This is a genomic window from Kitasatospora sp. NPDC101155 (assembly GCF_044768305.1).
In the GTDB taxonomy this organism is placed as follows: Bacteria; Actinomycetota; Actinomycetes; order Streptomycetales; family Streptomycetaceae; genus Kitasatospora.
Genome location: NZ_JBIWPN010000007.1, coordinates 271,358 through 326,482 on the forward strand (window position 1 = coordinate 271,358; position 55,125 = coordinate 326,482).

Genomic DNA, 55,125 nt, shown 5'->3' on the forward strand with positions numbered 1-55,125 from the left:
CCGATCCGGAACCGGCCCTCGGGGTCTGCGGGCAGGCCGGTGGCGAGGTCGGCGACGCCGGTGGAGTTGCGCCAGACCAGTCGGCCGTTCTCACGGACGGCGGCGAGGGCGGAGGTGCTGTAGCCGGGGCGGGTGAGGCCGGCCAGGGCGGCGTCGGCGGCGGCCCAGTCGGCCCGGCCGTCGGCGGAGTCCGTCCGGTCGGTGCGGTCGGCGGCGGTGAGGTGGACGGCGCCGTGGCAGCCGGAGGCCAGGGAGCGATCGGCGGGTTGGCCGACGGCGGCCGGGGCGAGGGTGGCGAGCAGGCCCGCGCCCGCGGCGGTCACGACGGCGGCGCGCAGGAACGGCCTGCGGCGCCGGACGGTGCGGTCGGTGGCGGTCATGCCGTCCTCCCGGGGACGGGCCGGACGGTGCGGCAACTCCGACCGTTTCCATGGTTGTCCGACACCATGGCAGTTCGGTGGCGGCGCGTCCTCGGCCTGGCGGAGGGGGGACCCGGACCGCTCCTGGGGCCGTACCCCGAGACGTCTCGGGGTACGGGCACCTTGACACGGGCCGGGCGACCGGGTCGGTACGGGTCAGGCGACCGGCGCCTTGTCGCGCAGGATCTCGATGAAGGCCCGCAGCCAGGCCGGGTGGTCGGGCCAGGCGCGGGCCGAGACGACCACGCCGTCCACCACGGCCTCGCCCTCGACGAACTCGGCGCCCGCCGCCTTGATGTCGGGGGCCAGCGCCGGGTAGGCGGAGGTGCGGCGGCCGTCGAGGACCCCGGCGGCCGCGGTGATCAGCGGGCCGTGGCAGATCTGGGCGACCGGTTTGTCCCCGGCGAAGAAGTGCCGGGCGATCCGCTGCACATCCGGGTCGTTGCGCAGGTACTCGGGGGCGCGGCCGCCGGGGATGACCAGGGCGACGTAGTCGGCCGGGTCGACGTCGGCGAGGGCGATGTCGGCGGGCCAGGTGTAGCCGGGCTTCTCGGTGTAGGTGTCGTAGCCGTCCACGAAGTCGTGCACCACGAACTGCAGGCGCTTCTTGGTCGGGGCCGCGATGTCGACCCGGTAGCCCTCCTCGCGCAACCGCTGGTACGGGTAGAACACCTCCAGCGACTCGGCGGCGTCCCCGGTGACCAGCAGGATCTTCGATGCCATCGCCGACATCCCTCCACGTGATCGATCGTCAGAGCTGGTGCGGGCCCGGCGCGGTGGCCGCCGCACCGGGCCCGGTCCAACCTCCCGCACCGGCCGCACCGTTGGCAACAGGGCGCACCGGGCGCACCGCGGCGCGCGGTTGGTCTCGCGCGCCGGTCGCGAGCCGTGCGCGCCGGGCCCCTGACCGGCAGCAGTGCCCGGCTGCCGCACCGGCCCTGCCGGGTCCTAGACTCCTGCTGCCCGTCACCGATCCGTTCACCTCCTGGGGGAGCCCATGCCCGACCGCGCCACCTACCTCGTCCTCCCCGGCTACCAGAACTCGGGCCCCGAGCACTGGCAGACCCACTGGGAGGCGGCCGAGCCGGCGGCCTTCCGCCGGGTCGAGCAGGCGGACTGGGACCACCCGGAGCAGCGGGACTGGGTGGCCCGGGTGGACGCGGCGGTGGCCGCGGCCGCCGCCGAGGGACCGGTGGTGCTGGTCGCGCACAGCCTGGGCTGCGTCACGGCGGCCCGCTGGGTGGCCGGGGCCTCCGCCGAGCTGACCGCCGCCGTCCGGGGCGCGCTGCTGGTCGCCCCTGCGGACATCGACACCGCCGAGGTCCCGGAGCTGGTCGGCTTCCGCCCGGTGGCGCTGGAGCCGTTCCCGTTCCCGACCGTGGTGGTCTCCTCCACCGACGACCCCTGGGTGAGCCCGGAGCGGGCCCGGGAGTTCGCCGAGGCGTGGCGTGCCCGGTACGTCGAACCGGGCGCGTACGGACACATCAACTCGGCCTCCGGGCTGGGTGACTGGCCGGAGGGCCGAAAGCTGCTCGCGGAGCTGTGAGCACATGACCGGGGGGGACGATGGACAACCGATTGAGCAACCGGACACCGAGGGCCAGGCGCGCCCTGGTCCGCATGCTGGCGGCCTGCGGGGTGGCCGCCGTCCTGCTGTACACGGAGGGCCAGTGGGAGAGCCGCTCGGGCGGGCTGATGCTGGTCGCCGACCGGCTCAACCAGCCGGAGCTGCTGCTCGGCGCGGCGCTGGCCGCGCTGATGGCGGCCGCCTGGCTGGGCGACCGGCGCACGGCCGTCCGGACGGCCACCCGCGCGGTCACGGTGACCGCCGCGGTGGTGTTCGTGCTCGGAGTGGTGGCCGCGCACAAGTCGTCGGCGGCCGAGACCCGCAGCCGGGAGGACGCCCCGGCCGGGGCGGAGCGGGCCCTGGTGGTGGTGCACCGCTCGTACGGCTCCGGGCCGCAGACCGGTGACCACTGGCAGGTGCTGCTGGAGAGCGGCGACGGCTGGTCGGCCCGGCGCTGGCTGCTCGCGGACGTCGGCGGCGGCCCGGACGACGCCCGGCTGGTGGACGCGAGCTGGACCGGGCGGGCGCAGGTGACCGTGGTGACCGACTCCTACCGACGGGTGTTCAACCTCGACCAGGACAGCGGCGAGCCGGTCGAGGCGCGTTGATCGGCGCTACGTCAGCCCGAGGGCGTGGGCGGCGAGGTCCGGAGGACGGCGGGGACGCCGAGGAAACCGTGCGACATGGCGCCATCGTCCGCCGAACGGCCGCGGCCCCGCATGAGTACGGGTACTCGTGCGGGGCCGACGGCTCATCGGTGGCTCACTGGTCCCCGTCGTCCGGCGGGGTGGACGGGGCAGAGCGCCCGGTCGGGTTGCCGCCCGACGGGTTGGTGCCGCGCGGCCGGCCCGTCGCCGTGCCCGTCGAGCCCGGGTTGGGGGCGCCGGTGCAGGTGGCCGAGCCCGGCGTGGCGGTGGCGGTGCCGCAGCCCGGGTCGCGCTTGACCGGGTCCGGGATGTAGACGGTGGTGAACTCCTTGTCCGGCATGTTCCGGACGGCGTCGCTCATCGCCTGCTGCCAGATCGGCCCCGGGCCGGTCGCGCCGAACACCTCCGCCTGGTACTGGCCGCCGATCCGGATGTTGCGCATCGGCACCTTGGTGCCCGGGCTGCCCAGCCAGACCGAGGCGGCCAGGTTGCCGGTGTAGCCGGTGAACCAGGCCGACTTCTTCTCGTCGGTGGTACCGGTCTTGCCCGCGATCTGGCGGTCGTCGTCCAGCCGGAGGTCGCGCGCGGTGCCGCCCTTCTCGGTCACCCCGAGCAGCACGCTGTTGATCACGTCGGCGGTGTCGGTGGACATCACCTGGTCGCAGTGGACCTGGTTCACCGGGACGTCCTTGCCGTCCACCGTGGTGATCCGGTTGATCGCCAGCGGCGCGCAGTAGCTGCCCCGGGCGGCGAAGGTCGCGTAGACGTTCGCCATGGTCAGCGGGCTGACCTCCTGGGTGCCCAGGCCGAGCGCGGGCACCTCCTGCAGCGGATCGCCGCTCGCCTTGGCCGTCACGCCCAGCTTGTTGGCCATCTGCTTGACGGCGCAGAGCCCGATCTCCTGTTCCATCTGCACGAAGTAGGTGTTGACCGAGAGGGCCATCGCCTCCTTGAGCTCGTACGGGCCGACCTCGCGCGTGCTCTCGTTGGGGATGGTGCCTTCCTTCTTGCCCTTGCTCAGGTTCTTCCAGGTGCCGTCGCAGGTCTTCATCGTCGGCCAGTCCATCCGGTTCGGCGAGTCGTACTGCTGGGTGGGCGGCAGTCCGGCCTCCAGAGCGGCGGCGGCCACGATCGGCTTGAAGTTGGAGCCGGGCTGGAAGCCGATGCCGCCGCCCATCGCCGAGTCCACGTTGAGGTTGACGACGGTCTGGTTCTGCTCCTTCGCCAGGCCGTACGGGCGGGTCTGGGCCATCGCCAGGATCTTGCCTGTGCCGGGCTCGACCATGGTCATCGCCGCCGAGACCGGGTCGGTGACGTACACCTTGGTGGAGACGGCGTTCTGCGCGGCGGCCTGCTTGTCCGGGTCCAGCGTGGTGTAGATGTTCAGGCCGCCGGTGTCCCAGAGCTTCTTGCGCTCGGCGGCGCTCTTGCCGTACACCGGGTCCTGCTTGACCACGTGACGCACGTAGTCGCAGAAGAAGCCCATCCCCGCCCGGGCGGTGATGCAACCGTTCTGCGGGTCCTTGTAGTTGAGGCCGAGCGAGGCCGCCTTGGCCTCCTTGGCCTGGTCCGCGGTGATGTGCTTGTTCTCCACCATCTTGTCGATGACGGTGTCCCGGCGCTTCTGGGCGGCCACCGGGTGCAGCTTCGGGTCGTACTGGGAGGGGTTCTGCACCAGCCCGGCGAGCATCGCCGCCTCGGGCAGGGTGAGCTCCTTGGCCGACTTGCTGAAGTAGCGCTGGGAGGCGGCCTCGATGCCGTACGCCTGGTGGCCGTAGAAGGTGATGTTCAGGTAGTTGGTGAGGATCTGCTCCTTGCTCAGGTCCTCCTCCAGCTTGATGGCGTACCGGAGTTCCTGGATCTTGCGGCCGAGCGTCTTGCGCTGCGCCTCGCGGACCGCCACCGGGTCGTCGCCGGCCATCTCGACGTTGACGTTCTTCACGTACTGCTGGGTCAGGGTGGAGGCGCCCTGGACGGCGGCGCCGCTCTCGGCGTTCTTGGTGATCGCTCGCAGGACGCCCTTGAGGTCCACCGCGCCGTGCTCGTAGAAGCGGGCGTCCTCGATGTCCACCTGGGCCTGGCGGACCAGCGGGGACATCTGCTCGGCCGTCAGCACCGTGCGGTCGCGCTCGTAGACCTTGGCGATCAGGCCGCCCTTGGCGTCGAAGATCTGCGTCGCCTGGGTCAACGGCGGGGCCTTGAAGTCGTCGGGGATGCTCTCGAAGCTCTCGGCGCCGCTCTTCGCACCCAGTCCGACCGCGCCGGCCGCCGGGAGGATCAGGCCCGCCAGCAGCACACCGCCGAGCACGCAGGAGCCGAGGTAGGTGGCCGCATGGCGCAGGATTCCGAGCGGGGTCTGACGGCGCCTCGGGCGCGGCACCCAGGTGTCGCCCGGGTCCGGGGAAGGTATGCGGCTCTTCGGTGACATAGTTCGAACATTAAGGCCGTGAAACCCCCTCGTGGGCAGCCTGTTGGCGAACTATTGTCACAAAATCGCGACAGCTTCGACTCACTTTCGGGGGTCGTATGGGGGTTCACGCGCGGGCAAGGGCCGTTCGTTCACGGCCGGTTGCCCCCGCGGACGGTGTCGTCGAACCTCAGCTCGCCGGGCAGAACACGTCGTCGGCCGGACGTCGGCCGGTCACCAGGTAGTCCGTCACCACCGCGTCGCCGCAGGCGTTTCCGTTCGCCAGGTAGACGTCGTGGCCGCCGGAGTCCACGGTGACCATCCGCGCACGGTCACCGAAGGCCTCCCGCAGCTTGAGCGCGCCCCGGTACGGGGTGTTGGGGTCGCGCAGGTTCTGCGCCAGCAGGACGTTCGCCGGGCCGCGGCCGGTCACCCGGACCGGCGGCTCGGCCGGGGCGAACGGCCAGAACGCGCAGGGCATCACGTTCACCGGCATGCCCGCGGTGAGCGGCCGGGCGGCGCGGTCGGCGGCGACGTCCTTGGTGTAGGCGGCCGGGTCGGTGGGCCAGTTGACGTCGTTGCACAGGGTGCCGGCCGAGGCGGCGATGTGGTTCTGCAGCACCTCGTCGGGCGCCGTCACCGGGGCGGGCAGCGAGCGGCGGCCCTGGGCGGCCAGCATCAGCCGGGCCAGGCCGGGGAACCTGGCGTCCGCGGCCAGGCTCTGCAGCATGGCCTCGCGCAGCCCGTTGCCGTCCAGCTCGGCCGGGTTGGCGCCGGGCCAGGGCAGCGGGGTGTGGTCCAGGCGGGCGGCGAGGTCCAGGAACAGCGGGCGGACCTGTTCCGGGGTGTCCGCGACGCGGTCCGGATTGCCGGGCGCCGAGGCCCACTTGGCGAAGTCCGGGAAGCGGTCCTCGGCGCCCTGGCCGTAGGCGGCGAGCCAGCCGCGGCCGACCCGCGACGAGTCCGGGTCGTCGTTGCTGTCGAGCACGATCCGGTCGGTGCGCCCGGCGAACATGGTGGCGTAGACGGCGCCCGCGTAGGTGCCGTACGACGTGCCCCAGGCGGAGAGACGGCGCTCTCCCAGGGCGCGCCGGATGCTGTCGATGTCGCGGGCCTCGTTGGCGGTGGAGATGCTGCGCAGCACCGGGCCGCCGTTGCGGGCGCAGGCCTCGGCCAAGTGGCGGCCGCCGGCGAGGTTGCCGTCGATCGAGCCGTCGGCGGCGGGCCAGGGGCGGAGTTTGACCATCGCCAGGTCGGAGTGGTCCAGGCCGCAGCTGACCGGGGTGGAGCGGCCGACACCGCGCGGGTCGAAACCCACCAGGTCGAAGCGGTCCACCACGGACTGCGGCAGCCGCTGGACCACGCTGCCGGGGCGGTCCAGGCCGTTTTCGCCGGGGCCGCCGGGGATGATCATCAGCACGCCGTGACGCAGGCCGGGTTTGGCGGTGGCGATCCGGGAGACGGCGACCGTGATCTGTCGGCCACCTGGGTCGTTGTAGTCCAGGGGGACGGTGAGGTCGGCGCACTGCTGGCGGGGGTCGCTCTGGCCCCCGCAGGCGGACCAGGCGAGGCGGTCCCGGCCGGTGCGCTCCGGATCGGCGGCGGCGGGCAGGGCGGTGAGCGCGGTGACGGCGATGGCGGCGGCCGCGGTGGCGGCGGCGGTGCGTCGGATGGTGTTCGTCATGGCCAAAAGTCTGCTGGGACAGCGGACTTGGGCCCATGCGGGCAGCTGGCCGGTCGGGGGTGGGGTAATCCCCCGGCGCCGGGGTGGACCCCGCACCCGGTCGCGCCCGCTCGCGGCGTGCCCGTGGCCTGCCGACGGCGCGCCCACGGTTCGCGCCCTGCGGGGCGACGGCGGGCCGGACCCCGATGATTCGGAGGTCGCGGCGGATTCGACGCGGCGGCCGGAGAACTGAGGAGGCGTGAGGTGGCGGCAGGGACACTGGAGGACGAACGCGCGGGCGGCGACGGCGCGTCGGTGGGGCACTCGCACGCCCACGGGCCGGCCGTGCCGGTCTCCGCGCGCCTGCGCAAGGTGATCGCGGCAGTGCTGATCCCGTTCGCGGTGGCCGTGTTGGTCGGACTGGTGGTGCTCTGGCCGGGCGGGGTCCCGGCCCACCCGCACACCGGGGCGGGCCTCGACCAGCACCTGCGCTCCAGCGCGCTGGACGCCGAGCGGCACCTGCCGATGGGCGTGCTGGCCGGGCTGTTCGCGGCGATCGTGGTGCTGGTCGGGCGCTGGCGCGGGGTGGCCGCGCTGGTCGCGCTGGTGATCAGCTTCGCGGTGCTGTCGCTGTTCATCCTGCCCGCCGTCCTGCGCGGCGCGGACCCGCTGCTGGTGGCGATCGTCGGCGCCGGCGCCATCATGCTGATCGCGCTCTACCTGTGCCACGGGCTCTCCGCCCGGACCTCGGTGGCGGTGCTCGGAACCCTGGTGTCACTGGTGCTGATCGGGGTGCTGAGCCTGGTGTTCGCCTCCTGGGCGCACCTGACCGGGAACACCTCGGCGGAGACCGGGCTGGTCCACGAGCTCTACCCCGGGATCGAGATCCGCGGCCTGCTGCTGGCCGGCTTCGTGATCGGCTCTTTGGGCGTGCTGTTCGACGTGACGGTCACCCAGACCTCGGCGGTCTGGGAGCTGCACCAGGCCGACCCGACGATGGGCGCCGGCAAGCTCTACCGGACGGGCATGCGGATCGGCCGCGACCACATCGCCTCGACCGTCAACACCCTGGTGCTCGCCTACGCGGGCGCCGCGCTGCCCTTGCTGCTGCTGTTCTCGATCGCGCACCGGGACGTGGTGTCGGTGGCCACCAGCGAGCTGGTGGCGGAGGAGGTCGCGCGCGCCCTGGTCGGCAGCATCGGGCTGGTCGCCTCGGTGCCGGTCACCACCGGGCTGGCCGCCCTGATCGCCGCCGCCGACCATCCTCGGGCGGCGGCGGGTCTCGCCGGGCGGCACGGGCACGCCCGGTAGGTCCTGACGGGTGGACGGAGGCGGTGCTCAGAGACCGAGCAGGCCCGGGTTCGCGGCCAGGGCGCGCAGCGGCTCGCGCGGGTCCGGGACCAGGCAACGCTCCACCAGGTCGAGGATGCCGCCGACGCCGGTGATCTCGGCGGCGAGCACACCGTCCTCACGGACCAGCCGCTGCACCACGTGGAAGGTCTTGCCGTCCCGCCAGGAGAAGGCGCAGCTGATGTCCACCGAATCGCCGGCGCGCAGCTCCCGCAGGTACTTGATCGTGGTCTCCAGGACGACCGGGCCGACGCCCTTGGCCACCAGATCGGCCTGCCGGATGCCGGCGGCCCGGAGGTACTCCCAGCGGGCGTGCTCGGCGTACTGGAGGTACACGGACTGGTTCAAGTGGCCCTGGGTGTCGGTCTCATAGCCGCGGACGGTGACCCGCGTGGCGAAGTCCTGGTCTGTCATGCCCCGCACAGTACTCCGGGCGGTCGGGCGGCACCGCGTGTCGTCCGTCACCTGCCGGTTTCACGGGAGGGTGAGGATGCGTGGTCCGTCCTCGGTGACGGCGACGGTGTGCTCGATGTGGGCGGCCCGGCTGCCGTCGTTCGTGCGCAGGGTCCAGCCGTCCGGGTCGGTGGCGTAGCCGTCCCGGCCACCCGCGGTGAGCATCGGCTCGATGGCCAGCACCAGGCCCGGGCGCAGCGGGTAACCCCGGCCCGGACGGCCCTCGTTGGGCACGTGCGGGTCCTCGTGCATCCGGCGGCCGATGCCGTGCCCGCCATAGCCGTCGGGCATCCCGTAGCGCCCGGCGCGGGCCACCTTGCCGACGGCGTGCGCGATGTCGCCGATCCGGTTGCCGACCACGGCGGCGGCGATCCCGGCCTCCAGGGCGCGCCGGGTGGCCGCGATCAGCTCGGTGTCCTCGGGACGGGCGGCACCGACGGTGAAGCTGATGGCGGAGTCGCCGCACCAGCCGTCCAGCACGGCGCCGCAGTCGATGCTCACCAGGTCACCGTCGCGCAGCCGGTAGCCGTCGGGGATGCCGTGCACGACGGCGTCGTTGACGGAGGCGCAGATGACGGCGGGGAACGGGACGGGCGCGAAGGACGGCCGGTAGCCGAGGAACGGCGAGGTCGCCCCGGCGGCACCCAGCACACCCCGCGCCACCTCGTCCAGTTCCAGCAGGCTGACGCCGACCGCCGCATCGTTGCGCACGGCCGCCAGCGCGTTGGCGACGACCCGCCCGGCCTCGCGCATCGCGGCGAGGGCGGCGTCCGACTTGAGTTCGACCATGGTCAACCACTCTCCTGGATCCAATTCTTATACCGGTATTTGTATCACGGTCGAGAGCGGTGAACGCCATCCCGCAGTCCGGCCGCAGGGGCGGACGGCGCGGGACCGGGGCGACCCGACGCGGCCAGGGGGAAATTGCCACGCCAGCCCGGTACAAGATCCGCTACTGTTCGGCGCCGCAATCCGATGAACCGATCACAAGGACCTGACGTGACGTCCCCGCTGCTCCGCGCCGCCAACCCAGACCCGACGGCCTCCGGGCCGACCTCCCCCTCGCGGCTGCGCCGTTTCGGCAAGGCCGTGCGGGCACCGCTCATCCTGGTCTCCCTCGCCACCGCCGGCCTCCTGGTCTCCGGCCAGCTGAGCAAGTCCGAGGCGCAGGCGGCCAAGGCCGGCGACTGCACGCACACTCTCGACACCGGGTCCAAAGCGAGCATGGAGATCGTGAGCTGCACCAAGCCCGAGGCGCAGTACAAGGTCGTCAAGGCCATCCGGGACGAGGGCCAGTACCGCCCGTGCGAGGCGGAGGGGCCCGAGGTCTTCGGCTCCTACACCGAGAAGCGGACGTCCACCGTCGTCATCCTCTGCCTCGCCCTCAACACCGAGCGACCAGGAGGCCCGGTCCCGCTCCCCAACTGGCCCCAGGGGTAGCAGGAGCGGCGACACACTAGACTCGGCGCCATGGTGAGGACTCCGCTGACCCCGTGGGAGCGCGAGCGTGGGGAGCGCTTCGGGGCGCTGCTGCGTGAGGCGCGTGGTGAGCGCAGCATGGTCGAGGTGGCGGCGGTGGCCGGCGTCTCGGCGGAGACGCTGCGGAAGATCGAGACGGGTCGGGCGCCGACGCCGTCCTTCTTCACCATCGCGGCGCTGGCCTACGCGCTGGACCTCTCGCTGGACGAGCTGGCGGCCGCCTGCGCGCCGCCCGAGGGCGGCGAGGCGCTCTCCGCTTGACTTCCGCTCCCCCGGCTAAGGCCGGAGGATTCCTACCACGGTCGTCTGACCGTCTCGGTGGGTTCCTGCTTCTTCGCGCTGCGCCGGGACAGGTCCCGGTCTTACCCGCGCTCGACAGGCTGTCACCGCCAGTCCGGCGGCCTTGGCTACGTTGACGGCGGCGTTGATGTCCCGGTCCAACCACACCCGGCATGCCTGGCACTGCCAGACGCGGACATGTAGGGGCTTGGGGCCGTCCTTGACGCCGCAGTTCGAGCAGACCTGCGATGTCGGTTCGAACCGGCCGATGCGGGTGAAGATGCGCCCGTACCGGGCGGCCTTGTATTCCAGCATCGTGAGGAATGCCGACCATCCGGCGTCGTGCACGGACTTGGCCATCCTCGTCCGGGTGAGTCCCTTGACCGCCAGGTCCTCAACGGCAACCGCTTGGTTCTCGCGGATGATCTTCGTTGAGAGCTGGTGGTGGAACTCGCGCCGGGCGTCGGCCACCCGCGCGTGAGCACGGGCGACCTTGACGCGGGCCTTGTCCCTGTTCTTCGATCCCTTCTCCTTGCGAGAGAGGGACCGCTGCGCCTTCTTGAGGCGCTTCTCGGCCCGGCGCAGGAAACGCGGGCTGTCGATCTTCCGGCCGTCCGACAGGACGGCGAAGTGGGTCAGACCGAGGTCGATCCCGATCCGACCGTCCGTCTCGGGCATGCGCCCGAGGTCGGCGTTCGGATCGGTCTCGATGACGAACGATGCGAAGTACCGGCCCGCGCTGTCCTTGACCACGGTCACCGTGGACGGAGTGGACGGCAGCGTGCGGGACCACTTCACCCGCACATCGCCGATCTTCGGCAACGACAGGTCCCCGCCCGGCGTGATCTTCCACCGGGCGTTCGCGGTGAACCGCACCGACTGTCTGGCGTCCCGCTTGGACTTGAAGCGGGGCGCACCGGCCTTCGGGCCCTTGCGGGCGCCCTTGAGGCCGGCGAAGAAGTTGGAGTACGCGCTCTCCAGGTCCCGGAGGGACTGTTGCAGGACGACCGCCGACACCTCCCCGAGCCATGCGCGCTCGGGGGTCTTCTTCGCCTCGGTGATCAGCAGCTTCGACAGGTCGCCGATCCTCGGGAACGGCAACCCGTCCGCACGGGCGCTCTCACGAGCCCGAAGGGCGTCGTTGAAGACCACCCGCGCACACCCGAACGCCCGTGCCAGCGCAGCACACTGAGGCCCATCCGGGTACAGGCGGAAGCTGTACCGAAGCTGCACGGCAATCACTGTACTAACTGAAGTTCGTTTATGGCCGAGTATCAGAACATCCGCACACGCAGGCAGGCATTGTGCTTTCGTCATGCACGCTCATTTGGTTTTTTGTGACGGATTATCGGCACCGCGTGTTCACCGACGCCCAGCTGAAACGCATGGAAGAGATCATGCGGGCAATCTGCGCGGACTTCGAGACCGAGCTGGTGGAGTTCAACGGCGAGGCCAACCACGTCCACCTGTTGGTGAACTTCCCGCCGAAAGTGGCGACCTCCAAGCTGGTCAACAGCCTCAGGGGCGTCAGCTCCCGACGCCTGCGTCTGGGGGTGCCCCCTCCGGGGGAGAGTTCCCCGACCTGGTCCGGCGCTACTGGCGAGCACAGCGGCTCTGGCCCGGGTCGTACTTCGCCGGATCGGTCGGCGGCGCACCCCTGAGCATCCTCCGGCAGTACATCGAGCAGCAGAACCGGCCCGTCCGAGCCGAAGTCCACAGTGCGGGAGGGTGCGCCGGACCCAGCCCAGAGCAGCGTCCGGAATCACTTCACCACCGGGCTGAAGCCCGGCGCACTGCGATTCCGGTAGCGACGACGGCAGCGGCGGCCCGCCGGGCGGGCCGCCGCCGAGAGGCCGGACCGGTCAGCCGACCGAGCTGTTGTAGCTCTCGATCGCGGGCTGGAGCTCCTTGGCCGCGTCCGCGAGCGCCTGCTGGGCGGTCTTGCCGCCGGCGATGGTCTGCTCGATGGCGGTCTCCACGCCCCTGCGGGCCTGCGGCATCACGCCGAGCAGGCAGCCGGCCGTGGCCGGGGTGGGCTTGGTGGTCTTCAGCTGGTCGACGGCGGTCTGGAACTGCGGGTACTTGGCCACCCACTCCTTGTCCTTGGGGTCGTCCAGGGACTTCGTGTTGACCGGGAAGTAGCCGGTGCCGGTGTGCCAGGCGGCCTGCTGCTCGGGGGCGGTCAGGAACTTCTCGAACTCCCAGGCGGCGCGCTTCTCGGCGTCCGAGTGGCCGGGCCCGCTGATCCACAGCGAGGCGCCGCCGATCACCGGGCCGCCCTGGTCGGCGGCGGTGACCTTGGGGAAGGCCGCGGTGCCGACGCCGAACTTGGCGGCCTCGGTGTAGCCCCGCAGCACGCCGGTGGACTCCAGGTGCATCGCGACCGTACCGGCCTTGAAGGCGGCCTGGGCGTCGTCGGTGACCCGGCCGGTGTTGGCCGCGTAGCCGCCCTTGACCAGGTCGGCCCACCACTGGACGATCTGCGCGCCCTGAGCGGAGTCGAACACGACCTTGCCCGCCTTGTCGCTGCGGCCGTTGTCGTGATCGCAGTACATCGTGCCGGACTCGGCGAGCAGCTCCTCGACGAACCAGCCGTAGATCGCGGCACCGAAGCCGTAGCGGACGGTCTTTCCGTCGGCGTCCTTCTTGGTCAGCTTCTTGGCCATGTCGGCCAGCTCGCCCAGGTCCTTGGGCGGCTGCGCCGGGTCGAGGCCGGCCTCCTTGAAGGCGTCGGTGTTCAGGTAGAGCAGCGGCATCGAGGAGTTGAACGGCATCGAGACCAGCTTGCCGCCGGCCGAGTAGTAGTTGCGGATGTTGGGATCGAGGTCGGCCAGCGAGTAGCCGTCCTTGTCCACGAAGGCCTGGGCGGGGACGGTCTGCTTGGAGTCGATCATGAAGCGGGTGCCGATGTCGTAGACCTGCACGAGGGCGGGGGTGCCCTTCTGCTGCACCGAGGCCTTGTACTTGGCGACCAGCTCGTCGTACTTGCCCTGGAACTCGGCCTTGACCTCGATCTTGCCCTGGTGGGCCGCGTTGAACTGGCTGACCAGCCCGTTCAGCACGTCGGCGTTCTTGCCGGTCATGGAGTGCCAGAACTCGACGGTGGTGACGCCCGAGGCCTGGTCGAGCGTCTGGGCGCCGGGGGCGGCGGCGTCGGAGGAGCCGCCCGATCCGGAGCCGGAGCCGGAGGAGCTGCAGGCGGTCAGGGACAAGCCGGCCACCAGCAGGGCCGCGAGCGCGCGCGCACTCTTCTTCACGGGGGTTCTCTTTCTTTCCGGAAGCGGGACAAACGATCCAGCGGGAGGCGGGTCAGCGGACGGCGCCCGCGGTGAGGCCGCGGACGATGAAGCGCTGGCCGAAGACCACCAGGGCGAGGGTGGGCAGCAGGGAGAGCACGACGCCGGCCAGGATCAGGCCCGGGTCGGCCATCTCGGAGTCGCGCAGCGAGGTGAGGCCGATCTGCAGGGTCTGCATGTTCGCCGTGCGGGTGATGATGAGCGGCCAGAAGTACTGGTTCCAGGCGGACAGGAAGACGTAGATCGACAGCGCCGCCAGGGCCGGCTTGTTGAGCGGGACGACGATCCGCCACAGGAAGCGCCAGTGCCCGGCACCGTCGATCCGGGCGGCGTCGCGCAGTTCGCCGGGCAGTTGCCGGAAGGCCTGGCGCAGCATGAAGGTGCCGAAGCCGGAGGCGAGGAAGGGCAGCACCAGGCCGAAGTAGGTGTTGCCGAGGCCCCAGTCCGACAGCGTCAGGTAGTTGGGGATGATGATGGCCTCCCACGGGACCATCAGCGTGGCCAGGAACACCCCGAACACCGCGGCCCGTGCCTTGAGCGGCAGGAAGACGAAGGCGTACGCGGCCAGGATCGAGGTGAACAGCTGGGCGAGGGTGATGGCGGTGGCGACGATCGCCGAGTTGGCGTACTGGCGGGCCAGCGGGATCGTGTCCACGGCGCCGGAGAAGTTCCGCCCGGTGATCGAGTGCGGCACCAGCGCCGGCGGGTAGGAGGAGAGTTCGGACGGGTCCATGAAGGCGCCGACGATCGCGTAGTACACCGGGAAGGCCACGGTGACCACGGCGACGGCGAGCAGCAGGTAGACGGCGGCCCGGCCGAGCAGGTCGCGCGGGGAGCGCCCGGCGAGCACCCGGGTGCGCGGGCGGGGCGCTTCGGTCTCACTGACGATGGTGGTCATGCGTAGTGCACCTTCCGCTCCAGGACGCCGAACTGGACGGCCGTGCAGGCGAGGACGACCACGAGCAGCACCACGGCCTGGGCGCTGGCCGTGCCGAAGTCGCTGGAGTTGTAGGCGAAGGCCTTCTCGTAGACGGAGTAGACGAGGGTCCGGGTCGCGCCGTCCGGCCCGCCCTTGGTGAGGATGTGGATCTGGCCGAAACTCTGCAGTGCGTGGACGGTGGAGACCACGGTCAGGAAGAACAGGTTCGGGCCGAGCATCGGGACGGTGATCGAGCGGGCCAGCCGCAGGCCGGTGGCGCCGTCGATGCGGGCCGCCTCGACGACCTCCCCGGGGATCGAGCCGATGCCGGCGGACAGCACCAGCACGTTGTAGCCGAGGTTCATCCAGATCGTGGTGACGGCCACCGAGACCAGCGCGTACCGGGAGTCGGTGAGCCAGCCGACCGGGCCGAGGCCGACGTGCGAGAGCAGGCCGTTGAGCACCCCGCTGGCGGGGTTGAAGAACACCGCGAAGACCACCGAGGCGCTGGCCACCGAGAAGGCGAAGGGCAGCGCGAAGGCGGAGCGGAGCAGCCGTACACCGCGGATCCGGTTCTCCAGCAGCAGCACCAGCACCAGCGCGCCGAGCACGCCGGGCACCACGGTGAGCAGGGTGAACAGCGCCGTGGTGACCAGCGTCCGGCCGAAGTCGGCCGAGCCGAGCAGGTCGGTGTAGTGCTTCGTCCCGACGTAGCGGGAGGGCGCGCCGAAGAGGTCGTTGGCGTGCCCGCTCAGGTAGACGGTCCGGCCCAGCGGGTAGCCGATGAAGAGGATGAACACCACCAGGGAGGGCAGCAGGAAGGCCCAGGCGAGCCCGTGTTCGCCCCAGTGCCCTCCTCGATGTGGTCGTGAGCGGCGTCCCGGCAGGGGCGCGGTGTGCGGTGCGGTCGGCATCGGTTGCGCGTCCGCCTTTCGTGTGTCGGTTCCGGCCGAAACCGTGTCTTGCCCGAACGACGGCGCGGAAACCCCGTGGTGATCAGCAGGTGTCCCCGGACTTACGCGTTCGCGTCAAATTCGGCCAGTGGTGCGCTGACGAGGGTTCGGCCCCGGGGCGCTGTCAGCGGGATGTCGTACCGTGCGCGGGTGAACGACACGGATTTCGACATGCGGGCCGCGATGGCCGAAACCCTGCGCGGCCGCGAGGGCGCCTGGGCACTCGTCAGGGGCTTCGCCGCGCACTGGGGCGAGCCGCTGGCGGCGGCCGACGGTTACACCGACGCCGAGCTCGACGCGGCCGAGCGGCGGCTCGGGGTGCGGCTGCCGGCCGCGCTGCGCGAGGCGTACCGGTTGTTCGGCCGCCGGGCCGATCTCACCAGCAGCCAGGACGTGCTGCTGACGCCGGACGAGCTGTACGTGCTGGACGGCGCGCTGGTGTACCGGGCGGAGAACCAGGGCTGCGCGCACTGGGGCGTGCTGCTGGGCGACCTGGAGCGGGAGGACCCGCCGACGGTGGTCCGGCCGGACCTGGCGGACAAGTCGCAGGAGAGGTGGGAGCCCTGGGAGGAGCGCTTCTCGACGGCGGCGGCGGTGATGGCGATGACGGAGAAGCTGCTGGAGGACCACGAGCTGACCGACTTCGTCGAGTCCGACATTGAACTTCCCGACGATTTCCGGGAGTTGCCCGCACTCGGCCGGGGCTGCCGCTGGCACGAGGGGCCGAACGTGCTGATCGGGGTGGTCGAGGAGGCCTGGATGATGGCCCGGGCACGGACCCCGGAGGCGCTGGAAGCGCTCTACGAGGCCGTGCCCGGGGACTGGCTGAGCAGCTGAGCCCGGCCGATCAGGCGCTGATTCCCCCGTCCAGCACGAGGTCGGCGCCGACGGTGTAGCCGGCCTCCGGCGAGGCGAGGTACAGCACCGCGGCGGCGATCTCCGCCACCGAGCCGGAGCGGCCGACCGGCACCTCGGCCTTCATCCGCTCGGTCTTGTCCTCGGCGCTCTCGCCGGGCCGGCTGGACATCGGGGTGTCCACCGGGCCGGGGCTGACGGTGTTGATCCGCACGCCCTCGCCGATGTGGTCGCGGGCGGCGGCCCGGGTGAGCGCGGTGACGGCGGCCTTGCTGGCCGCGTAGGCCCCGACGCCCTCGATCCGCTTGTGGGCGCCCAGGTTGGAGGAGACGTTGACGATCGCGCCGCCGCCGTGGGCCCGCATGTGGCCGATCTGGTGCTTCATCGCGAGCAGGGTGCCGGTCACGTTGATCTCGAACACCCGCCGGAAGTCGGCCTCGTCGATCTCGGCGACCGGGCCGGGCGCGCCGAACACCCCGGCGTTGTTGACGGCGACGTCCAGCCCGCCGAACCGCTCGACGGTCTCCCGGACCAGCCGGGCGGCGTCCTGAGCATCCGTCACGTCGCCGGTCAGCGCGACGGCCTTGCCGCCGGCCCGCTCGATCAGCTCGACGGTCTCGGCCAGCGGCCCGGCGCTGCGCCCGGCGACGGCGACCCGGGCGCCTTCCTGGGCGAAGGCGAGCGCGATGCCCCGCCCGATACCGCTGCCGCCGCCGGTGATCAGGACGGACTTGTCGGCGAAACGCGTGGTCATGGTGTGAACTCCTTGATCCGAGTGGTGCGTTCTGATGCGGTGATGGTGGTTCGGGGCAGGCCGGCGACCGCCAGGGCGGTGAGTGCCAGCCCGGCGGCAGCGGCCGCGAAGGCCGCGGCGTAGCCGCCGACGACGCTCGGGCGGGTGGCGGCGAGGGCCATCAGGACGGCCAGGCCTGCGGTGGGGCCGAGTTCCATGGCGGTGTTGAAGACGCCCGCGGCCAGGCCGGTCCGTTCGGGGGCCACCCCGCCGGTGGCCAGGACGGCCGCTCCGGCGAAGGAGGCGGCGGCTCCGGCGGGCAGCAGGAGCAGTCCGGGCAACAGGGCGGTGGCGTAGTGGCTGCCGGGGGCCAGCCCGGCCAGCAGGCCGAGTCCGCCGGCCGCGGCGGCGAGGCCGCCGGCGGTCACCGGAACCGGCCCGTACCGCAGGACCAGCGGCCCGGCCAGGCGGCCGGCCAGCAGCAGGGCGGCCGCGTACGGCAGGAAGGCCGCGGAGGTGCCGGCGGCGCTCCAGCCGCGCAGTTGCTGGAGGTAGAGGGAGAGTAGGACGAAGGTCAGCGCGGTGCCGGCGGCGGTCGCCATGACGGCTGCCAGCGCGGCGGCGCGGCGCCGGTCGGCCAGGAAGCCGGGCGGCAGCAGCGGGTCGGCGGTGCGGCGTTCGGCTCCGGCGAAGGCGAGCAGCAGGGCGAGTGCGGCGGCCAGCGGCGCGAGCACCTCGGGGGCCCGCCAGCCGTGCTCGGCGGACGCCACCAGGGCGTAACTGCCCGTGCAGACACCGGCGGTGGCGAGGACCGCGCCGCGCAGGTCCAGGGCCGGTCGGCGTCCGAGGGGTGCGGCGGCGGGCAGTGCGGCGGAGCGCGCGAGGCCGAGGAGGACGGCCAGGACGGGGACCGTGAACAGCCACCGCCAGGAGACCGCGGCGGCGACCGCCCCCGACACCACACTGCCGACCGTCGCGCCGAGCACCGAGAGACCGCCCCAGGTGGCCATCGCCCGTCGGTAGGCGGCGGGTTCGGGGTGGAGCACCCGGACCAGCGCGACCGCAGCCGGGGCGGTGAGGGCGGCGCCGGCGCCCTGGACGAAGCGGCTCGCCAGCAGGACGGGGTAGTCGGGTGCGAGGGCGCAGGCGATCGAGGCGCCGCCGAGCAGCAGCAGGCCGGAGCGGAGTATCCGGCGGCCGCCGTGCCGGTCGGTCAGCCGTCCACCGAGCAGCAGCAGGGAGCTGAAGGAGAGTCCGTAGGCGGCGCTCAGCAGCAGCACGCCGGACGGGCCGAGCCCGAACTCCCGGGCCACCAGTGGCAGCGGCACGGTGAGGATCATGATCGTGAAGATCAGGACCGCCTGGACGACGCCGAGCAGTGCGAAGCCGGACCGGCCGGCCTTGGCGACACTCATGAAACCCCCCGACAAATCTATAGAGACCGTTCGGTCCAGAATAAAGACAGCAGAAGACACCAAAACAGCGGAAGCCACCGAGGCCCGAAGGGCCTGGCGTCAGTCCAGCAGCGCCAGCGCCTGCTCGGCGGCGTCCCGCGCGCGGGTCCCGCCGTCGGCGGCCTTGCCGACGACGCGGATCCCCTGCATGAGCACCACCAGCATCCGGGCCAGCGCCCGCGGCTCCCGGCCGGCGGGCAGTTCGCCCTGCGCCCGGGCCCGCAGCAGGGCCGAGGTCAGCGCGGTCTCCAGGTGGTCGAGGCTGGCCTCGACCCTACGGGCGGCCGCCGGGTCGTGCGGGGCGAGTTCGACCGCGGTGTTGGTGACGAAGCAGCCGCGCTTGCGGTCCTCCTCCCCCGCCTCCGCGTACCGGCGCACCAGGGCGCGGACGGCCGGCAGCACCGGACCGGGCCGGGACAGGTCGTTCAGCCGGTCCGGGTCCTGCTGCTCGCTGTAGCGCTCCAGCGCGCGCAGGTACAGCTCGCGCTTGCTGCCGAAGGTGGCGTAGATGCTGGCCCGGGCGATGCCGAGCCCCTCGACCAGGTCGGCCATCGAGGTGGCCTCGTAGCCGCGTCGCCAGAACAGCTCCAGGGCCGCCTGCAGCGCCGCGTCCGGGTCGAATTCCTTCGTTCGCGCCATGGGAGGACGCTAAACCTTTCTGGACCGAGTGGTCAAGAAAGGCCACTGGCCGCTTCCTGCCAGGTACAGCCGGGGCCCGGACGGCCGAACCTGCCGCCCGGTCGACCTCGACGTTCCGACGATCAGCCCTCGGCGAGATGCCGCTCGACCGAGGCGACCTTGGCGGTGAGGCCGTCGGTGACCCCGGCCCGGTCGTCGATCTTGATCACCGTGCTGACCCTGCTGCTGTAGGCCTTCACCGCCTCGATCGCCTCCCGGATCACCGGCATCACCTCGTCCCACTCCCCCTCGACGCTGGTGAACATCGCGTCCGTGCGGTTCGGCAGCCCGCTCGCCCGGACCACCCGGACGGCGGCGGCCACCGCCTCCCCCACGTCCTCGCCCATCCCCAGCGGGGTCACCGAAAAGGCTGCGATCACGGCTCTGCGCTCCTTTGAACACCCGGCTTGACGCCTTTGCACACCCGGCTTGACGCCCGACGGCACTGGTCGCGGCCCGAACCGGATCCGGGCCGCGACCAGGCTATCCACAACGATGATCAGGCGACCGTCGGCAGCGGCGGCTCGACGGCCAGCGGCTCGCTGGAGCGGGCGCGGTGCTGGGCCGCCCAGGAGGCGAGGGCCAGCGTGCAGGCGTGGTCCAGATGGCGCAGCCCGGACCAGTCCAGCTCCACCGGCCGGTCGTCCGGCAGCCGTTCCAGCGTGTCCAGCAGCCGGGGCAGCCGCAGGAAGGTGGCGTTGCCGCTGAGCCGCACCCGGTGCAGCGGCCGGCCGGACGGCAGCACCAGTTCGTCCACGGCGATCTGCAGGTGCGAGGTCTGCCAGGCGGACTTGGCCACCGCCAGCCCGATGCCGATCAGCACCCCCTCGAACAGGTCGGTGGCGATGATCGCCGCCGCCGTCACCCCGAGCACCAGCGCCTCGCCCCAATGCTCGCGGCACAGCCCGGCGATCCGGCGCAGCGGCACCAGCTTGGCGCCCGCGTGGACCAGGACGGCGGCCAGCGCGGCGAGCGGGACCAGCCCGAGCACGCCGGGCAGCAGCGCGGTGAACAGCAGCAGCCAGAGCCCGTGCAGGAAGCGCGAGGCCTTGGTGCGGGCGCCCGCCTGGACGTTGGCCGCGCTGCGCACGATCACCGCGGTCATCGGCAGCGCGCCGAGCAGCCCGCAGACGGTGTTGCCGAGGCCCTGGGCGGTGAGCTCGCGGTCGTAGTCGGTACGCGGGCCGTGGTGCATCCGGTCGACGGCTGCGGCGCTGAACAACGTCTCCGCGGAGGCGATCAGCGTGAAGGCGACGACGGTGCCGAGCCCGGCAGTGCCGGCCAGCGCGCCCAGCGAGTCGCGTTCGGGCAGGTGGACGACGTCGAGCAGGCCGGCGACCCGGACCCGGGCCACCGGCAGGTCGGCCGCGGCGGTGACGGCGGCGGCCAGGCCGACCGCGGCCAGCGGCGCGGGGACGGTACGGGCCGGCCGCCCGGGCAGGTGCTTCCAGGCGACGAGCACCAGCAGGGTGCCCAGGCCCAGGGCGACGGCGCTCGGATTGGCCGCGGCGGTGGCCGCGTCCGTCAGCAGGGCGGGCACCCCGGCGATCTTCTCCGGGCCGGTGGCGGGGGCACGGCGGTCGGCGAGCGCGTAGAGCTGGCCGAACAGCAGGGTCAGCCCGATGCCGGCCAGCATGCCGTGCACCACGGAGGCGGACATCGCCCGGAACCAGCGGCCGAGTCGCAGGGCACCCATGGCCAGCTGGAGCAGGCCGGTGCCGAGCACCAGCAGGCCGAGCACCCCGGCACCGAAGCGCTGGACGGCGTCGGCGACCAGCACGGTCAGCCCGGCGGCGGGCCCACTGACCTGGAGGCTGCTGCCGGGCAGCGCGCCGACGACCAGGCCGCCGACGATGCCGGTGACCAGGCCCAGTTCGGCCGGGACCCCGGAGGCAACGGCCACCCCGACGCAGAGCGGGAGGGCGACCAGGAACACCACCAGCGAGGCGGGCAGGTCCTGCCGCCAGGGGACGGCGCGCAGCGCGGCGAGCGGGGGCCGGCGGCGGCCCGGCGGGGCGTTCTTCCGGGGGCGGCCCGGCGGGCTCTTGCGCCGGCGCGGCGGTCGGTTCACCCGGCCACCGCCGGGGGTCGGGCAGGGGTGCAGCGCATGGGGACGTTCCTTCCGCGCGCCCGCCGCTGCGGGCACGCCGTGACAGGGCCGGTAGTGGCAAGGGCCGGAAGTGACAGGGCCGGGAACGACAGGGCCGGGAGCAGCAGGGCAGGGAGCGGCACGGCCGGAACCGGCGAGGAGTGGCAAGGAGGAGGCGGGGCGAAGAGACGGTGAGGACCGCACGGTGGGGGGCGACAGCGGTACGGCCGCGCGTCCGGGCGGGCCGGAGGGCGGCGGCGGGTGTCGGGTCGGTGCGGCCAGGGGGTGCGGTGCGTCCTCCGCTCGGGTGCGGCGGACCGGGCGCGCTGGTCCAGGAGGGGACCGCCGGCGGGTTCCCCTGCTCCCCGGCGCTCCCAAACCCCCCTGCCGCGGCCTCAGTTGGACGTCACGGGCCCGGCGTGCCACCGACGGTACCCAGGTCGGCGGGGCGGGCCGACCTCGGGCACCGTCCCTTCACCCGCCTTGCACATCGGGTGCGCTTTCCGGGCCGGAACGTCCGCTTCCCCGGGTACACCAGCGCGAACACAGCTCAGACGTGCGAACCCTCGCCGCTCGGCCACCCCCGCCCGGCACCCCACCCCACCACGCCCGACTTCCACATTCTGTTGAAATCCCCCTTGACGCTCCGACGACCCGACCCTACCTTGTTTCCACATACAGAAACCGTTCTTCCGTATGGTGGAATTCAGGAGATGAGCCCTCCGAGCCACTGCGGGCCGACGCAGGAGAAACCCGATGCCTCGTATGACAGCCGCCCGCGCGGCCGTGGAGATCCTCAAGCTCGAAGGCGTTGAGGTCGCCTTCGGCGTGCCGGGCGCCGCCATCAACCCCTTCTACGCCGCCCTCAAGGCCTCGGGCGGGGTCAAGCACACCCTGGCCCGGCACGTCGAGGGCGCCACCCACATGGCCGAGGGCTACACCCGCGCCAAGGCCGGCAACATCGGCGTGTGCATCGGCACCTCGGGCCCGGCCGGCACCGACATGATCACCGGCCTGTACTCGGCGATCGCCGACTCCATCCCGATCCTGTGCATCACCGGCCAGGCGCCCGTCGCCCGGCTGCACAAGGAGGACTTCCAGGCCGTCGACATCGCCTCGATCGCCAAGCCCGTCACCAAGGCCGCGACCACCGTCCTGGAAGCCGCCCAGGTCCCCGGCGTGTTCCAGCAGGCCTTCCACCTGATGCGCTCCGGCCGTCCGGGCCCGGTCCTGATCGACCTGCCGATCGACGTCCAGCTGACCGAGATCGACTTCGACCCGGAGGCCTACCAGCCGCTGCCGGTCTACAAGCCGACCGCCAACCGGATCCAGATCGAGAAGGCCATCGCGCTGCTCCAGGAGTCCGAGCGCCCGCTGATCGTGGCCGGCGGCGGCGTCATCAACGCCGACGCCTCCGAGCTGCTGCTGGAGTTCGCCGAGCTGACCGGCGTCCCGGTCGTCCCGACCCTGATGGGCTGGGGCATCGTCCCGGACGACCACGAGCTGAACGCCGGCATGGTCGGCCTGCAGACCTCGCACCGCTACGGCAACGAGAACTTCCTCGCCTCCGACTTCGTCCTCGGCATCGGCAACCGCTGGGCCAACCGCCACACCGGCGGCCTGGACGTCTACACCGCGGGCCGCAAGTTCGTCCACGTGGACGTCGAGCCGACCCAGATCGGCAAGATCTTCGCCCCCGAGCTCGGCATCGCCTCCGACGCCAAGGCCGCCCTGGAGCTGTTCGTCCAGGTCACCGAGGAGCTCAAGGCCGCCGGCCGGCTCAAGGACCGCAGCGAGTGGGCCGCCTCCACCCAGGAGCGCAAGGCCAAGCTGCAGCGCCGCACCCACTTCGACAACGTGCCGCTCAAGCCGCAGCGCGTGTACGAGGAGATGAACAAGGCCTTCGGCCCGGAGACGCGCTACGTCACCACCATCGGCCTGTCGCAGATCGCCGGCGCCCAGATGCTGCACGTCTACAAGCCGCGCCACTGGATCAACTGCGGCCAGGCCGGCCCGCTCGGCTGGACCATCCCGGCCGCGCTCGGCGTCGCCACCGCCGACCCCGAGGGCCAGATCGTCGCGCTCTCCGGCGACTACGACTTCCAGTTCATGATCGAGGAGCTGGCGGTCGGCGCCCAGCACCGGATCCCGTACGTCCACGTCCTGGTGAACAACTCCTACCTGGGCCTGATCCGTCAGGCGCAGCGCAGCTTCGACATCGACTTCCAGGTCAAGCTGGAGTTCGAGAACATCAACGCCCCCGAGCTGGGCGTGTACGGCGTGGACCACGTCAAGGTCGCCGAGGGCCTGGGCTGCAAGGCGATCCGGGTCACCGAGCCGGAGGGTCTGCTGCCCGCGTTCGAGGAGGCCAAGAAGCTGGCCGCCGAGTTCCGCGTCCCGGTCGTGGTCGAGGCCATCCTGGAGCGGGTCACCAACATCTCGATGGCCGCCGCCGACATCGACAAGGTCAACGAGTTCGAGGAGCTCGCCACCCTCCCCGAGCACGCGCCGACCGCGATCAAGACGCTGGCCCTCTGACCGGTCGCCACTCCGACCCCGCCTGGATGCGGGGGCGTACGAGCCGCTCCGTACGCCCCCGCGCAGGCGGAACACCGGCGGGGCCGCAACGGTTGACAACCGGGGCCGCTACCGTGTGCCCGGGCGACACCCCCTGCCAACCTGCCGAAAGGACCACCACCGTGAGCCTGTACGACATCCCGCTGCGCACCCTGGCCGGCGAGGCCACCTCCCTGGCCGACTACAAGGGCAAGGCGCTGCTGATCGTCAACGTCGCCTCCAAGTGCGGCCTGACCCCGCAGTACACCGGCCTGGAGAACCTCCAGAAGCGCTACGCCGGGCGCGGGTTCACCGTGCTGGGCTTCCCGTGCAACCAGTTCGCCGGGCAGGAGCCGGGCAGCGCCGAGGAGATCCAGAGCTTCTGCTCCACCACCTACGGCGTGACCTTCCCGCTGTTCGAGAAGATCGACGTCAACGGCGCCGACCGGCACCCGCTGTACCAGCGGCTGACCGAGGTGGCCGACGCCGACGGCCAGTCCGGGGACGTCGGCTGGAACTTCGAGAAGTTCCTGATCTCGCCGGACGGCACCGTCGTCGCGCGTCTGCGTCCGCGCGTCGAGCCGGAGTCGGACGAGCTGATCGCCGCGATCGAGGCCGTGCTGCCGGCCTGAGCACACGCGCGACGAAGGCCCGGGGCTCGCGGCTCCGGGCCTTCGCGCTCGCGCACGCTCGGAAACGCAGCCCCGGGATCTCCTCGGGGTGGGGCTCCGCACCTAACCGAGTGCCGGAGGGTGCTCGGCCGGACGGCGTCCCCAGGCCGAGATCAGCGGCGCGAGTGTCAGGTCGAGTTCGCCCGCGTGGATGGCGGCCAGGTGCGCGTCGATCTCGGCGTCGTCGGCCAGGCCGGCCGCGAGCAGCTCGCCGCGCACGTGCCGGATGGTCGCCGCCTCCAGCCGGTCGCAGGCCGGCCCGCCGACCGGAAAAGAACCCGCCGCGGCGACGTCCACCAAGCCGGCCTCACGCAGTGCCCGCGGCAGTGTCCGGCCGTAGCTCAGGTCCGCGCCGCGGCTCCTCAGCAGCTCCCGGACCGCGTCGCGCAGCCGGTTGGCCCGCCGCTGCGCGGGGCCGCTGTCGTCCAGGCACGCCAGTGGCTGCAGAGCGGTGTCGGCGTCCTCGACCAGCAGCCAGCCGCCGGGCCGCAGCGCTGCCGCCATCGTGGCCAACGCGCGAGCCCGGTCGGGCACATGGACCAGCACGAGCCGGGCGTGCACCAGATCGAACGTCCCCGGCTCCGGGGGCGGATCAGCGGCGACGTCGTGCCGGCGAACCTCGTAGCCGTCGCCCGCCTTCAGCCACGACGGGTCGATGTCCGTGGCGAGCACGTACCCGGTCGGACCGACGGCCGCCGCGAGCGCCTCCGGGATACCGGGGCCACCGGCCCCCACTTCCCAGCAGCGCGAGCCGGCCCCGACCCCCAGTCGATCGACGTGCCCGCGCGTCACACCGTCGAACAGCTCGGCCAGCCAAACGAATCGCTCGCCCGCCTCGGCGCGCGCGTTGTCCAGCAGGTACCCGCGGGCGGGAGCGGGCTCTCCACCGAGCGCGGTGGTCCCGTCTGTCGGATCCGGTAGACCACCGACGTGCGGCGGGCGGGGCGAGGAAGTCATGACCACATGGTCAACCTTCCCGGGCCACCAGCGCCACGACGACGGGAGAGGGATGTCTCACACAGCCGGCGAACCCCGCACGTCCTACAGGCTTGCCACCCGACAGACCGTCATGAACGCGACACCATCCGACTACGCCGAAGCTCTGGAAGGCCCGCACCCCGGGCCCTCGTCGTCTCCTGGCCGCAGTTTTCGCCGTCAGCTGGACTGGCTCCACGTCGCCATCTGCTCCCGGAAGGTCGTGCAGCTGACGATGTCCGTCTGGCTGCACTGGAGGGCATGGGTCAGGAGCTGGTGGGCGTGGTCGAGGTCGACCATGCGCTGCTCGATCTCGGCGACCTTGGCGCGGATCATCGCCTGCCTCCGCGGCTGGTCCCGCTGGAACTCCCTGACCTCGGCCAGACTCAGCCCGGCTTGCTGGAACTTGCGTAGCAGCACGATCCGCTCTGCGGCCTGCGGCGGATAGCGTCGCTGCCCACTCTGACGTTCGGGCACAGGCAACAAACCGTGGCGTTCCCAGAACCGGATGGCCGACGCGGGAACGTTGGTGATCTCGGAAAGCCGGCCGATCGTCATGCGCATGCTCCACCAATCCTCTTTCTCTCGTCGTCTCGTCGCGCCAGCCTGACGCTTGACTTGAACCTTAGTTCAAGTCGCAGAGTGGCTGGCACGTGCAGCGGCGGCGAACCGGCCACCGCTGACAGGGAATTGGGAGATGAAGAGATGACAGACGTACCAGAAGCGAAGAACCGGGCCCACCAGCTCGTCGAGGCGGCCCGGCAGCTCTTCGCAGCGGGGGTGATGTCGCACTCCGGGCACGCCAACCTGAGCGTCCGGCTCGACGCCGGCCGCTTCCTGTTGACCCCGGGGTTCGTCCGCGACCTGGAGCCCCACCACCTGGCGACCGTCGGTCTCGACGGGCAGGTCCTGGAAGGAGAACTGCGCTCCGTCAGCTCCGAGATCATCACCATGCACAGCGTCGTCTACCGCGCCCGTCCGCACGTGGGCGCGATCATCCACACCCACTCACCCTCCGCGACGGCCTTCGCGGTGGCCCACCGGCCGCTGCCGTGCCGCACCGAACCGATGCTCCGCTTCGGACAGCCCGAGGACGTACCGGTGGTGCCCTGGGGCCCGCGTGGGTCGGACGTGTCGGTCCGGGGCGTCGCCGACGTCCTGGAACGACGCCCGACGACGTCCGCGGTCCTCCTGGCCAACCACGGGTTGCTGGTGTTCGGCCCGGACGCGGCGGCCGCCGCCCACCTCGTCGTGGCGATCGAGGAAAGCGCCGAGGCCGAGATCGCCGCTGCGGCGCTCGGCGGGGCCGTGGACTTCCCCGAGGGCGCCCTGGAGGCTGTCCGGGCCTCGATCGCACGGGTCTCGTCATGACCGACCACACCTTCGCCGAGCGTTCCGAAGTCCTCCGGGCTCGCTACCGCACGACGCTCGGAGCCGTCCCGGGCGCGGTGGAGGACCGTCTGCGGGTGGCCCAGGCCTTCGGCCGGCTCCCCACGGAGGAGGCGTTCACGGCCCTGCGCCACATAGTTCTGGCCGACAGCCCACTCGGCGGCCGAGTGCAACAGCTCGTCCACTTCGGGCAGTTGCTGGCTCTCGGCCGGGCAGAACCGGCCCGGATCCACGCCCGGGGAGCACTCCACGCGGGCGCCGGCATCGCCGACCTCATCGGAGTCGCCGAGACCGCGCTCATCACCTCGGGCACGCCGGCCTACGCGCTCGGCATCGAGATCATCGTCGAACTCCTGCAGGACGACGACGGCAAGGCCGGTTGACCACCGAACACGGGTACCGCAGAACACGCGAAGTCGCTGTCCTCTGCCCGGGTCTGGTCAAATGACCGGCCCCCACGACTCCACGACTCCACAACGTCACGGGCATTCGATCCGGCCATCCGAGCGGCATGGGGGCACCTCCCGACCGAAGGCGGGGGCGGATGGCGCAGCTCGCCCGGAGTCTGCCGATGAACCTGGGAGAGCCCGGCCTGGCTCTGGTCCCAGTTCTGGTCTCATTCACCCCGTCCGACTGGGTTCGACCCCTGCCCAACGGTTCTCTTCCCCGCAGGTCAGAACGAGTACGGACGCCGGCGGACAGGATTTGAGCGAATCGGAAAGCATGTTGGGGGCAACCCCTCACGAGTTCGAGTCTCGTATCCTCCGCCTCTGCCCACCTGGGCAGACGCAAGGCCCCGACCGGGTTCCGGTCGGGGCCTTCGTCGTTCGTAGTCTCAACGGGCCTTCAGTCGGCCATCGGGCCGTCCTCCTCGACGCTCCTGGCCACCTGCCAGATGAGACCACCCACCCGCCCGGCGACGTCCGTAGGCCCGTCCGCCTCAGTTGCCGCCGCTCAACCGCCGGGCCAACACCCGGCCGCGCTCGGCCTGCACTGCTCCGGCCTTCCCAGCCGCGTAGTGGAGCAGGCCGAACGGCGCGTGCAGCCGCAGTCTGTCGACCACCAGGGAGCCGCCGTCGCCTCGGGCGGTGACGGTGAAGCGGTAGTCCATCCGCACACCGCCCGGACTGACCACCTCGCCACTGACCGTCGCCTCATCCGGCAGCCGGGCGTCCTCGGAGCGCAGGCTGACCCGGATGACGTTGTCGTGCCGGACCAGTCCGAGGAACCGGAAGCGCTCGACGGCCACGTAGTACGTGACCCCGCCCTCGCACCGCACGTCCCGCACGTCCACGAGCAGCGGGGAGAGACCGATGTAGTTCTCGGGGCGCGTCAGATGGGCAAGCACAGCGGCGGGCGTCGCCGCGATGTCGTAGCTGCGGCTCAGTTCGGTGCTGGGCACGTCCAACTCCCCTGGCCGGTCCGGGTCCGGCCGCCGTCGTGGACCGGAGCGATCAGTGGATGATCGCACCATCCTGCCGGCTCCGCCAGGCTATCGGGGGAAGCTCCTCGGCATGGCGCGGATCAGGGGACTCGACGGAACGTCGGTGGCAGGTTCCGGCGAAGCGCGGCACGCCTGGGACTCCCGGACTTCCAGGATCTTGTGACGGAAGGGTCGGACCTCCTGGCCAGCTCAGCGTACGCGGCGCCGGAGCGCGCGTTCAGGGTGCGGGCGTCAGAAGCTGGCGCAGTCTCGTCGGGGTGTGGCCCAGGTACTGGCGCATGGTCCGGGTCAGATGGGCCTGGTCGGCGTAACCGAGGTCGGCGGCAAGGGTGCTGAGGCTGTTCTCGCCTGCCTCCAGGCGGTCGAGCGCTCGGCCGATGCGGACGCGGTGGCGGTAGCGGGTCACCGACACGCCGAGCTCGCGCGGGAACGCCCGGCTCAGGCGGTAGGGCGAGACGCCCAGCAGCTCGGCCAGCGAGAACAGCGTGTCAGTGGCGGGGTGTCCGTCGGCAATCGCCTCGCGGGCAGCCGCTACCAGGCTCCGATCGCGTTCGGCCGATGTGCTGCCGAGCGGGGTCGGTCCGGCCACGGTGCGGCCGATGGCCGTCGCGAGCAGGGCCAGCAGGTCCTCGGTGAGTGCGTAGTCGACGTCGCCCGAGCGAGCGGTGGTGATGAGGCGCCGGTGGGCCAGCTCGAGCCGCGGGTCGACGTAGAGCGTCTGCGCGGCCCGTTCGGAACCGTCGCCGGCCAGGGAGCGCCACAGCTGCGGCGTCACACCGATCGCGGTGCAGTGGTCGCCGCCGGCGGGGTGGGCGAAGCTCTCCTCCTCGCCCGGTGCGCCCACGTAGGCCACGGTCGCGTCGAGGTCGACGGGGACGCCGGCGGCCCTCCTGCGGAACCGGCCGCGGCGCACGAGAACCACGCGGTAGTCGCTGCGGACCTCCGGCGCCGACCACCGGGTGTGGTCCGCGTGGCAGGCCACCGCGCTGATGCCGAAGTCGGGACGGGTGGCGACAGGGATAGCCGTGAGCACCTTGCGAACGCTACGCGGCGGGTCTGACAACCACGCAAGGATGTTCAAGACCGGGACCTGACGTCACGAGCATGCTGACGGGGCGTGAGGGGCCAAGTCCCCGCCCGCCTCGTTCAGTTCGGATACCCAGGAGTCATCGGCATGCCCGTTCTCAAGCAGCTCAGCACCGTGGTCGTCGACTGCGCCGATCCGACCGCGCTCGCCGCGTTCTACCAGAAGGCCACCGGTTGGGAGATCACCCACAGCGACCAGGACTTCGTGTCGCTGGGCAACGGCACCCCGGTCCAACTCGCCTTCGCCCGCGTCGAGGGCTACCGGTCGCCGGGCTGGCCCGACGGCGCCAAGCACGTGCACCTCGACTTCACCGTCACCGACGTGGACGCCGCCGCCGAGGAACTGCTCGGCATCGGAGCGTCCCGGCCCGAGTTCCAGCCGGGCGACGGCCAGTGGATCGTCCTCACCGACCCCGAGGGCCACCCGTTCTGCCTCATCTCCGCAACCACCGGCGAGTGAGCACCCACAGAGAGGAGATCAACCCATGGCATCCATCCACCGCGAAGTCCTGATCGACAATGCCCCCGAGAACGTCTGGGCAGCCTTGCGCGACTTCGGCGAGGTCCACAAGCGCCTCGCACCGGGATTCGTCACCGACACCCGCGTCGAGGACGACATCAGGATCGTGACCTTCGCGAACGGCGCCGTGGTGCGCGAGCTCATCGTCGACATCGACGACGAGGCCCGGCGCATCGCCTACACGGTGGTCGGCGGCTCGCTGGAGCCCACACACCACCATGCGTCCATGCAGGTCTTCGGTGACGCCGAGAACCGCAGCCGCTTCGTCTGGATCACCGACGTGACGCCGGACAGCCTCGGGGAACCCATCGCCGAGATGGTCGACCAGGGAATCCGTGTCATCAAGCGCACCCTCGACCGCGAAGCCACGCCTCCCTGCTGACCAGCGGCAACCGACGCTCGGCGTGGCTGCCGTTCTGGTTGCATCCACCCTCGTCCACCGTCGTTCGGACGTCAGCCGACGGGCCGCTCCGCCCCAGGTCAGGACGTCTGCGGCCCTCCTCGGGCGGCCGGACGTCGGGGGCACCCCCTCACGAGTTCGCATCTCGTATCCTCCGCAGGCAGACCCGCACCGGGAGACCGGTGCGGGCCTTCTGCGTTCGTAGCCTCATCCGTGGTCTCAACGGGGCCGCTTCGATCGCAGAGCGGGGGGCTTCGCGCTTCGCGGGAAGCTCAGCCCCTGGATGCCGCGCGCCGGGCCGCCGTCGTGCCCCGCCACCGGGCGCGGTACGCGGTGGGGGTGAGCCGGACCCGGCGCAGCAGGTGCTGGCGCAGCGAGTCCGGGCTGCCCAGGCCGCTGCGTTCGGCGACCTGGTCGACGGGAAGAGTCGTGGTTTCCAGAAGCTCGCAGGCCCGGTCGACGCGCTGCTGCAACAGCCACTGCAGCGCGGTGAGGCCGGTTTCGGCCTGGAACCGGCGAGTCAGGGTCCGCACGCTGGTGTGGGCGTGTTCGGCCAGCTCGGCAAGCGTGAGGGGCTCGTCGAGGCGGTCCATCGCCCAGGCCCTCGTCTCGGCCAAGGAGAACGTGCGGGTCGAGGGAACCGGCGAGGTCACCGTCTGGGTCTGGTCTCCGGTGCGGGTCGGGGCCAGCAGCGTCAGCCGGGCTACGGCGTTGGCCACTGCCGCGCCGTAGTCCGAGCGGATCAGATGCAGGCAGAGGTCCATGCCCGCAGCCAGGCCTGCAGCGGTGAACACGTGCCCGTCCTCGACGAAGAGGACGTCGCCGACAACGTCCACCTCGGGAAAGCGGGCGGCGAGTTCCCCGGAGAAGGGCCAGTAGGTCGTGGCTCGGCGACCGTCCAGCAGGCCGGCCTGCGCCAGCACGAAGGCGCCGGTGCAGATCGACGCGATCCGGCTGCCGGTCTCCGCTGCGCGGCGCACGGCGTCGAGCACGCGCGGATCGGCGTCGCTGCGCGCCCCGGTGCCGGTGACGATCACCGTGTCGGCCGTGTCCACGATGTCCAGCCCGTGGGGGATCGAGACCTGGAGGCTGCCCAGGGTTTCCACCAGGCCGGGCTCTGGCGTGCCGACACGTACCTCGTAGCCCGGTGCATCGTCCACCTGCACCGCCCCGAAGACCAGTTCCGGGATGGACAGGTCGAAGGCCGTGGCCGGGGGGACGACCAGGACGGCGACTCGGTGCATGGTGGCCAGAACCTCCGGTTCGTTGTCCTCTTCCCTGGTGGCCGCGCCGCCACCGATGGCGGAGGCTGGACGGGCACGGCCGCTTGAGCTGCAACTCCTCACTGCGGCCTGGGCATTCCCTTGTCACTCACCAAGCCTTCCGGGGGTTTTCATGTCCCGTTATGTCGTCATGGGAGCCGGCGCCACCGGCCGCGCCGTCGCCGCGCTGCTCGTGGAGCGCGGTGTGCCGGTGCGGCAGATCACGCGTCGCGGCACCGGCTTGGAACACCCGCTGGTCGAACGGGTCGCCGCCGACGCCCGTGATGTCGACCGCCTGGTCGGGCTCGTCGCGGGGGCCGAGGTGTTGATCAACTGCGCGATGCCTCCGTACGACCGTTGGATCACCGATGCGCCGCCTCTCGCGGCCGCACTGCTGACCGCTGCAGAGCGTACGGGCGCACGCTACGTGATGCTCGGGAATCTCTACGGGTACGGGCATGTGGACGGGCCCATCACCGAGGACCTGCCGATGGCGCCCGTCTCGGCCAAGGGCCGGGTTCGCGCCCGGATGTGGCTGGACGCTCTGGCCGCCTACGAGGCGGGGCGCGTGGAGGTCACCGAGGTGCGCGCGGCAGCGTTCCTGGGCGAGGGGGTGCTGAGTACCTTCACGCTGTCGATCGCCCCACAGGTTCTGGCGGGCGAGGTGGCGTCCTATCCCGGACGTCTCGATGTACCGCAGTCCTGGTCGCACGCCGGGGACGTGGCCTCGACACTGGTGGCCGCCGCCCAGGACACCCGCTCCTGGGGACGGGCTTGGCACGTGCCGGCGACGAACATCCTCGTGCGTGAACTGACGGAACGCTTCGCGAAGCTGACAGCCTCCCCCGATCCGCGCCTGGAGCGTCTCGACCGCGATGCGCTCCTCACCCTCGCGGAGCGGAACCCCCTCTTCGGCGAACTCATCGAGATGCTGTACGCCACCGAGAACCCGCACGTCCTCGACTCGACCGACACGGAGCGCGCGCTCGGCGTCGCCCCGACCGACCTGGACGAGGTGTTGCTTGCCACAGCGCGAGGTCTGGCGAGGTAGGGAAACGAAACGGCCTGGCCGAACCCACGCCCCCTCCCGCGCCCCGCGCAGGCTCGGGAGGGGGATCACGGCAGCAGCAGCCGTGTGCCCGGCGGGAGTTCGCCGCTGCGGGCGGCGTCGTGCAGGTGGGCCAGCAGGGTGGTGTGCAGCGCCTCGGCGGCGCGGGTGAGCGGCACCTCGTGGCCGTGCGCGACCGCGATGGTGCGGCCCAGGCCCGGCCCGGCGAACGGGGTGACGGTCAGGCCCGAGCGAGCCGCCACCATGCCGGGCACCACGGCCGGTCCGAGCCCGGCCCGGACGAAGCCCAGCACCGCGTCCATCTCGCCGCCCTCCACCGCGAACTCCGGCTCGAACCCGGCCGCCCGGCAGGCCGCCAGGGTCGCCTCGCGCAGGTCGTAGCCCTCCCGGAACATCACCAGCGGCCGTCCCTTGAGCTCGGCCACCCGCACGGCGCGCCGGGCGCGCCCCGTGGCGGAGACCAACACCAGTTCCTCGTGCAGCAGTTCGGTGACCGCGAGGGCGGGGACCGCCTCCCCGCTCGGCGGGGTGATGATCAGCGCGAGGTCCAGCTCCCCCGCCGCCAGCCAGCGCACCAGGTCGCGCGATCCGCCCTCGCGCACCCCCAGCGCCACGCCCGGGTAGCGGTCCCGGAACACGCGCAGCACGTCCGGCACCAGGCTGGTGCACAGGCTCGGGGGCGCCCCCAGCCGGACCCGGCCGCGGCGCAGCTGCACCGTCTCCTGGACGGCGAGGCGGGCGCTCTCGGCGTCCGCGACGATGCGCCGGGCCAGCGGCAGCAGGGCGTCGCCCGCGTCGGTGAGGGCAATGTTGCCCCGGGTGCGGTGGAACAGCTCGGCACCCAACTCCCGTTCCAGTGCCCGGATCTGCTGCGAAAGGGATGGCTGGGCCACGCGCACGGCCTCGGCCGCCCGGGTGAAATGGCAGGTATCTGCCACGGCCAGGAAGTAACGGAGCTGCTGGAGCTGCATCCACCCAGCGTACGGCGTCTCGATAGACACTGCCTATCGTCGCGAGCCACATCATGTCTTGGACACACCGTCCCACCGCTCCCTACGGTGGCCGACATGACAACCGCGACTCGGACGGCCAGGCATCCGTCCACCCTGCTGACCCTGTGGCGGTCGACCGTCGGCAAGAAGGCGGTCATGGCCGTCAGCGGACTGGTCATGCTGCTGTACCTGGTCGCGCACATGCTGGGGAACCTCAAGGTGTTCTTCGGCCCGGACGAGATCAACGGCTACGCGCACTGGCTCCGCACGCTCGGCGAGCCCTTCCTGCGCTACGAGTGGTTCCTGTGGATCGCCCGGGCCGGCCTGCTGGCCGCCGTCGCGCTGCACGGCGTGTCCGCGTACCAGCTCAGCCGCCGCGACCTGGCCGCCCGCCCGAACAAGTACGTGCACCAGCGCCGGCGCGCCAGCTACGCGACCCGGACCATGCGCTGGGGCGGGGTGATCCTGGGGCTGTTCATCGTCTGGCACATCCTCGACCTCACCACGCTCACGGTGAACCCGGTCGCCGAGCACGGGCACGTGTACCAGAACGTGGTGGGCACCTTCGGCCGCTGGTACAGCGACGTGATCTACATCGTCGCGATGCTGGCCCTGGGCTTCCACATCCGGCACGGGTTCTGGAGCGCCGCGCAGACCCTCGGCGCCAACAACGCCCGCCGGGACCGGGTTCTGAAGCTGACGGCCAACACCTTGGCGTTGGTGTTGACCGCCGGCTTCCTGTCCGTCCCCGTGGCCGTAATGTTCGGAGTGGTGAAATGAGCTACCTGGAGTACACCCTCGGCGAGCCGGTCGCCGACACCAAGGCCCCCGCCGGGCCGATCGAACAGCGCTGGGACCAGCGGCGGTTCGACGCCAAGCTGGTCAACCCGGCCAACCGGCGCAAGCACACCGTGATCGTGGTCGGCACCGGCCTGGCCGGCGGCGCGGCCGGCGCCACCCTCGCCGAACAGGGCTACCACGTCGTCCAGTTCTGCTTCCAGGACTCCCCGCGGCGCGCCCACTCGATCGCCGCCCAGGGCGGCATCAACGCGGCCAAGAACTACCGCAACGACGGCGACTCGATCCGCCGGCTGTTCTACGACACCGTCAAGGGCGGCGACTTCCGCGCCCGCGAGTCCAACGTGCACCGGCTCGCCCAGGTGTCGGTGGAGATCATCGACCAGTGCGTGGCCCAGGGCGTGCCCTTCGCCCGCGAGTACGGCGGCCTGCTGGACACCCGCTCCTTCGGCGGCGTGCAGGTCTCCCGGACCTTCTACGCCCGTGGCCAGACGGGTCAGCAGCTGATGCTCGGCGCCTACCAGGCGCTGTCCCGGCAGATCGCCGCCGGGAACGTGGAGCTCCACCCGCGCACCGAGATGCTCGACCTGCTGGTGGTCGACGGCCGGGCCCGCGGCATCGTCGCCCGCGACCTCGTCACCGGCGAGATCCGCAGCTACACCGCGGACGCCGTGGTGCTCGCCACCGGCGGCTACGGCAACGTCTTCTACCTCTCCACCAACGCCAAGAACTCCAACACCACCGCGATCTGGCGCGCCCACCGGCGCGGCGCCTACTTCGCCAACCCGTGCTTCACCCAGATCCACCCGACCTGCATCCCGCGCTCCGGCGACCACCAGTCCAAGCTCACCCTGATGAGCGAGTCGCTGCGCAACGACGGCCGGATCTGGGTGCCCAAGGCCAAGGGCGACAACCGCCCGCCCGGGCAGATCCCGGAGGAGGAGCGGGACTACTACCTGGAGCGGATCTACCCCGCCTTCGGCAACCTGGTGCCGCGCGACATCGCCTCCCGGGCCGCCAAGAACGTCTGCGACGAAGGCCGCGGCGTCGGCCCCGGCGGGCAGGGCGTGTACCTGGACTTCGCGGACGCCATCCGCCGGATGGGCCGGGACGCGGTGGAGGCCAAGTACGGCAACCTCTTCGAGATGTACGAGCGGATCACTGCCGAGGACCCGTACCGGGTGCCGATGCGGATCTACCCGGCGATCCACTACACGATGGGCGGGCTCTGGGTCGACTACGACCTGCAGACCAGCATCCCGGGCCTGTTCGCGGTCGGCGAGGCCAACTTCTCCGACCACGGCGCCAACCGGCTCGGCGCCAGTGCGCTGATGCAGGGCCTCGCCGACGGCTACTTCGTGCTGCCGCCCACCCTCAACGACTACCTGGCCCGAAACCCGCTCGCCGCCGTGCCCGCCGACCACCCGGTGCTCACCGAGGTCGAGGCGGAGGTCGAGGACCGGCTCAACCTGATCCTCTCCGTCAACGGCGACCGCACCCCGGACTCCTTCCACCGCGAACTCGGCGAACTGCTCTGGAACGAGTGCGGGATGGCCCGCGACGAGGCCGGGCTGAAGCGGGCGCTGGAGCGGATCCCGCAGCTGCGGGAGGAGTTCTGGCGCCGGATCAAGGTGCCCGGCACCGGGCAGGAGCTCAACCAGTCGCTGGAGAAGGCCAACCGGCTGGTCGACTACTTCGAGCTGGCCGAGCTGATGTGCCTGGACGCGCTGCACCGGGCCGAGTCCTGCGGCGGCCACTTCCGCACCGAGAGCCAGACCCCCGAGGGCGAGGCCGCCCGGCGCGACGAGGAGTTCACCTACGCCGCCGCCTGGGAGTTCACCGGCACCGGCGAGGCACCCGTCCTCCACCGCGAGGCCCTCGACTTCGAGCACGTCCACCCCACCCAGCGGAGCTACGCATGAACCTCACCCTGCGCATCTGGCGCCAGGCGGGCCCGGACGCACCCGGGTCGATGACCACCTACCAGGTCAGCGGGATCAGCCCGGACATGTCCTTCCTGGAGATGCTCGACACCCTCAACGAGGAGCTGATCACCCGCGGCGACCTGCCGGTCGCCTTCGACCACGACTGCCGCGAGGGCATCTGCGGCGCCTGCGGCATGGTCATCAACGGCCAGGCGCACGGCCCCGAACGGACCACCACCTGCCAGCTGCACATGCGGCACTTCAAGGACGGCGACACCATCGACGTCGAGCCCTGGCGGGCGGCGGCCTTCCCGGTGGTCAAGGACCTGGTGGTGGACCGCTCGGCCTTCGACCGGATCATCGGCTCCGGCGGCTACGTCACCGCGCCCACCGGCAGCGCCCCCGAGGCGCACGCCACGCCCGTCCCCAAGGAGGCCGCCGACACCGCCTTCGAGCACGCCGAGTGCATCGGCTGCGGCGCCTGCGTGGCTGCCTGCCCGAACGGCTCGGCGATGCTGTTCACCTCCGCCAAGGTGGTGCACCTCAACGTGCTGCCGCAGGGCGCGCCCGAACGCGCCACCCGGGTACGGAACATGGTCTCGGCGATGGACGCCGAGGGCTTCGGCGGCTGCACCAACACCGGCGAGTGCGCCACCGCCTGCCCCAAGGGCATCCCGCTGCCCAGCATCGCCGCGATGAACCGGGAGTTCCTGCGGGCCGCCCGTAGTTGACACCTCCCCATGATCGGTCGGCCCCTCGCACAGGTGCTCGTGCGGGGGGCCGACATCGTCTACCGCGGCGCGTACGGGGGCAGTTCACGCTCCCCGTACGGGTGGTGGATCGCCGACAGCGGTGCTGCGACACGGGAAATCGCGCTACGGTGGACCTCCGCCACGGAAGGACGGCATATGCCCCAGGTTCAGTCCTGCTCCGGCTGCGGCGGGTCCGGGGGGACCCAGAAGACCGAGGCAACGGTCGAACTGGACGAGGAAGGAAGCATGGTGCCCAGGATCCACACCTTCTGGTCGCCCTGCGGTCGGTGCCACGGATCCGGGACGGTGATCGTCGGATGAGGTTGGTCTTCGAATGCGTCGAGTGCGGTGGGCACTACCTGCCGCCGGAGGGCATGGTCTATCCGGACGGGCCGGCGTCGCCGCTCTGGTGCTCCTCCTGCCAGACCGTCAGGCGCACGGCTGGCGAGTCGGAGGATCCGCTGCTCGCCCGGATCGCGCTGGCCGCCGCCCGGGCCGCGCTCGCCCGGCGGGCCGCCGAGGGGGTCGAGCCGGCCGCCGGGCGCGGCGACGTCCGCCCGTCCCGGCCGCCGCTGTCGCGCCGGGCCCGCTCGGGGCCGGGCGGCGTGCGCAGCAAGCTGGGCTGAACCGGGGGGTGGCCCGGCCCGACGGCCGAACGAGGCATCGCCCGATCTTCTGACGAACCGTCAAAGTTCGGTGCAACGGCGCCAAACTTGTGCATGTCTCAAACATGCTGGTTTATTGTCGTACCTCGTTTGCGAGCCTTGGGGGCGCCATGCAGCCGACCGAACCGGCTGGCTCCATCTGGGCCGGACACACCGGCCCCACTCCGTTCATCCCACCGCCACCGCCGCCGCCTCCACCAGCGGCCGCACCGATGCCGCCACCGATGTTCTCACCCACCCGGCGCACCATCCGGGTGGCCGTGACCAAGCGCATCCTCTGGGTCGGGGAAGCGGCGTACCCGCTGGCGACCGTCGCCCGGGCGAGCATCACGATCATCGTGCCGGACAAGTTCGGCGCGATCGGACGTCTCTTCAAGTTCGCGGGGACGGTCCTCACGGCCGCGTTCCTGCTCAATGCTGCCAACAGCGCCGCCGCCGGCGCACTGGGCGGCGGCCAGCCGGGCTCCGACCCGGGGTGGCCCGTGGTGCTGGCGCTGGTCGCCGTGGTGCTCTACTTCGTGTTCGTCACCCTTCCGGTCCTGCGCCAGAACCGCCTGTACGCGCTGACCGTCGACACGGCGGGACCGCCGACCGCGCTGCTGGCCTGGGAATCGCCGGGGCCCGCGTACGAACTGCAGGCCGCCGTCGCGCGGGCGATCGAGAACCCGCAGATCGAGTTCCAGCAGTTCGTCAGCAGCATCATCGTCGACCTGCGGCACTACCAGTTCGGCGACAGCGTCAACATCTACGGCGGCAACGGCAACACGGGAGTCAGCAAATGAGCGGCAGCAGCCCGCAGTTCCACATAGGTGACAGCGTCACCATCCACGGCGGCCACCACAACGTCGGCGTCCAGCACAACAACGGCCAGGCCAGCGAGGCCCTGCCGCCCGAGATCGCCGCGGTGTTCGCCCAGCTCGCCGCCGTGGTGGCCGAGTTGGCGCGCGACTCACGGGTGCACGAGGAGGACCGTCAGAGCCTGACCGAGGCCCTCCCCGTGCTGCGCGACCCTGCCTCCGAGGAGCGGCGCGGCTGGCGCAACACCCTCCTCCTGCTGGCCGGCGTGACGCAGAGCATCGGCGAGGCGGCCGCGCCCGCGCTGGGCCTGGCGAACCAGCTCCTGGCCCTGATCAGCGGCTGACCGACCGGCGCCCGACCGGCCTGACCGGGCCGGTCGGGCGGTGTCCGCGAGGAGGCAGGTCACCAGGTCCTACTCAGAACAACGCTTCCTGGGTGTCCGGCTCCGGCGGACGGACCCGCTCCTCCAGGCCCAGACCCTCGGAGCCGCGGCCGGTGACGGGCGCGAGCGTCCAGCCGGTGAGTCGCCGGGTGTCCAGCAGCAGCGGGCCGGAGCCGTCCGGCTGGTCGAGGAACAGGTGCCGCCCGACCGGCGGGCGCAGCGTGCCCGCGACCACCGCCCCGGCGGCCAGCCCGGTGATCTCGCGGTAGGCCTCCGGGGCGCCCGCGCCCAGGCCGTAGCGCTCGACGTGGTCCACCACCGGGCGGTCGGCGAACAGCTCCAGGGCGTGGCCGTCCAGCAGTCGGTGCGCCCGGGCACGGGCCTCGGTGAGCACGGTACGGCGGTACGGGGCGTCGCCGTGCGCCCACCAGTGGTCGGTCTTCAGCCGGGACTTGAAGCGCTCGCGGGCCATCCCCGAGGCGGCGACGGTGAGTTCGGCGCGGCGGATCGCGGGCAGGCTGCCGCGCGCGGTGAACGCGTAGGCCAGCGCGCCCTGTTCGAGCAGTCGGCTGTCGCCGCGCTGCTCGGCGGTCAGGCCGACCTTCAGCAGGCCCTCCCCGAACCAGGCGAGGTAGAGCAGGTAGGTGCGGCCGTCGTCCAGGATCTGGTCCCGGGCCAGGGCCAGGCCGCGGTCCACGCTCTGGCAGGCCGGGCACTGCGTCGCGCTGCCGCCGGGGTCGATCGCCGCGTGGTGCGGGCAGGGCGTGCGCTCCGTCGCGCCGGCCAGCCAGGCCCCGACGCAGCGGCGCGGGCCGCCGAGCAGCCAGCCGACCTCGGCACCCGGTGCGACGGCGCGCTCGTGCACCCGGGCGCCGCGCACGGCGCCGAGCAGGGCCCGGCCGTCGTGCCAGCTCAGGCCGGTGGAGACCCAGCCGGCGGGCCGGTCCGGGTGCTGCGGTGCGGGGACCGTCACGGGCATCCCTCCCTGGAGGTCTTCGATCCGGTGAGGCTACCCGGCGCCACTGACAGCGGTGACTTCACCCCGGAAATGCTCACCCCCGCCACCGGCTACTGGGCCACCAACGCCATCGGCACCTCGATCCGGTACTACGCCAATGCCAACCGCCACCCGTGGACGCCCTCGCACGACCACCGCCCGGGCCGAAGCCCCGCAGGTCGTAGGCGCTTGGCCGGGTGAGCTGTCCACGTTCTATTGTGGCGGGCGCGGTCGGCGGTGTTGCCGGGAGGTGGCGTGGGCGGCCGGGTCGGTGCGGAGCGCGAAGGGGTGGATGGTGGCGGGGCGGCGGAACAGCGGGGTGCTGGCGGTCTGGGCGGAGGAGCAGCGGCAGCAGCAACGTCGGGAGGAGGCCCGTTGGCGCGCCGAGGCGGCGGAGTTGCGGCGGCACGAGCGTGCGCAGCGCGAGGCGCAGCGGGCGGCCGCCCGTGACGAGCGGGAGGCGCAGCGCGCCTACCAGCAGTCGCGGGAGGCGGAGGCGGCCCGGCAGACGGCCGAACTGGACGCCCGGGTCGAGGAGTTGCGCGGGCTACTGGCGGCCGGGCTGGCCGCGCCGGGGTTCGGGCCGCAGGCGTTGCTGGCGCCGCGTCCGGTGCCGCCGTTCGATCCGGGCCCGCTGGGTGAGCCGGTGCCGATGCCCGACCAGACCTCCGCCGCGTACCACGTGCCGCCGCCGGACGCGGCGCAGGCCCGCAATGCCGGGGTGCGCCGGCAGTACGAGCAGTACGTCGCCCAGGCCCGGGCCCGGTTCGAGCAGGACTGGTACGCCGCGCAGGCGCGGGAGGCGGACCGGCAGCGCCGGCTGGCCGCGTACCACCAGGAGTACCTGGCCTGGGCGGAGCGCTTCCGCCGCGAGGAGGAGGCGCGCGGGGCCGGGACCGAGGAGTTGCTGCGGCGGCTGCGGGCGGGTGAGCCGGAGGCGGTGCAGGAGTACTTCACGGCCGGCCTGTACGCCTCGGCGGCCTGGCCGGAGGGCTTCCCGCACCGGCTGGTGGCGGCCTGGGAGGCGACGAGCCGTCAGCTGGTGGTGAACTGGGAGCTGCCCGGTCCGGACGTGGTGCCGGCCGCCTCCCGGGTGCGCTACGTGAAGGCGGACGACCGCGAGGCCGAGGTGGCCCGCCCGGCGACCGAGCGCAAGGCGCTGTACCGGGAGGTGCTGGCGCAGTCGGCGCTGCGGGTGGCGGTGGAGCTGTTCCGGGCGGACCGGGACGGGATGCTGGACTCGGTGGTGCTGAACGGTTTCGTCCTCGGCATCGACCCGGCGACCGGCCGGGAGGCGGAGCGCTTCCTGTCCACGCTGACCGCGACCCGGGCCGAGTTCGCCGGGCTGACGTTGGACCGGGTGGCGCCGGTGGAGTGCTTCCAGGGCCTGGGCGGCAAGCTGTCCGCCCGCCCGGAGCGGCTGGACGAGGTGAAGCCGGACCGCCTGCCGGAGACGGTCGGCGGCAGTCTGGCCGGGCACGGCGGCGAGGACGAGCCGGACCTGTTCGAGATGGACCCGATCGAGTTCGAGGAGCTGATCGCCGAGCTGTTCCGGCTGCGCGGTTTCCGGGTGATGACCACGGCCCGCAGCGGCGACGTCGGGGTGGACGTGATCGCCGAGGACCTGGACCCGGTGACCGGTGGCAAGATCGTGATCCAGGCCAAGCGCTACAAGAAGACCGTCCCGCCGACGGCCGTGCGCGACCTGGAGTCCACCGTCCGCCACCACGGCGCGATCAAGGGCATCCTGGTCACCACCGCGGGCTTCGGCCGCGGCTCGTACAGCTACATCGAAGGCAAGCCGCTGACCCTGCTGAGCGGCCCGGAGCTGGTCGAGCTGCTGGCCGAGCAGGGGCTGCGCGGCCGCCTCGGCGGCGGGAGCGCCCCGGCCCCGGAGAAGCCCCGGGAGGAGCGGACCGGCGAGGAGCAGGCCGCCGCCGGGAGTACCCTCACGGTCAGCTGGCAGAGCCGCACCGCCGGCGGGGAGGCGGTGGAGCTGGACGTGACCGCCTTCCTCTGCGCCAAGGGCCGGGTGCTGAGCGACGAGCACTTCGTGTTCTTCAACAACCCGCAGGACCCGGACGGCGCCGTCCGGCTGCACCCGACCCGCTCGGTGCCGGGCGAGCCGACCCGGGCGGCCCGGCTGAGCGTGGACCTGCACCGGCTGCCGGCGGCTGTCGACGAGGTGGTGGTCGCCGTCTCGACTGAGGAGGAGGAGCCCCCGGCCCTGCCGCTCGGCTACGTGTACGGGCTCGCCGTCGTCGCCTCGTACGGGCCGGGTGCGGCCGGGCCGGCCAAGTGGCCGGGCGCCAACGGCGGCATCCCGGACTCGGCGATGCTCCTGGGCGCGTTCCGACGGGCCGACGGCGGATGGCAGTTCGCGCCCTCGGGCCGCGCGGTGACGAACGGTCTGGCCGGGCTGGCCACCGCCTTCGGCGTCGCGGTGGAGTAGCCCACCGGGGACTTGGTCCTCAGGGAGAGGCGTCATACCTGAGGAGGAGACGGCCCCCGTCGCACCGCCGGGTCGGCGGGGGTCGGTCGCCTCCTCGGCATACACGTCACATTCGAACGGCTTGGGAGGATGGAACGGTAGGAAGATCCGATTCATCCCCAGGAGTCCACGTGACGTTCCCCGCAACCGCAGTCCTCACCGGCCGGGCGGCCGCCCGCGCCACCGGCCTGAACAAGGTCTACGGGGAGGGGGAGACCCGCGTCGTCGCCCTCGACAACGTCAGCGTCGTGTTCCCCCAGGGCGAGTTCACCGCCATCATGGGCCCCTCCGGCTCCGGCAAGTCCACCCTGATGCACTGCATGGCCGGCCTCGACACCGTCTCCTCCGGCTCCACCACCATCGGCGACACCGAACTCGTCGGCCTCAAGGACAAGCAGCTCACCCAGCTGCGCCGCGACCACATCGGCTTCATCTTCCAGGCCTTCAACCTCCTCCCCACCCTGACCGCCCTGGAGAACATCACCCTCCCGATGGACATCGCCGGCCGCAAGGTCGACAAGCCCTGGCTCGACCGCGTCGTCGACACCGTCGGCCTGTCCGGCCGCCTCAGCCACCGTCCCTCCCAGCTCTCCGGCGGCCAGCAGCAGCGCGTCGCCTGCGCCCGCGCCCTCGCCGGGAAGCCCGACATCATCTTCGCCGACGAACCCACCGGCAACCTCGACTCCCGCTCCGGCGCCGAGATCCTCTCCTTCCTGCGCAACTCCGTACGCGAACTCGGCCAGACCGTCGTCATGGTCACCCACGACCCCGTCGCCGCCTCCTACGCCGACCGCGTCGTCTTCCTCGCCGACGGCCGGATCGTCGACGAACTGCACACCCCCACCGCCGACACCGTCCTGGACCGCATGCGCCGCTTCGACGCCAAGGGCCGCACCAGCTGACACGGCGGCAGCCCAGCAGCCCCGGAACCCCGAAGCCACCCGTCCCACGAGCAACCCCAGGACTGACACCTCCTCATGTTCCGCACCGCACTACGCAACGTGCTGGCCCACAAGGGCCGACTGTTGATGACGACGCTCGCCGTCATGCTCGGCACCGCCTTCGTGGCAGGCACGCTCGTCTTCACCGACACGCTCGGCAGCGCGCTCAGGTCCCAGAACTCCAAGAGCTACACCGACATCGCCGTCACGGTCAGCGACCGGGAGGCTGTCCTCCGCGGCTACGACCACGGCAGCAAGGCCCACACCGGCCCGACCCTCACCGAGGACACCCGCAAGGCCGTCGCGGCGCTGCCCGGCGTGGCCGACGTGCGCGGGGTGGTCAGCGGCTTCGCCGGCATCGCCGACAAGAAGGGCGCGCTGATCGGCAACGGCTTCTCCACCACCGGCACCAACTACGTGCCGGGCGCCGACGGCACCGACCCGCGCTACCCGCTGGTCGAGGGGCGCGGCCCGAAGAACGCCGGCGAGATCGCACTGGACGCCAGGACCGCCGAGAAGGGCGGCTACAAGGTCGGCGACACCGTCCGGGTGGCCGTCAACGGCCCGGTGATGGAGCTCAAGCTCACCGGCACCCTGCGCACCAACGACCCGCGTGTGGTGGCCGGCGGCTCGCTGGCCGCGTTCGACAGCGCCACCGCCCAGCAGCTCTACCTGAGCCAGGGCCGCTTCGGCGAGCTGGATGTCAAGGCCAAGCCGGGCACCGACGACTCCGCGCTGCTCGCCGCCGTCAAGCAGACCGTCCCGCACGGCAACAACCTCGACACCAGGACCGGCCGCGAACTGGCCGACGAGCAGGACCGGATGATCCAGCAGGGCACCAAGGGCATGAGCACCGCCCTGCTGGTCTTCGCGGGCATCGCGCTCTTCGTCGGCATCTTCATCATCGCCAACACCTTCACCATGCTGGTCGCCCAGCGCACCAAGGAACTGGCCCTGCTGCGCGCCATCGGCGCCAGCCGCAAGCAGATCACCCGCTCCGTCAAGATCGAGGCGGCGCTGGTCGGCCTGACCGCGTCGGTGGCCGGTCTGGTGGCCGGCATCGGCATCGCCGCCGGGCTCCAGGCACTGCTGAACGGCCCGCTGGAGGCCAACCTGCCGGACGGCCCGCTGGTGATCGCCCCGAGCACCGTCATCGCCGCGCTCGCGGTCGGCGTGCTGGTGACCCTGGTCGCCGCCTGGCTCCCGGCCCGCCGCGCCTCCCGGGTCGCCCCGGTGGCGGCGATGAGCTCGGCCGAGCAGCCCGCCACCCAGAAGAGCCTGGTGGTCCGCAACACCATCGGCCTGGTGTTCGCCCTGGCCGGCGCGGCCGGGCTGGCCGCGGGTGCTTCGAGCAAGGAGGTCAAGCTGGTCGGGGCCGGCGCGGGCGCGCTGCTGATCGGCGTGTTCGTGCTGACCCCGCTGCTGTCGCGGCCGCTGATCGCACTGTTCGCCCCGCTGCTGCGCGGGCTGTACGGCACCCCGGGCCGGCTGGCCAAGGAGAACGCGATCCGCAACCCGCGCCGCACCGCCGCCACCGCCTCGGCGCTGACCATCGGCGTCACCCTGATCACCGCGCTGACCGTGGTCGGCGCCTCGGTGAACAAGGCCGTGGACAAGGCGACCGCGAGCGACCTCAAGGCCGACTTCACGGTCACCATGCAGAACTACTCGATGCTCTCCCCCGAGGTCGCCGCCCAGATCGCCAAGGCGCCCGGCGTCAGCGCGATGAGCGTGGAGCGCACCGTCCCGGTGACGACCGGCGGGAACAGCGCGAACGGTTCGCACGGCGCGGACGGCTCGGACGGCTCGGACGGCCCGGATGGCTCGGACACCGAGTGGCTGACGGCGGTGGACGCCGCGACCATCGACCAGCTGGCCACCGTCAAGGTCAAGGAGGGCGCCGCGGACGCCCTCAAGCAGGGCAAGCTGCTGGTCAGTTCCGGCTCCTCCGGGCGCTCCCGCTACAAGGTCGGCGACACGCTCGCCGTCACCTACCCGGACGGCACCAAGGGCTCGCTGACCGTCGGCGGCGTGCTGGAGTCCAGCACCTCGCTCGCCGGGATCGTCGCCCCCGACGCCGTGGTCGGCCCGCACGCGGTACCCGGCACCGGTCCGAACCGGGTCCTGGTGAAGGGCACCGACGGCCCGACCGAGAAGCTGAAGCAGGCGCTGCGCGACGCGACCGGCGGCAACCCGCTGATCGCCGTCAAGGGCGAGAAGGACATCAAGGCGGAGAACCGCCAGATCGTCACCAGCATCCTGAACATGATGTACGGGCTGCTCGGGATGTCCGTGGTGATCGCGGTGCTCGGCGTCGTCAACACCATGGCGATGTCGGTCTTCGAGCGCCGCCGGGAGATCGGCATGCTGCGGGCGATCGGCCTGGACCGGCTCGGTATCCGCCGGATGGTCCGACTGGAGTCGCTGCTGATCGCGCTGTTCGGCGGGCTGGTCGGCGTCGTCCTCGGCATCGTGGTCGCCTGGGCGGGCCTGCGCACCCTGGCGGACACCTTCAAGGGCATCACCACCGAGGTACCGCCGCTGCAGGTCCTCGGCTTCCTGCTGGCGGCCGCCGTGGTCGGCCTGCTGGCCGCTCTCTGGCCGGCCCACCGGGCGGCGAAGCTGGACATCCTGGGCGCGATCAAGAGCGAGTAGCCTCCCAGGTCATGAAGAGGAGCCCTCGGACGAGCCGTCCGAGGGCTCCTTTCGCGTCACGGGCCGGTGAACACCACGCTGCCCGTGTGGTTCCATCCGGTCCCGGCATACTCGGGGCGCGGGCCGGGCACACCGAGCACGCCGCGAAGGGGGCGGGTCATGGACGTACGTCGGATATCGGGCGTGGACGCGAAAGGTCGTCAGCACGTCGTGCGGATCGCCCAGGGCCGTGACGAGGTCCAGCGGGTGGAGTGCGACAGCTGCGGCCACCGCGAGCGGGCCGAGTTGTTCGCTCGCCAGAAGGCCCAGGAGCACCTGTGGGGCACGCACCACGTGCAGAACTCCGACGCGCAGGGCTCCGGCCCGCGTGGCTCCCGCTCGCGTGGCTTCGACGAGGAGTACGGGCCCCTCGGCATTGCCCGCTGGGTCGTCGCGGGGACGCTCGGGCTCGTCCTGTTGATCGTCCTGCTCTCCCGCTGCGGCCGTTGACGGGCGGTGCCCGGGCCGCGCACACGACACCGCCCCGCCACGGCAGGACGGCCGTGGCGGGGCGGTGCGTTGTGGTGCGTGGTGGTGAACTGCCGGATCAGGCGGCCGGCTTGGCCGTGACGGGCTGGGCGGGCTTGGTCTTGCTGCCCCCGCCGAGGATGTTGAAGAAGACGGCCAGGGTGGGGACCAGGTAGAGCAGCCAGACCACCAGCTGCAGCACGGTCGGGTCCGGCTGGAAGTTGAACACGCCCTTCAGCAGGGTGCCGTACCAGCTGTCCTTGGGGATGGTGCTGGAGATGTCGAAGGCCAGGCTGTGCAGGCCGGGCAGCCAGCCGGCCTCCTGCAGGTCGTGCACGCCGTAGGCGAGCACGCCGGCCGCGACCACGACCAGCATCGCACCGGTCCAGGTGAAGAACTTCGCCAGGTTGATCTTCAGCGCGCCGCGGTAGAACAGCCAGCCGAGCATCACCGAGGTGAGCAGGCCGAGCGCGGCGCCGGCCAGCGGGTTCCAGCCGTCGTCGGTGGCCTGCACCGCCGACCAGATGAACAGCGCGGTCTCCAGGCCCTCGCGGCCGACCGCCAGGAAGGAGGTGACCACCAGGGCCGTCGTGCCCATCGCGATCGCCGCGTCCAGCTTGCCGTGCAGCTCGGTCTTCAGGTGCCGGGCGGTGCGCCGCATCCAGAACACCATCCAGGTCACCAGCCCGACCGAGATGATCGACAGCGAACCGCCGAGCGCCTCCTGGGCCTCGAAGGTCAGCTGCGAGGAGCCGAACTGCAGCACCGCGCCGAAGACCATCGAGAGCACCACGGCCGAGCCGACGCCGAGCCACACCGGCGGCAGCTTGTCCCGGCGGTCGGTCTTGACCAGGTAGGCGATCAGGATGCAGACGACCAGGCTGGCTTCGAGGCCTTCGCGCAGGCCGATCAGGTAGTTGCCGAACACGGCTGACTCCTCAGGGTGGTAGGGGCGGGTGACATCAGCCGAACAGGGCCTGGCCCCACCACTCCCCCGGCTTGCGCACGCCCGCCGGGCAGGCGAAGTGGGCGGAGCCGACGTGCTGGATGTACTCGTTGAGCTTGTCCGAGCCCGCGAGCCGCTGCTGCAGCGGCACGAAGGCCTTGCGGGTGTCCCGCTGGTAGGCGAGGAAGAACAGCCCGGCGTCCAGACGGCCGAGGCCGTCGGTGCCGTCGGTGAAGGAGAAGCCGCGGCGCAGGATCATCAGGCCGTTGTTGGCGTCCGGGTGGGCCAGGGCGACGTGCGAGGTCGCGGGCATCGCCTTGAGGTCGGGGGCGTCGTGCTCCTTGGCCCTGCCGTAGGGGGCGCCCTCGCCCTTGGTGCGGCCGAAGGTGTCCTCCTGCTCCTTGAGCGAGGTGCGGTCCCAGGTCTCGATGTGCATCCGGATCCGCCTGGCGACCAGGTAGGAGCCGCCGGTCATCCACTCCGGGCCGTCGCCGGGGGCGGCCCAGACGTGCTCGGAGAGCTTCGCGGTTTCGGTGCCCGCGATGTTGTGGGTGCCGTCCTTGAACCCCATCAGGTTGCGCGGGGTCTGCGCGTCCGGGGTGGTGGAGGAGGTCTTGCCGAAGCCCAGCTGGGACCAGCGGATGCTGACGGTGCCCATACCGATCCGGGCGAGGTTGCGGATCGCGTGCACGGCGACCTGCGGGTCGTCGGCGCAGGCCTGGACGCAGATGTCGCCGCCGCTGCGCAGCGGGTCGAGCTTGTCGCCCTTGAAGTTCGGCAGGTCGATCAGGGCCTCGGGACGCTGGGCCTTGAGGCCGAAGCGGTCGGTGCCGTCCTTCTCGAACAGGCTGGGCCCGAAGCCGACGGTGAGGGTGAGCCGGGAGGCGGGCAGGCCCATGGCCTCGCCGGTGTCGTCCGGCGGCGCCTCGGGCAGGCCGCTCGCCGCGCCGGTCCCGACCTCGCGGCCGCCGGTCATCGCGGCGGCCGCCTTGGTCCACTCCTTGAGCAGCTTGACCAGGGATTCCCGGGTGGCCGTCGCGGAGACGTCGAAGGCCGCGAAGTGCAGCCGGTCCTGGACCGGGGTGGCGATGCCCGACTGGTGGTCGCCGTAGAACGGCACCTCGGCGCCGGTGGCCCCGCCCGGCGCGGGGGCCGGGTCGTCGTCCTGGCGGCCGGCGGCGGCGACCGAGCCTACGGCGGCGGCGCCGAGCGCGACGCCCGCGCCGGCCCAGCCGATGACGGCGCGTCGGCTGACCGCGCCCCGGTTGTCGGTGGTGGCAGCGGCCGGCGTGCCGTACTGCTTCTCGTTCTCGGCGTCCATCGGCGGGCTGGCCCTTCTCACTCTTGCTGAACTGCGTTGTCGCTGGATCACCGGGGCCACGGCCCCGGCGCGGGGGAACTGCTACCGCTGACCGGTCACTTGACGACCACGGCGGCGGCCAGCTTCGACAGCGGCTCGCCCAGCGAGTTGACCGCGTCGGAGAAGGTCTTGCGCTCGGCGTCGGTGACCTTGTCGTAGGGGGTGAAGGTGCCGTCGGCCTGCTTGTACTTGGCGAGCAGGGCGTTGATGGCGGCGAACTCGGAGTCGAGGGTCTTGGCCAGCTCCGGGTCCTTCTCGGCGGCGACCGGCTTCAGCAGCTCGTAGGCCTTCTGGGCGCCCTCGACGTTGGCGTGGAAGTCGGCCAGGTCGGTGTGGCTGTAGCGGTCCTCCTCGCCGGTGATCTTGTTGGTGGCGACCTCGTCCAGCAGCTCCTTGGCGCCGTTGGCCATGCTGGTCGCGGTGATCTCGGCGGAGGGGATCTTCTTCTGCCAGTCCTTGAGGTCGTCGACCAGCTGGTCGGCGAGCTTCTTCTCGTCGTCGCCGATCCTGGCGTCGGCCCACAGGGCCTTCTCCAGCCGGTGCCAGCCGGTCCACTGCTGGCCCTGCTCCAGCTTGTCCTCGCGGGTGTCGGTCTTGGGGTCGACGTCCCCGAAGCTCTCGGCGACCGGCTCGGTGCGCTCCCAGCCGGTGCGCGAGGGCGCGTACAGCGACTTGACCTTCTCCAGGTCGCCGGCCTTGATCGCGTCGGCGAAGGCCTGGACGGCCGGGACGGTGGCGTCGGCCTGCTCCTGGGCGTACGTGTGGTAGGCGTCGACGGCGGCGGCCAGGCGCGGGTCCGCCGGGGCGGAGCTGCCGCCCTCGCCGGTCACGGTGATCTTCTGCCGGATGCCGTCGCCGACCATGCCGGGCTTGCAGGCGACCTCGTAGGAGCCGGCCTTGATCTCGGCGTTGATGGTGGCCTTGGTGCCGGGGCCGATGTTCTCGCGCTCGGTGACGATCTTGTCGCCGGCGGCGTAGACGTAGACCTCGGTGGTCTTGGAGCCCTTGTTGCTGATGTCCAGGACCACGTGGCCGGCCGGGAAGCTGGTCCTGGAGACCTCGCAGGCGGTGTCGGTGGCGTTCACCTTGACCGCGTCCGCACCGCCCGCCTTGTCGTCCTTCTTCGACGCGCAGCCGGCCAGGGCGGCGGTCGCCACGGCGAGGGTGAGCAGCGCGGCTGCGGTGGAACGGCGGCGGGCGGGCATGGGGGCTCCAACGGAAAAGGGCATGGGGGTGCCAAGGCCGGGTAAAGCGCCGACCAGGCCGGCGCCTCCTTTTTAGCTAAGGCATACCTTACGTAAGAAGTCTTTACCGTTGATACCCGCCCCCTCGAACCCCGCTCGAAGCGTTACCTCCCCGGGGTGCGGCGGGCGGCGGCGCGGGCCGTCCAGCGGCCCTCGTGACGGGAGATCCGGATCGGGTGGGCCGTCGAAGGACGCGCTCATGTTCCAGATCTCCGATCGAGGTGCCGGGCAGGTACGGGCGGGGGCGCCGCACCGGACGGGCCGGCGCCGACCGTCCGTGTGCACCGTACCGCCGTCGGCCGGACCGGACCCCGGCCGTCCGAGCCGTGGACGCGCCAGAACCCCCTTGCGCGAGGGGAGTTGGGAGGAGGATTGTGCTTTTCCTTGGGGGAGGAAGGAAAGACTCGATGACCACGGACGACTCGATGACCACGGACACCGACCGGGCGGCCACCACGCTGCACGGGCTGTTCGAGCACCAGGCGCGCCGGGCGCCGGAGGCGGTGGCGGTGCGCTGCGGCGACGCCGAGCTGACGTACGGGGAGCTGGACGCGCGGGCCGGGCGGCTGGCCGCCCACCTGGCACGGAGCGGGCTGGCCCCGGGCGGCCGGGCGGCGGTCGCGCTGGGCCGGGGCACCGAGGTGTACGTCGCGATGCTGGCGGTGCTGAAGGCGGGCGCCGCGTTCGTTCCGCTGGAGCCGACCGCGCCCGACGCGCTGCTGCGGCACGTGCTGGCCGACGCCGCGCCCGAGTTGGTGCTGACCGAGGAGCGGCACCGGGTCCGGCTGGCGGACGCGGGCGGGGCGCAGCCGGTCTGCGTCGACACCCTCGCGTTACCGGACGGGGAGTTCCAGTGTCCCGAGGTCGCCCCTGGCGACCTCGCCTGCGTCTTCTACACCTCCGGCTCCACCGGCCTGCCCACCGGCGCGTTGGTCGAGCACCGCAACCTGCTGGCCGCGTACGCGGGTTGGCGCGAGGTGTACGGGCTCACGCCCGAGGACCGGATCCTGCAGACGGCGAGCCTGGAGTTCGACGTCTTCACCGCCGACTGGGTCCGCGCACTGGGCACCGGCGCGACCCTGGTGGTCGCCCCGTTCAACCTGACCCTCGACCGCACCGCCGACCTCGCCGCCCTGCCCGCCCTGGTGACGGAGGAGCGGATCACCGCCATGGAGCTGAACGTCCGCACCGCCCGCCGCCTCACCGCCCTGCTGAGCGCGACCGGCGGCTCGCTGCCCGGGGTGCGGCTGCTCACCGTGGGCGCCGAGAAGTGGTACCTGGACGAGCAGTTGGGCCTGCAGCGGCTGCTCGGCGACGGCACCCGGGTGCTGAACGTCTACGGCCTGGCCGAGGCCACCGTGGACAGCACCTACTTCGACGTCCGGGGCGCGGCCGCCGCCGAGGGCGCCGAGCGGGTCTCACTGGTCGGCCGCCCCTTCCCCGGCACCCGGATATACGTGCTGGGGCCGCACGCCACCCCGGTGGCGCCCGGCCGGGTCGGCGAGATCGCGATCGCGGGCTCCGGTCTGGGCCGCGGCTACCTCAACCGGCCGGCGGACACCGCCCGCCGCTTCGTCCGGGCGGACTACGACCCGGACGGGCGGGTGCTGCTGACCGGGGACCTCGGGCTGCTCCGGGCGGACGGCGTGCTGGAGTTCGTCGGCCGGGCGTCGACCGTGGTCGGGCGGCTCGGCGCGGAGCGGGCGACCTCGGTGGCCACCCGGGTCAAGGCGGCCGCCCGCGCGGAGGGCGCGCTGCGGGCGCACCCGGCGGTGCAGGAGGCGGCCGTCGTCGAGGTGGAGCCGTCGCCCGGGCAGCGGCTGATGGTCGGCTACGCGGTGCCCGTGCAGGGGCCGCCGGACGCGGTGGACGGTTGGTCACTCACCCAGTACCTGCTGACGGAGCTCAGGGGCTACTCGACACCCGCCGCCGTGATAACCGTCCCTGAGCTGCCGCGCACCCGGGCCGGGAAGCTGGACCGCACCAAGCTGCCGCTGCCGGCCCCACCGAAGCACACCGCGCCACGGTCGGCCAAGGCGGGCGGTAGCAGGAAGGGCGGCGGCAAGGCCGGGGGCGGGGCGAACAACACGACCGAGGTGACGGGCTGCCTGGCGCTCTTCATCACGGTGGTCACCACCATCCTCACCCGGGCCCTCACCGACAACTTCTTCCCCGGTTCGACGGACCTCTCGGCGGTGCCCCCCGAGTACCACTTCTGGTTCGGACTGCTCTACTTCTGCGAATGCGCCGCCTTCGGCACCGGGTTGGCGTTCCTCTTCCTCGGCCTGCCCGCGGTGCTGCGGCAGGGCCGCTCGCTCCGGCTGTCGCTGCTCACCCACTTCTCGGTGTTCTGGCTGCTCGCCTCCTGGTGGCCGCAGGACAACCTCTACCGGCTGGCCAAGCCCACGGACTGGCCGCGCCAGACCGCACTGGTCTACGTCTTCAACATCCCGCTGATGCTGGCCGCGGTCGTGGTCGTGATCTTCCTGCTGCAGAAGCCGAAGACCACCAAGAAGTAGCCAGGCTTCAGCGCAGCGCTTCGAACATCCCGGTCAGCGCGTGGTTGGCGGCCGTGAGCAGCGCCTGCGCGGCGTCCATCGCCTCGGCGTCCGGCCCGGCCAGGGCGAGGCCGACGGCGGGCTCCGGGTCGTGGCCCGCCGTCGGGATCAGCGGCAGCAGGGTGACGCCGAGCCGGGCGCAGCGCGGGCGCAGCCGGTCGAGGTGGTCGTACAGCGCCTCGGGGGCGAGCCGGGCGCCGAGCGGCATGGCGTCCAGGGTGCGGACCAGGTGGCCGGGGCCGCGCACCCGGTCGAGGCGTTCGCGCAGCATGAAGGCGATGGCGGGGCCGGTGAGCCGCAGGTTGATCTCGGTGGGGGCGAGCCGGCGCTGCCGGTCGGTGACGAAGTCGACGTCGTACCAGCCTCGGTAGCCGTCGGCGGCCAGCCGCTCCCCCACCGCGAGGGCGAAGCCGCGGGCCGTCTCGGCGGCGGCCCGCGGCACCGCGCCGGGGCCGACGGTGGCGCCCTGGTAGCGGGTGCCGGCCACCTCCATGGCGCCCGCGCCGACCGGGTGGACGGTGCCGTCCGGGCCGATCACGGCGTCGTAGGTGAGGTCGCGCAGCCGGGCGGCCGGGCCCGCGTCGACGTACTCCTCCAACAGCAACTCACCGTGGGGCGGCAGGATTTCGGAGCGGACCAGGCGGCGCAGCAGGGCGCCTCCGCCGCCGGCGGCGAAGAGCTCGGCGGGTTCGACCACGATCGTGCCGTAGCCGCCGACGCCGTGCGGGCTCTTCAGCACGGTGGTCAGGCCCCGCGCTGCGCGGACGGTCAGCCGACGGGCGGCCCGGCGGCGGCCGCCCGGGCGTTCCTGCGCCGGGACGGTGATCCCGGGGTGCCCGGGCGCGAGGGCGGCGAACAGCTCGTGGGCGGCGGCCTTGGACTCGTACCGGCGGACGGCGGCCAGCTCGGACCCCTCGCCCTGCGCGACCGTCCGGCCCCAACTGACCACCGGGTGACCGGAGTCGGCGATCCGCGCGACCAGGGCGGGCCGGTCGCCGAGCGCCTCGGCCACCGTCCGGCCGACCGCCACCCCGCTGTGCAGTTCGACCGGACCCCAGGCCAACTCCCGGGCCAGCCAGTCGATCCACTCCCGGTCCACCTCGGCGGGCAGCACCAGCAGCGCCGGCTCCGGGCTGTAGCAGGCGGCCAGGCAGGCGTAGTGGTGCGCCTGCCGCAGCCGCCGGGCGCGCTGGGCCGCGTCCATGCCGGGCGCGAAGAACTGCGCGTTGAAGTCCGCGACGTTGCCGATGTGGACCGCCGCCCGCGCGCCGGTCCAGGCCCCCACCCATCCGTCCATGGGGTGAGAGCTTAGGGCCTCAGAGTGCCAACAGCCCCGCGTCGGTGGGCCGCAGACCGCACCCGTCGAGGCAGAAGGCACGCAGGTGCGGCTCGAAGTCGACGTGCAGCCAGGCGCAGCCCGCCGCGCGGGCGCCGTCGGCGGCCTCGGCCACCAGGCGGGTGGCGACGCCCTGCCGCTGGGCCTGCGGTGCGACGACGGTGTCCAGCAGGAAGGCGTGGTCGCTGCCGTCCCAGGCGAGGTTGACGAAACCGACCAGGGCCGCGTCGGCGGCCCGGCGGGCGGTGACCCAGCCGAGGCTGTGCCGCTCCAACCGGGCCAGCCAGCCGCCGGGTTGGACGGGGTGGCCGAAGCCCTCGGCGTGCAGGGTGTCGAGTTCGAGGTCGGTGAGGGCGCCGCGCCACTGGTAGTCGGTCGCCGGGTGGTCGATCGTCACGACGGCAGCGTAGACCGCTTGTTAACTTTCGATCATTTTTGATTTGGCCAGGACACAACTTGGCAAAGTTATGACCTTTCCTCTAGCTCAACCTGACTGATCGTCGTCAATCTCTGTCGCAGCTCTTTTCCCTGCAGCTACCCCCACTGGAGTCAGAGTGAGCCCCACCTCCTCCTCCGGCCGTGCCCGCACGGCCGGAGCCGCCTCGCTCAACGCCGCCCGCGACCTGTACGGCGCCGGCAGCGCCGAGTACGGCGCGGTCGCCGCGGCCTGGAGCGCGGTCAACGTCAACTGAGGCCCCGCACTCAGCTGTCGAACCCCACGTGGACGTGGTCGTGGTGGGTGTCGTCGGTGAAGAACTGGTTGCCGACCCCCTCGATCGCCACCGGCCCGCCCACGTTGTACGAACCGGCGGCGGCCGCGTCCCGCATGAAGGACTCGACCAGCTGCCGGGGCGTGGCCGGGTCCACCACCGCCCGGCCGTCGATCCGCCACACGTCGAAGGCCCGGCCCAGCGGATGGTCGCTGGGCCGGGTCGTCCCGAAGACGTCCAGCGGATGGCCGCTGCGCACCACGCTCACCGAGAGCGAGTACGGGCCGGCCAGCCGCAGCATCGCCGCCGGCACGCTGTCGTGGACGGCGCCGCTGCGCAGGTCGGCCGCCGCCGCGGGCGGCAGCTCGATCCTCGGCTCGGCGAGCACCCTGGCCACCGCCGGGGCGGGCGAGGCGGCCGCCGGGCCCGGCTCCCCCGGGTGCAGCGCGGTGACG

53 protein-coding genes and 2 pseudogenes (2 of these 55 only partly in view) are annotated in these 55,125 nt (G+C 72.2%); 27 read left to right on the forward strand and 28 right to left on the reverse strand.

What is annotated here, in order from left to right; genetic code table 11:
* Positions 1-380 carry the beginning of a serine hydrolase domain-containing protein gene (locus ACIRYZ_RS13680; protein WP_402943202.1) on the reverse strand. Its footprint begins 919 nt before the window's first position, so only the first 380 of its 1,299 coding nucleotides appear in the window; its start codon is at positions 378-380; the stop codon falls past the left edge of the window.
* Positions 381-575: 195 nt separating this feature from the next.
* On the reverse strand, positions 576-1,142 hold the full coding sequence (locus ACIRYZ_RS13685; RefSeq protein ID WP_402943205.1) for a DJ-1/PfpI family protein: 567 nt from the start codon (positions 1,140-1,142) through the stop codon (positions 576-578).
* Between the two features lie 274 nt (positions 1,143-1,416).
* Here ACIRYZ_RS13685 and ACIRYZ_RS13690 point away from each other — a divergent pair, with 274 nt between their 5' ends.
* Entirely contained in the window at positions 1,417-1,965 is a 549-nt protein-coding gene (locus tag ACIRYZ_RS13690) for an RBBP9/YdeN family alpha/beta hydrolase (protein ID WP_402943208.1), read from the forward strand.
* 32 nt (positions 1,966-1,997) lie between these two features.
* Positions 1,998-2,594, forward strand: coding sequence for a hypothetical protein (locus tag ACIRYZ_RS13695; RefSeq protein WP_402943211.1), 597 nt, complete (start codon positions 1,998-2,000; stop codon positions 2,592-2,594).
* Between the two features lie 154 nt (positions 2,595-2,748).
* Here the strand turns inward: ACIRYZ_RS13695 and ACIRYZ_RS13700 are convergent, their stop codons facing one another.
* Entirely contained in the window at positions 2,749-5,061 is a 2,313-nt protein-coding gene (locus tag ACIRYZ_RS13700) for a transglycosylase domain-containing protein (protein WP_402943214.1), read from the reverse strand.
* Positions 5,062-5,230: 169 nt separating this feature from the next.
* Entirely contained in the window at positions 5,231-6,724 is a 1,494-nt protein-coding gene (locus tag ACIRYZ_RS13705) for an alpha/beta hydrolase (RefSeq protein WP_402943216.1), read from the reverse strand.
* Between the two features lie 243 nt (positions 6,725-6,967).
* On the opposite strand from ACIRYZ_RS13705, the gene ACIRYZ_RS13710 reads away from it, so the two are divergent.
* A complete protein-coding gene (locus tag ACIRYZ_RS13710; RefSeq protein ID WP_402943219.1) occupies positions 6,968-8,014 on the forward strand; it encodes a YibE/F family protein in 1,047 nt (348 codons plus the stop codon).
* A gap of 27 nt (positions 8,015-8,041) precedes the next feature.
* Here ACIRYZ_RS13710 and ACIRYZ_RS13715 read toward each other — a convergent pair whose 3' ends face one another.
* Positions 8,042-8,467, reverse strand: coding sequence for an acyl-CoA thioesterase (locus ACIRYZ_RS13715; protein ID WP_402943222.1), 426 nt, complete (start codon positions 8,465-8,467; stop codon positions 8,042-8,044).
* A gap of 60 nt (positions 8,468-8,527) precedes the next feature.
* On the reverse strand, positions 8,528-9,295 hold the full coding sequence (gene map, locus ACIRYZ_RS13720; RefSeq protein WP_402943434.1) for a type I methionyl aminopeptidase: 768 nt from the start codon (positions 9,293-9,295) through the stop codon (positions 8,528-8,530).
* Between the two features lie 210 nt (positions 9,296-9,505).
* On the opposite strand from map, the gene ACIRYZ_RS13725 reads away from it, so the two are divergent.
* Both ACIRYZ_RS13725 and ACIRYZ_RS13730 read left to right on the forward strand, forming a co-directional pair.
* Positions 9,506-9,946, forward strand: coding sequence for a hypothetical protein (locus ACIRYZ_RS13725; RefSeq protein WP_402943225.1), 441 nt, complete (start codon positions 9,506-9,508; stop codon positions 9,944-9,946).
* A 30-nt stretch (positions 9,947-9,976) separates the two neighbouring features.
* Positions 9,977-10,246: a helix-turn-helix domain-containing protein gene (locus ACIRYZ_RS13730; protein ID WP_402943227.1), complete on the forward strand. Its 270-nt coding sequence runs from the start codon at positions 9,977-9,979 to the stop codon at positions 10,244-10,246.
* Positions 10,247-10,261: 15 nt separating this feature from the next.
* Here ACIRYZ_RS13730 and ACIRYZ_RS13735 read toward each other — a convergent pair whose 3' ends face one another.
* Entirely contained in the window at positions 10,262-11,497 is a 1,236-nt protein-coding gene (locus ACIRYZ_RS13735) for an RNA-guided endonuclease InsQ/TnpB family protein (RefSeq protein ID WP_402943437.1), read from the reverse strand.
* Between the two features lie 82 nt (positions 11,498-11,579).
* On the opposite strand from ACIRYZ_RS13735, the pseudogene tnpA reads away from it, so the two are divergent.
* Positions 11,580-11,963 (forward strand): annotated as a pseudogene (gene tnpA / locus ACIRYZ_RS13740) (IS200/IS605 family transposase); the annotation flags it as partial.
* Positions 11,964-12,126: 163 nt separating this feature from the next.
* Here tnpA and ACIRYZ_RS13745 read toward each other — a convergent pair.
* Genes ACIRYZ_RS13745 through ACIRYZ_RS13755 form a run of 3 tightly spaced genes read right to left on the reverse strand, consistent with a single transcriptional unit; the run spans position 12,127 to position 15,393 of the window.
* A complete protein-coding gene (locus tag ACIRYZ_RS13745; RefSeq protein ID WP_402943230.1) occupies positions 12,127-13,521 on the reverse strand; it encodes an ABC transporter substrate-binding protein in 1,395 nt (464 codons plus the stop codon).
* A gap of 52 nt (positions 13,522-13,573) precedes the next feature.
* The gene (locus ACIRYZ_RS13750) at positions 13,574-14,458 is read right to left on the reverse strand and encodes a carbohydrate ABC transporter permease (protein WP_387631129.1); all 885 of its coding nucleotides are present in this window, start codon (positions 14,456-14,458) and stop codon (positions 13,574-13,576) included.
* Positions 14,455-15,393: a carbohydrate ABC transporter permease gene (locus ACIRYZ_RS13755; protein WP_402943233.1), complete on the reverse strand. Its 939-nt coding sequence runs from the start codon at positions 15,391-15,393 to the stop codon at positions 14,455-14,457. The genes ACIRYZ_RS13750 and ACIRYZ_RS13755 overlap by 4 nt, the downstream gene beginning before the upstream one ends.
* 189 nt (positions 15,394-15,582) lie before the next feature.
* Between ACIRYZ_RS13755 and ACIRYZ_RS13760 the strand changes: the two genes are divergently transcribed.
* A complete protein-coding gene (locus tag ACIRYZ_RS13760; RefSeq protein WP_402943236.1) occupies positions 15,583-16,269 on the forward strand; it encodes an SMI1/KNR4 family protein in 687 nt (228 codons plus the stop codon).
* A gap of 10 nt (positions 16,270-16,279) precedes the next feature.
* On the opposite strand, the gene ACIRYZ_RS13765 is transcribed toward ACIRYZ_RS13760, so the two are convergent.
* The 5 genes from ACIRYZ_RS13765 to ACIRYZ_RS13785 all read right to left on the reverse strand — a co-directional run bounded on the left by ACIRYZ_RS13765 (position 16,280) and on the right by ACIRYZ_RS13785 (position 21,223).
* Entirely contained in the window at positions 16,280-17,041 is a 762-nt protein-coding gene (locus ACIRYZ_RS13765; RefSeq protein ID WP_402943239.1) for an SDR family NAD(P)-dependent oxidoreductase, read from the reverse strand.
* Positions 17,038-18,435, reverse strand: a complete 1,398-nt coding sequence (locus tag ACIRYZ_RS13770; RefSeq protein WP_402943241.1) for an MFS transporter — start codon at positions 18,433-18,435, stop codon at positions 17,038-17,040. Before ACIRYZ_RS13770 ends, ACIRYZ_RS13765 begins: the two co-directional genes overlap by 4 nt.
* Before the next feature lie 99 nt (positions 18,436-18,534).
* Entirely contained in the window at positions 18,535-19,113 is a 579-nt protein-coding gene (locus ACIRYZ_RS13775) for a TetR/AcrR family transcriptional regulator (protein WP_402943244.1), read from the reverse strand.
* Between the two features lie 122 nt (positions 19,114-19,235).
* Positions 19,236-19,532 carry an MTH1187 family thiamine-binding protein gene (locus tag ACIRYZ_RS13780; RefSeq protein WP_402943247.1) on the reverse strand — a complete coding sequence of 99 codons (297 nt, stop codon included), beginning with the start codon at positions 19,530-19,532 and terminating at the stop codon, positions 19,236-19,238.
* A gap of 119 nt (positions 19,533-19,651) precedes the next feature.
* The gene (locus ACIRYZ_RS13785; protein WP_402943250.1) at positions 19,652-21,223 is read right to left on the reverse strand and encodes a SulP family inorganic anion transporter; all 1,572 of its coding nucleotides are present in this window, start codon (positions 21,221-21,223) and stop codon (positions 19,652-19,654) included.
* A 774-nt stretch (positions 21,224-21,997) separates the two neighbouring features.
* Between ACIRYZ_RS13785 and gcl the strand changes: the two genes are divergently transcribed.
* Positions 21,998-23,779: a glyoxylate carboligase gene (gene gcl / locus ACIRYZ_RS13790; RefSeq protein WP_402943252.1), complete on the forward strand. Its 1,782-nt coding sequence runs from the start codon at positions 21,998-22,000 to the stop codon at positions 23,777-23,779.
* Positions 23,780-23,940: 161 nt separating this feature from the next.
* Complete coding sequence (locus ACIRYZ_RS13795; protein WP_402943255.1) at positions 23,941-24,429, forward strand: glutathione peroxidase; 489 nt, start codon at positions 23,941-23,943, stop codon at positions 24,427-24,429.
* Positions 24,430-24,531: 102 nt separating this feature from the next.
* On the opposite strand, the gene ACIRYZ_RS13800 is transcribed toward ACIRYZ_RS13795, so the two are convergent.
* On the reverse strand, positions 24,532-25,425 hold the full coding sequence (locus ACIRYZ_RS13800) for a methyltransferase domain-containing protein (protein WP_402943258.1): 894 nt from the start codon (positions 25,423-25,425) through the stop codon (positions 24,532-24,534).
* Positions 25,426-25,623: 198 nt separating this feature from the next.
* Entirely contained in the window at positions 25,624-26,007 is a 384-nt protein-coding gene (locus ACIRYZ_RS13805; protein WP_402943261.1) for a MerR family transcriptional regulator, read from the reverse strand.
* 141 nt (positions 26,008-26,148) lie between these two features.
* Between ACIRYZ_RS13805 and ACIRYZ_RS13810 the strand changes: the two genes are divergently transcribed.
* Positions 26,149-26,814: a class II aldolase/adducin family protein gene (locus tag ACIRYZ_RS13810; protein WP_402943264.1), complete on the forward strand. Its 666-nt coding sequence runs from the start codon at positions 26,149-26,151 to the stop codon at positions 26,812-26,814.
* Entirely contained in the window at positions 26,811-27,215 is a 405-nt protein-coding gene (locus tag ACIRYZ_RS13815; RefSeq protein WP_402943266.1) for a carboxymuconolactone decarboxylase family protein, read from the forward strand. Before ACIRYZ_RS13810 ends, ACIRYZ_RS13815 begins: the two co-directional genes overlap by 4 nt.
* A gap of 557 nt (positions 27,216-27,772) precedes the next feature.
* Here the strand turns inward: ACIRYZ_RS13815 and ACIRYZ_RS13820 are convergent.
* Both ACIRYZ_RS13820 and ACIRYZ_RS13825 read right to left on the reverse strand, forming a co-directional pair.
* Positions 27,773-28,234: an SRPBCC family protein gene (locus ACIRYZ_RS13820; protein WP_402943269.1), complete on the reverse strand. Its 462-nt coding sequence runs from the start codon at positions 28,232-28,234 to the stop codon at positions 27,773-27,775.
* Between the two features lie 259 nt (positions 28,235-28,493).
* Positions 28,494-29,309 (reverse strand): helix-turn-helix domain-containing protein, encoded by an 816-nt coding sequence (locus ACIRYZ_RS13825; protein WP_402943270.1) that lies wholly within the window; start codon positions 29,307-29,309, stop codon positions 28,494-28,496.
* A 141-nt stretch (positions 29,310-29,450) separates the two neighbouring features.
* Between ACIRYZ_RS13825 and ACIRYZ_RS13830 the strand changes: the two genes are divergently transcribed.
* Complete coding sequence (locus ACIRYZ_RS13830; RefSeq protein ID WP_402943272.1) at positions 29,451-29,822, forward strand: VOC family protein; 372 nt, start codon at positions 29,451-29,453, stop codon at positions 29,820-29,822.
* A 25-nt stretch (positions 29,823-29,847) separates the two neighbouring features.
* Positions 29,848-30,264, forward strand: a complete 417-nt coding sequence (locus ACIRYZ_RS13835) for an SRPBCC family protein (RefSeq protein WP_402943275.1) — start codon at positions 29,848-29,850, stop codon at positions 30,262-30,264.
* A 290-nt stretch (positions 30,265-30,554) separates the two neighbouring features.
* Here ACIRYZ_RS13835 and ACIRYZ_RS13840 read toward each other — a convergent pair whose 3' ends face one another.
* Positions 30,555-31,526 (reverse strand): GlxA family transcriptional regulator, encoded by a 972-nt coding sequence (locus ACIRYZ_RS13840; RefSeq protein ID WP_402943278.1) that lies wholly within the window; start codon positions 31,524-31,526, stop codon positions 30,555-30,557.
* Between the two features lie 151 nt (positions 31,527-31,677).
* On the opposite strand from ACIRYZ_RS13840, the gene ACIRYZ_RS13845 reads away from it, so the two are divergent.
* Positions 31,678-32,595: an NAD-dependent epimerase/dehydratase family protein gene (locus ACIRYZ_RS13845; protein WP_402943280.1), complete on the forward strand. Its 918-nt coding sequence runs from the start codon at positions 31,678-31,680 to the stop codon at positions 32,593-32,595.
* 65 nt (positions 32,596-32,660) lie between these two features.
* Here ACIRYZ_RS13845 and ACIRYZ_RS13850 read toward each other — a convergent pair whose 3' ends face one another.
* Entirely contained in the window at positions 32,661-33,584 is a 924-nt protein-coding gene (locus ACIRYZ_RS13850; protein ID WP_402943282.1) for a LysR family transcriptional regulator, read from the reverse strand.
* Between the two features lie 96 nt (positions 33,585-33,680).
* Here ACIRYZ_RS13850 and ACIRYZ_RS13855 point away from each other — a divergent pair, with 96 nt between their 5' ends.
* The 6 genes from ACIRYZ_RS13855 to ACIRYZ_RS13880 all read left to right on the forward strand — a co-directional run bounded on the left by ACIRYZ_RS13855 (position 33,681) and on the right by ACIRYZ_RS13880 (position 38,886).
* A complete protein-coding gene (locus tag ACIRYZ_RS13855) occupies positions 33,681-34,385 on the forward strand; it encodes a succinate dehydrogenase cytochrome b subunit (protein WP_402943285.1) in 705 nt (234 codons plus the stop codon).
* Positions 34,382-36,325: a fumarate reductase/succinate dehydrogenase flavoprotein subunit gene (locus ACIRYZ_RS13860; RefSeq protein ID WP_402943288.1), complete on the forward strand. Its 1,944-nt coding sequence runs from the start codon at positions 34,382-34,384 to the stop codon at positions 36,323-36,325. Before ACIRYZ_RS13855 ends, ACIRYZ_RS13860 begins: the two co-directional genes overlap by 4 nt.
* Positions 36,322-37,059: a succinate dehydrogenase/fumarate reductase iron-sulfur subunit gene (locus ACIRYZ_RS13865; RefSeq protein ID WP_402943291.1), complete on the forward strand. Its 738-nt coding sequence runs from the start codon at positions 36,322-36,324 to the stop codon at positions 37,057-37,059. Before ACIRYZ_RS13860 ends, ACIRYZ_RS13865 begins: the two co-directional genes overlap by 4 nt.
* Positions 37,060-37,397: 338 nt before the next feature.
* On the forward strand, positions 37,398-37,706 hold the full coding sequence (locus tag ACIRYZ_RS13870; RefSeq protein ID WP_402943293.1) for a hypothetical protein: 309 nt from the start codon (positions 37,398-37,400) through the stop codon (positions 37,704-37,706).
* 299 nt (positions 37,707-38,005) lie between these two features.
* Complete coding sequence (locus ACIRYZ_RS13875) at positions 38,006-38,527, forward strand: DUF6232 family protein (protein ID WP_402943296.1); 522 nt, start codon at positions 38,006-38,008, stop codon at positions 38,525-38,527.
* Positions 38,524-38,886, forward strand: coding sequence for a hypothetical protein (locus ACIRYZ_RS13880; RefSeq protein WP_402943299.1), 363 nt, complete (start codon positions 38,524-38,526; stop codon positions 38,884-38,886). Before ACIRYZ_RS13875 ends, ACIRYZ_RS13880 begins: the two co-directional genes overlap by 4 nt.
* Positions 38,887-38,959: 73 nt before the next feature.
* On the opposite strand, the gene ACIRYZ_RS13885 is transcribed toward ACIRYZ_RS13880, so the two are convergent.
* Positions 38,960-39,898 carry a DUF2797 domain-containing protein gene (locus ACIRYZ_RS13885; RefSeq protein ID WP_402943302.1) on the reverse strand — a complete coding sequence of 313 codons (939 nt, stop codon included), beginning with the start codon at positions 39,896-39,898 and terminating at the stop codon, positions 38,960-38,962.
* Positions 39,899-39,928: 30 nt separating this feature from the next.
* Here ACIRYZ_RS13885 and ACIRYZ_RS13890 point away from each other — a divergent pair, with 30 nt between their 5' ends.
* The 5 genes from ACIRYZ_RS13890 (at position 39,929) to ACIRYZ_RS13910 (ending at position 46,498) form a co-directional block, all read left to right on the forward strand.
* Complete coding sequence (locus ACIRYZ_RS13890) at positions 39,929-40,123, forward strand: hypothetical protein (protein ID WP_402943304.1); 195 nt, start codon at positions 39,929-39,931, stop codon at positions 40,121-40,123.
* 91 nt (positions 40,124-40,214) lie between these two features.
* Entirely contained in the window at positions 40,215-42,374 is a 2,160-nt protein-coding gene (locus ACIRYZ_RS13895; RefSeq protein WP_402943307.1) for a restriction endonuclease, read from the forward strand.
* A gap of 170 nt (positions 42,375-42,544) precedes the next feature.
* On the forward strand, positions 42,545-43,315 hold the full coding sequence (locus ACIRYZ_RS13900; protein WP_402943310.1) for an ABC transporter ATP-binding protein: 771 nt from the start codon (positions 42,545-42,547) through the stop codon (positions 43,313-43,315).
* A gap of 75 nt (positions 43,316-43,390) precedes the next feature.
* Positions 43,391-46,009, forward strand: coding sequence for an ABC transporter permease (locus ACIRYZ_RS13905; RefSeq protein ID WP_402943312.1), 2,619 nt, complete (start codon positions 43,391-43,393; stop codon positions 46,007-46,009).
* A 159-nt stretch (positions 46,010-46,168) separates the two neighbouring features.
* Complete coding sequence (locus ACIRYZ_RS13910; RefSeq protein WP_402943314.1) at positions 46,169-46,498, forward strand: hypothetical protein; 330 nt, start codon at positions 46,169-46,171, stop codon at positions 46,496-46,498.
* A 97-nt stretch (positions 46,499-46,595) separates the two neighbouring features.
* Here ACIRYZ_RS13910 and efeU read toward each other — a convergent pair whose 3' ends face one another.
* From efeU to efeO, 3 genes are all read right to left on the reverse strand, one after another.
* Complete coding sequence (gene efeU / locus ACIRYZ_RS13915; RefSeq protein WP_402943317.1) at positions 46,596-47,444, reverse strand: iron uptake transporter permease EfeU; 849 nt, start codon at positions 47,442-47,444, stop codon at positions 46,596-46,598.
* 34 nt (positions 47,445-47,478) lie between these two features.
* The gene (efeB, locus tag ACIRYZ_RS13920) at positions 47,479-48,783 is read right to left on the reverse strand and encodes an iron uptake transporter deferrochelatase/peroxidase subunit (RefSeq protein ID WP_402943320.1); all 1,305 of its coding nucleotides are present in this window, start codon (positions 48,781-48,783) and stop codon (positions 47,479-47,481) included.
* Between the two features lie 95 nt (positions 48,784-48,878).
* Positions 48,879-50,027: an iron uptake system protein EfeO gene (gene efeO, locus ACIRYZ_RS13925; protein ID WP_402943323.1), complete on the reverse strand. Its 1,149-nt coding sequence runs from the start codon at positions 50,025-50,027 to the stop codon at positions 48,879-48,881.
* Between the two features lie 446 nt (positions 50,028-50,473).
* Between efeO and ACIRYZ_RS13930 the strand changes: the two genes are divergently transcribed.
* The gene (locus tag ACIRYZ_RS13930) at positions 50,474-52,585 is read left to right on the forward strand and encodes an amino acid adenylation domain-containing protein (RefSeq protein WP_402943326.1); all 2,112 of its coding nucleotides are present in this window, start codon (positions 50,474-50,476) and stop codon (positions 52,583-52,585) included.
* A gap of 7 nt (positions 52,586-52,592) precedes the next feature.
* Here ACIRYZ_RS13930 and ACIRYZ_RS13935 read toward each other — a convergent pair whose 3' ends face one another.
* Both ACIRYZ_RS13935 and ACIRYZ_RS13940 read right to left on the reverse strand, forming a co-directional pair.
* Positions 52,593-53,921, reverse strand: a complete 1,329-nt coding sequence (locus tag ACIRYZ_RS13935) for a hypothetical protein (RefSeq protein WP_402943328.1) — start codon at positions 53,919-53,921, stop codon at positions 52,593-52,595.
* A 19-nt stretch (positions 53,922-53,940) separates the two neighbouring features.
* A complete protein-coding gene (locus tag ACIRYZ_RS13940) occupies positions 53,941-54,357 on the reverse strand; it encodes a GNAT family N-acetyltransferase (protein ID WP_402943331.1) in 417 nt (138 codons plus the stop codon).
* A 199-nt stretch (positions 54,358-54,556) separates the two neighbouring features.
* Here ACIRYZ_RS13940 and ACIRYZ_RS13945 point away from each other — a divergent pair.
* Positions 54,557-54,652 (forward strand): annotated as a pseudogene (locus tag ACIRYZ_RS13945) (M4 family metallopeptidase); the annotation flags it as partial.
* Between the two features lie 10 nt (positions 54,653-54,662).
* Here the strand turns inward: ACIRYZ_RS13945 and ACIRYZ_RS13950 are convergent.
* A protein-coding gene (locus ACIRYZ_RS13950; protein WP_402943334.1) for a hypothetical protein crosses the window boundary here: on the reverse strand, positions 54,663-55,125 show its end. Its footprint extends 554 nt past the window's final position; only the last 463 of its 1,017 coding nucleotides appear in the window; its start codon lies off the right edge, out of view; the stop codon is at positions 54,663-54,665.

What these genes read in the sequence shown, in the direction of transcription:
- ACIRYZ_RS13830 (WP_402943272.1), top strand. Translation starts at nt 29,451, where the DNA reads ATGCCCGTTCTCAAGCAGCTCAGCACCGTGGTCGTCGACTGCGCCGAT.
- ACIRYZ_RS13840 (WP_402943278.1), bottom strand. Translation starts at nt 31,526, where the DNA reads ATGCACCGAGTCGCCGTCCTGGTCGTCCCCCCGGCCACGGCCTTCGAC.
- ACIRYZ_RS13910 (WP_402943314.1), top strand. Translation starts at nt 46,169, where the DNA reads ATGGACGTACGTCGGATATCGGGCGTGGACGCGAAAGGTCGTCAGCAC.
- ACIRYZ_RS13685 (WP_402943205.1), bottom strand. Translation starts at nt 1,142, where the DNA reads ATGGCATCGAAGATCCTGCTGGTCACCGGGGACGCCGCCGAGTCGCTG.
- ACIRYZ_RS13860 (WP_402943288.1), top strand. Translation starts at nt 34,382, where the DNA reads ATGAGCTACCTGGAGTACACCCTCGGCGAGCCGGTCGCCGACACCAAG.
- ACIRYZ_RS13775 (WP_402943244.1), bottom strand. Translation starts at nt 19,113, where the DNA reads ATGGCGCGAACGAAGGAATTCGACCCGGACGCGGCGCTGCAGGCGGCC.
- ACIRYZ_RS13690 (WP_402943208.1), top strand. Translation starts at nt 1,417, where the DNA reads ATGCCCGACCGCGCCACCTACCTCGTCCTCCCCGGCTACCAGAACTCG.
- ACIRYZ_RS13935 (WP_402943328.1), bottom strand. Translation starts at nt 53,921, where the DNA reads ATGGACGGATGGGTGGGGGCCTGGACCGGCGCGCGGGCGGCGGTCCAC.
- ACIRYZ_RS13880 (WP_402943299.1), top strand. Translation starts at nt 38,524, where the DNA reads ATGAGCGGCAGCAGCCCGCAGTTCCACATAGGTGACAGCGTCACCATC.
- ACIRYZ_RS13755 (WP_402943233.1), bottom strand. Translation starts at nt 15,393, where the DNA reads ATGCCGACCGCACCGCACACCGCGCCCCTGCCGGGACGCCGCTCACGA.
- ACIRYZ_RS13810 (WP_402943264.1), top strand. Translation starts at nt 26,149, where the DNA reads ATGACAGACGTACCAGAAGCGAAGAACCGGGCCCACCAGCTCGTCGAG.
- ACIRYZ_RS13700 (WP_402943214.1), bottom strand. Translation starts at nt 5,061, where the DNA reads ATGTCACCGAAGAGCCGCATACCTTCCCCGGACCCGGGCGACACCTGG.
- ACIRYZ_RS13855 (WP_402943285.1), top strand. Translation starts at nt 33,681, where the DNA reads ATGACAACCGCGACTCGGACGGCCAGGCATCCGTCCACCCTGCTGACC.
- ACIRYZ_RS13835 (WP_402943275.1), top strand. Translation starts at nt 29,848, where the DNA reads ATGGCATCCATCCACCGCGAAGTCCTGATCGACAATGCCCCCGAGAAC.
- ACIRYZ_RS13715 (WP_402943222.1), bottom strand. Translation starts at nt 8,467, where the DNA reads ATGACAGACCAGGACTTCGCCACGCGGGTCACCGTCCGCGGCTATGAG.
- ACIRYZ_RS13805 (WP_402943261.1), bottom strand. Translation starts at nt 26,007, where the DNA reads ATGCGCATGACGATCGGCCGGCTTTCCGAGATCACCAACGTTCCCGCG.
- ACIRYZ_RS13845 (WP_402943280.1), top strand. Translation starts at nt 31,678, where the DNA reads ATGTCCCGTTATGTCGTCATGGGAGCCGGCGCCACCGGCCGCGCCGTC.
- ACIRYZ_RS13800 (WP_402943258.1), bottom strand. Translation starts at nt 25,425, where the DNA reads ATGACTTCCTCGCCCCGCCCGCCGCACGTCGGTGGTCTACCGGATCCG.
- ACIRYZ_RS13730 (WP_402943227.1), top strand. Translation starts at nt 9,977, where the DNA reads ATGGTGAGGACTCCGCTGACCCCGTGGGAGCGCGAGCGTGGGGAGCGC.
- ACIRYZ_RS13865 (WP_402943291.1), top strand. Translation starts at nt 36,322, where the DNA reads ATGAACCTCACCCTGCGCATCTGGCGCCAGGCGGGCCCGGACGCACCC.
- ACIRYZ_RS13705 (WP_402943216.1), bottom strand. Translation starts at nt 6,724, where the DNA reads ATGACGAACACCATCCGACGCACCGCCGCCGCCACCGCGGCCGCCGCC.
- ACIRYZ_RS13905 (WP_402943312.1), top strand. Translation starts at nt 43,391, where the DNA reads ATGTTCCGCACCGCACTACGCAACGTGCTGGCCCACAAGGGCCGACTG.
- efeO (WP_402943323.1), bottom strand. Translation starts at nt 50,027, where the DNA reads ATGCCCGCCCGCCGCCGTTCCACCGCAGCCGCGCTGCTCACCCTCGCC.
- ACIRYZ_RS13815 (WP_402943266.1), top strand. Translation starts at nt 26,811, where the DNA reads ATGACCGACCACACCTTCGCCGAGCGTTCCGAAGTCCTCCGGGCTCGC.
- ACIRYZ_RS13750 (WP_387631129.1), bottom strand. Translation starts at nt 14,458, where the DNA reads ATGACCACCATCGTCAGTGAGACCGAAGCGCCCCGCCCGCGCACCCGG.
- ACIRYZ_RS13895 (WP_402943307.1), top strand. Translation starts at nt 40,215, where the DNA reads ATGGTGGCGGGGCGGCGGAACAGCGGGGTGCTGGCGGTCTGGGCGGAG.
- ACIRYZ_RS13850 (WP_402943282.1), bottom strand. Translation starts at nt 33,584, where the DNA reads ATGCAGCTCCAGCAGCTCCGTTACTTCCTGGCCGTGGCAGATACCTGC.
- ACIRYZ_RS13765 (WP_402943239.1), bottom strand. Translation starts at nt 17,041, where the DNA reads ATGACCACGCGTTTCGCCGACAAGTCCGTCCTGATCACCGGCGGCGGC.
- ACIRYZ_RS13870 (WP_402943293.1), top strand. Translation starts at nt 37,398, where the DNA reads ATGAGGTTGGTCTTCGAATGCGTCGAGTGCGGTGGGCACTACCTGCCG.
- map (WP_402943434.1), bottom strand. Translation starts at nt 9,295, where the DNA reads ATGGTCGAACTCAAGTCGGACGCCGCCCTCGCCGCGATGCGCGAGGCC.
- ACIRYZ_RS13770 (WP_402943241.1), bottom strand. Translation starts at nt 18,435, where the DNA reads ATGAGTGTCGCCAAGGCCGGCCGGTCCGGCTTCGCACTGCTCGGCGTC.
- gcl (WP_402943252.1), top strand. Translation starts at nt 21,998, where the DNA reads ATGCCTCGTATGACAGCCGCCCGCGCGGCCGTGGAGATCCTCAAGCTC.
- efeB (WP_402943320.1), bottom strand. Translation starts at nt 48,783, where the DNA reads ATGGACGCCGAGAACGAGAAGCAGTACGGCACGCCGGCCGCTGCCACC.
- ACIRYZ_RS13930 (WP_402943326.1), top strand. Translation starts at nt 50,474, where the DNA reads ATGACCACGGACGACTCGATGACCACGGACACCGACCGGGCGGCCACC.